Source organism: Halomonas sp. McD50-4, assembly GCF_022348135.1.
In the GTDB taxonomy this organism is placed as follows: Bacteria; Pseudomonadota; Gammaproteobacteria; order Pseudomonadales; family Halomonadaceae; genus Vreelandella; species Vreelandella piezotolerans.
Window position 1 is genome coordinate 115344 of the sequence record NZ_JAKRFG010000005.1, and the last position, 56919, is coordinate 172262.

Genomic DNA, 56919 nt, shown 5'->3' on the forward strand with positions numbered 1-56919 from the left:
AGGCACGACTTGGCCCAGAGCTGCATCGGTTTTTCCATAGTTTGAAGGGCACCGGACGCTCACTGGGCTTCGAGCGCATTGCGCTATTGGCCGAGCAGGGCGAGGCCGCTCTCGACGGCCAAGCACCTGCCGGGCAGGTGGTGGAGCAGGTGTTCGTCCACCTCGCCGAGGAGCAGCAGCGGCTGCAGTCACTGCCTGAGCAACAGCGGGCACTGGCCGCCATGACCAGCGTCGAATTCTCGCCAAAGCCAGTGCAAACCCGCAGCAAGCGTCAGCGGCTGATCTACCTATGCGACGACGAACCGGACCAAGTGAGCCAACTGCTGCACCACCTGCGCTGCTTCGGCCACGAGGTAGTGCACTTCGAAGACACGGATACGTTCTTCAACGCCGTGATCACGCGTCGTCCCGACGCCATCATCATGGACGTGCAATTCCCTCAAGGTAATACGGCGGGCACCGAGACGCTCGCCAGCCTCAACAAGCTGACCGGTGAACCGCTGCCCTCGATCGTCCTCTCCGCCCACGGTGATTTTCACTCACGCCTCAGCGCCGTGCGAGCAGGCTGTAACGGCTACTTCACGAAACCGGTGAAACCGCTGGACTTGATGCTGGCCGTGGATGAGCTCACCACGCCCAGCGACGAAGAGCCGCTGCGCATTTTGATCGTGGACGATGAACCAGAGGTCGCGGCATATCATGCCCTCCTGCTGGAGCAAGCGGGGATGGCCGTACAGCAGGTCAATCACCCCGCCGATGCGCTGACGGCCCTCGAGCGATTTAGTCCCGACCTGCTGCTCGTCGATGTCTACATGCCCGTTTGTTCCGGCGAAGAGCTGGCGAACATCATTCGCCAACAGCCCGAACACGTGGGTCTACCGATCATTTATCTATCGAGCGAAACCGACAGCCAAAAACAGCTCTCGGCCATGACGGCGGGCGTCGAGGCCTTCATCACTAAACCCGTAATCCCCGATGAACTGGTCTCGGCCGTCACATTGCGCGCCGAGCGCCTACGTTTACTGCGCTCGCTGATGACCCGTGACAGCATGACCGGGCTATATAACCACAGCACCACCACCGAACTCATCAGCAAAGCATTGGCACAAGCGCACCGTGACAACACCGAGCATGCCATGGCGATGATCGACATCGACCACTTCAAAGCGGTGAACGATACCCACGGCCACCTTGCCGGTGATCAGGTCATCATCACCCTGGCAAGGTTGCTGAAAACCCGCCTGCGCATGTCGGATATCATCGGGCGTTACGGCGGCGAAGAGTTCGTCGTGCTACTCAAGGGGGTCAGCGACGAGCGCGCCTGCGAGCTGATCGATGCACTGCGCCACGACTTTGCCCAGGTGGACTTTCATGCGGGCGGCACGCGCTTTCGCTGTACGTTCAGTGCCGGCATCAGCCGTTTTCCTAACCACCCCTCCACCGAGTCGCTGCGCCTGAGTGCGGACCAGGCGCTCTACCGCGCCAAGCATCAGGGGCGCAACCAAGTGGTCACCAGCACGGAGCAGGACGATGACGGACTCCCCACGGACTGCCCCTGAGGCGAACGCCACCTTCGCGCAGGCGTTCAACGCGCGCGGCGATGAGACAGCCATTGTGGAGGTGGATGAGCCCAGTCAGCAGGTGGTCCTCTTCCAGCTCTCCGGTCAACCGTTTGCGCTGCCCGGCCAGGCAGTGAGCGAAATTTTGAAAGGCGACACGCCAGTGTATTTCGTCCCTGGCTTGCCAGATTCCACCGAAGGGGTAATTCACCTGCGCGGCCAGATCGAATCACTGATCACGTTGCAGCCGCTGTTGGGCCTTGCTCCGTCTCAAACCGACGGCATGATGCTTGTCGTGAAAGGCGCCGGCATCCGCAGCGCGGTCCGCATCGATCAGTTGCAGGATGTCTGCGAGCTGCCGATAAGTGCTTTGAAGACGCCTCCCGACACCCTGCCCAGTGCGCTGCGTCCCTACGTAAGCGCGCTTTGGCAATCCGATGACACGCAGCGCGCCACGGCTCTCCTCGACCCCGACGCACTGCTTCAAGCGTACCTACAGGGTCTTGGCTAGCCAGTGAGTACCGTGACCTGTGTTCGCTTCAACGCCTGCGGCCATCAGTGGGCGCTGGAAGCTCACCACGTCAGGCGTATCGATAGCGCCGCGACGCTGGCACGTTACGTGTCTTTCGAGACACTCATGTGCCGAGGACCTGGACACTCGAGTCGCTGGCTCACGCTGATCGACCGCCAAGGCCCTTGGCAGCTTGGCCTGCCTGGCGACAGCGAGCTTATCCCTCTCCAGGTCGCTGACCTCCACCCTCTGCCGCCGCTTTTGGCCGCCCGCACATCCTACCCGGCGCTTTGCGGCGTCGCCCTGGAAGGAGCGTCCATGACGTTTCTTCTCGAGGGTGGACGACTCGGCCTGCCCGTCGATTCTGACTCAGTGGACTAACCACAAACAGGTCACCCGGCTGCCCGGCTCTACTTGGCAGTGCGGTTCGATCACGGCCAACGCATCAGCCGCAATACACGAAGAGAGCACGGCTGAGTTTTGGTCGTCGAACGCCTCGGCCTCTATCCCCTCGGCGGTAAAGCGCAACGCCACGCGCATGTAATGCTGGCGCGGACCGGTGTCAGTGGCGAACCTAGCCGTGGCCGTCAGTCGCGGCAACGACCCAAGCGAGGGGCAATCTAGGAGCGCCCCAATGAGCGGCCGCAGAAACAGCCATGCGCCCACGAACCCCGATACCGGGTTGCCTGGTAACCCCACGAAACGCGCAAGGCTACCGTCGTCACGGGGGAGTCGCCCCAACGCCAGGGGCTTACCGGGACGAATCGCCAGCTTCCACATATCGAGCTGGCCTAGCGATTCCAGGGCCGCTTTGACGTGGTCTTCCTCACCCACGCTCACACCACCCGTGCTCACCACCACGTCGGCGTCGGCAGCTGCGGCGTTCAACAGCGCGACGGTCTGGGCGTAGTCATCGGGTACGCTCACCAACTGAACCACCTCAGCACCAAACGTCTCTAGCAGGCGCTTGAGCATCGGGCGGTTGGAGTTATACAGCTGGCCAGGCTCGAGCGGCGTACCGGGATCGACGATCTCATCACCGGTGGAGAGCAGCGCCACCCGAGGACGACGACGAACGCTGACGTCGGTGATGCCCTGCCCCGCTAAATGCCCTAACGCTGCGGCCTCCAAGCGCTCACCTGCATTGAGCAGCAGATCGCCTTGACGTACGTCGCGCCCCTGCAAGCGCACGTTATCACCGGCAGGCACATCGTCTGGGATAAGCGCTTCGCCCTCCTTTTCGACCACCCGCTCCTGCATCACTACGCAGTCAGCGCCGGGGGGCATCTGCCCGCCGGTGAAAATCCGCGCGCAGGTGCCCGCTGCCAGCGGCTGTGCCGTATCGCCCGCCGCAACTCGCTGGCTGACCAACAGCCACTTACCGGCGTCTACAGCGCGCAGCGCATAGCCATCCATCGCGCTGTTATTGAAAGGAGGCACGTCCAGCGTCGCCGTGACCGGCTCGGCCAGCACACGGCCAGCGGCGTCGTTCAACGCGACTCGTTCAACCGCTAGCGGCATAACCTCGGCCAGCAGCGCGTCGAGCGCCGTTTCGATCGGCTGCAGCTCAGCCATGCTGCCCCCGGCCTGGAATCACCAAGTTGGCAAAGTTACAGGGCTTATGGCGGCTATCGAGCTGCTCGGCCAGGATGCCGTCCCAGCCGGTGCGGCAAGCGCCGGTGGAGCCCGGCAGACAAAACACCACCGTGGCGTTGGCAAAACCGCCCAGCGCGCGGCTCTGAATGGTGGAGCTACCGATCTCATCGCCGCTCAGCTGGCGAAAGCGCTCGCCAAAGCCTTCGATGCGTTTATCCAGCAGTACCGAGACCGCCTCGGGTGTGGAGTCACGCCCGGTAAATCCGGTGCCACCGGTGGTCAGCACCACCTGCACGCTGGGGTCGGCGATCCACTGCGCCACCACCGCCCGAATTTGATACACGTCATCCGGCACGATGCGCTTGTCGGCCAAGCGGTGGCCCGCCTCGGTCAACCGCTGCACCAGCGATTGGCCCGAGCGATCGGTCTCTTCCGTGCGAGTATCCGAGACGGTGAGCACCGCGATGTTCAGCGCTTCCATGGCATCCATCGGCTACTCCTCGCGCTCATTTTGAGCATTAGCTTGTTTCCTGGCTTGACGCGCCTCGAGCGCGGCGAGCTGTTCCGGCGTCGCCTCGCCCTGGTGATGCGCCTTCCACTTACTGTAGGGCATGCCGTAGACATACTCGCGGGCGGCCTCCAGATCCAGCTCGGTGCCGTGCTGATCAGCGGCGGTCACCAGCCATTTCGAGAGGCAGTTACGGCAGAAGTCCGCCAGAATCATCAGGTCGATGTTCTGCACGTCTTTATTGTCATCCAGATGCTTCAGCAGGCGGCGAAACGCGGCGGCCTCCAGCTCGGTGCGGGTGGTGGCATCCAGTTCGTCAAATGTCGCCATGGTCATTCCTCTTTCCCAATGCATGGAAGTGCAGCATAACAAAAGACACCGCCCGAAGGCGGTGTCGAAGGGCATTCACGTTCACTGATGTCGACGGAGTGACTCAGCTTGGCTTAGCGGCAGAGTTGGCTGCCGAATGCTCGCCGCTGTCACCCGCTTTACGCGCCGCTATCTCTTCTTCGCTGATGGCCTGATCTTTGACCTCTTCGTACCACAAATTGTGGTGCTCTTTGGCCCAGGTTTCATCCACGTAGCCGGTGGTCATGCCTTCCAGCGCGCCTTCCGTGCCCAGCGTGCCGATGTAGATGTGGCCCAGCGACACGGCGGTCAGGCCGAGCGCTCCTACGGCGTGGATGATGTTGGCCCACTGCATGGTGTCGCGACCCTGGTCGAAATTGGGGAAGTCGAGCACGAAGCCGCTCGCCACCACCAGAATGCCGACGGATGCCAGCAGCCAATACCAGGCTTTTTCACCGCCGTTGCAGAAGCCCGCATCGACATGGCCTTTGCCAATCATGCCGCCGCCTTTTTTGAACCATACCCAGTCGTGCTTTTTGGGAATGTTCTCTTTGATCAGGCTAATCAGCATGATCACCAGCAGCACCCCGAAGATCGGTCCCAAATAGTTGTGCAGCACTTTGGAGGCCGACACCATCCAGCCCCATACGGCATCGCCAAATAGAGAGCGGAACACGAACTTACCCAGCAGCAGGTTGAGTCCGGTCAATGCCAGGGTGATGAACAGCGTGGCGACGGTCCAGTGTAGAGCGCGCATTAGCAGCGACCAGCGCAGTAGCAGACGACCGGTGCGCGGCTCTTCCAGATACTTCCGCCCGACGATGAAGTAGAACAGCGCGATCAGTGCTGCCATGCCGCCAATGGCAATCATGCCAAACGGCGACACCCAGCGGTTACGCAGAATGCGCCACGTTTCGCCGCTCGCGTTGATCAGGTTGTAGTTACTTTCATGCCGCGAGTCGCGGTAGTTGGGCCCGGTTTCTCCGCTGCGCACCTGACGCCACTGGTCGGCGGTGATGCCCGGCGCAGCCGTGGTCATTTCACGATCTGGATCGGCTTGCGCCACGGCCATTTGGGTGACGCCCAGGCTGGCCACCAACAGTACCAGCATGAGACAGAGACGCCAGCCGCGCTGTAGCCAGCTAGCGGTGCCCCTAGGCGCCCGTGAGGGCACCTTTGTCATGGTCAAGGTTGTCATGACACGCCTCCTTACCCTTTGCGGGCAGCATCGTAGGCAAGGTTGTCAGTGCTAGCCTGAGGATTGTTCGACCACGCACCATCTTTATGGCCACGGTGTACCACGCGTTGACGGAAGATATCGGCAACGTCCTGCGCGTCTCCGGCCAGCAGCGCTTTAGTGGAGCACATCTCGGCGCACAGCGGCAGCTTGCCTTCTGCGATGCGGTTAGAGCCGTACTTCTGGTACTCCTCTTCTTTGGTTTCGGCGGGACCACCAGCGCAGAAGGTGCACTTGTCCATCTTGCCGCGCTCGCCGAACGCATCTTGCTGCGGGAACTGCGGCGCGCCAAAGGGACAGGCGTACAGGCAGTAACCACAGCCGATACATAGGTCTTTATCGTGGAGTACGATGCCGTCGTCGGTTTTGTAGAAGCAGTCGGTGGGACATACCGCCATGCAGGGGGCATCGTCGCAGTGCATGCAGGCAACGGAGATGGACATTTCGTCCGCTTCACCGTCGTTCAGGGTCACCACGCGGCGGCGCTGAATGCCCCACTCGACGTCATTGGCGTTCTTACAGGCAGTGACGCAGCCATTGCACTCGATGCAGCGCTCGGCGTCACACATAAATTTCATTTGAGCCATGGTGTTCTCCTCGTGCCGGTGCGGGGGTAGCCACACCGGCATGCTGTCTGGTCAGGTCGTGTTAGCTGGCGCGTTCGATACGGCAAATGGTGCACTTGGTCTCTTGCATCAGTGTCACCGGATCGTAGCCGTAGGTGGTCGCGGTATTGGCCGCTTCACCAGTCACGTAGGGAACGGTGCCTTCCGGGTAGCGGTCGTGCAGGCTTTCGCCCTGGAACACGCCGCCAAAGTGGAACGGCATGAACGCCACTTTACGATCCACGCGGGGCGTCACCAGTGCTTTTACTTTGACCCGACCACCTTCGGCGCCTTCGACCCACACCTGATCGCCATCGCGGATGCCAATGTCGTTGGCATCGGCTGGGTTGATTTCGACGAACATCTCCTGCTGCAGCTCGGCCAGCCAGGACATGGAGCGCGTCTCTTCACCGCCACCTTCGTACTCGACCAAGCGACCGGAGGTCAGAATGATCGGATACTCCGCGCTGTTGTCACGGTCCTGGATGGTTTTGTACATCGTGGGCAGACGCATGATGGAGTCGAAATCGTCCCATGTCGGGTAGCGCTCGACCAGGTCACGGCGGGTGGTGTAGAGCGGCTCCCGGTGTTTCGGAACGGCATCTGGGAAGGTCCACACCACGGCGCGCGCTTTGGCGTTGCCGTAAGGCGCACAACCGTGTTCGATGGCCACCCGCTGGATACCGCCGGAGAAGTCGGTCTTCCAGTTTTGGCCTTCGGCCGCTGCTTTCTCCTCATCGGTGAGATCATCCCACCAGCCCAGATCTTTGAGCAGCTGATCGGTAAACTCCGGGTAGCCGTCGTCGATGTCACCGCCAACCGGTGCCGAGCCTTCCGCCAGCAGGTTCACACCGTCGCGCTCGATACCGAAGCGGGCGCGGAAGCCCATGCCGCCTTCCATGACCGGGACGCTGGTGTCGTAGAGGTTGGGCGAGCCGGGGTGCTTGAACTCAGGCGTTCCCCAGCAGGGCCACGGTAGGCCGTAGTAGTCGCCATCGGCAGGGCCGCCCTGGGCACGCAGGTTCTCAAAACTGAAGGTGTGCCAGTTTTGCTGGTGCTCTTTCAAGCGCTCTGGGCTTTGGCCGGTGTAGCCGACGGTCCACATACCGCTGTTAATTTCACGCAGTACGTCTTCGATCACCGGTCGATTGCCTTCCATCGCGAAGTTCTTCACGAACTCGTTGCCAAAGCCGAGCTTGTTGGCAAATAGATACATGATTTCGTGGTCCGGCTTGGACTCGAACAGCGGCTCGATGACCTGGTCGCGCCACTGAATCGAGCGGTTCGTTGCCGTGACGCTACCGGTCGTTTCAAACTGGGTGGCGGCGGGCAGCAGGTACACGCCGTCGGTACGGTCATGCATGACAGCGGCAACGGTGGGATACGGGTCGACGATGACCATCATCTCCAGCTTCTGCATCGCCTTCTGCATTTCGACGCCGCGGGTTTGCGAGTTGACCGCGTGGCCCCAGTAGAACATCGCTTTCAACGCAGTGCGCTGGGAGATGTTGTCATCCTCTTCCAGCACGCCATCCACCCAGCGAGAGACGGTGATACCGCTGGAGTACATCGGTTTGCCATCGGCGTACTCGGTGTCGTCGAAGCGGCCTTTCAGCCATTCGTAGTCCACGTCCCACACCTTGGCCCAATGCTGCCAAGCCCCCTCTGCCAAGCCGTAGTAACCCGGCAGGGAGTCACACCCTAGCCCCAAGTCGGTCGCGCCTTGCACGTTGTCGTGACCACGCAAGATGTTGGCGCCGCCACCGGATTTACCGATGTTACCCAGCGCTAGCTCTAGAATGCAGTAGGCGCGGGTGTTGTTGTTGCCGGTGGTGTGCTGAGTACCGCCCATGCACCACACCACGCAGCCGGGGCGGTTGTCGGCAAGACGCTTGGCTACGTCGAACATCTCGGCTTCGGGTACGCCAGTAATGTCTTCGACGACGCTGGGCGGGAACTGGGCGACTTCGGCCCGCACATCGTCCATGCCATAGACGCGCTGGCTGATGTACTCACTATCTTCCCAGCCGTTTTCGAAGATGTGCCACAGCAAGCCCCAGATGTAAGCCACGTCCGAGCCGGGGCGAATGCGCACGTACTTGTTGGCTTTCGCCGCCGTACGCGTAAAGCGCGGGTCTGCGACGATGATGTCGCAGTTGTTGCGCTCTTTGGCAATCAGGATGTGCTGCATGGCGACCGGGTGCGCTTCACTGGGGTTCGAGCCAATGAACAGGATCGCCTTGCTGTTGTGCATATCGTTGAGCGAGTTGGTCATCGCTCCATAACCCCAGGTATTGGCTACACCCGCCACGGTCGTGGAGTGACAAATACGTGCCTGGTGGTCAGTGTTGTTGGTGCCCCACATGGAGGCGAGCTTGCGCATCAGATACGCCTGCTCGTTGTTGAACTTCGCCGAGCCCAACCAGTAAACGCTGTCCGGGCCGTAGCTGTCGCGCAGCTCGAGCAGCTTGTCGCCGATCTCGTTGACCGCCTCGTCCCAGTCCATGCGCTGCCACTCGCCCGCCACTAACTTCATCGGGTACTTCAAGCGGCGCGTGGAGTGGCCGTGCTGGCGCAGCGACGCGCCTTTGGCACAGTGGGCCCCACGGTTGATCGGGTGGTCGAAGGCAGGCTCCTGTTTGGTCCAGATTCCCTCTTGCACTTCGGCATAGACACCACAACCCACCGAGCAGTGGGAACAGATGGTGCGCTTGGTCTCCACCGGGGAGTCGAGCACCGGCGTTTTATTCGCCGCTTCGGTGCGCTGCATCATCGGCGCGCCCATGAAGCCTGCTGCGGCAACGCCGCCAGTGGCGACGCCCGTACGCTTCAAGAACTGACGACGGGAAATACCCAGTCCAGTGGTCGCAGGGGCGTTCGTTTTACGAGTTAAACGCATGGCAAATCTCCTGGCAGTTCGCCGTCAGTCACGCAGCGATGCGTAGTAAGCACGAATATGGTCGGTCTCACGGTAGTTCACCGTCTGCTTGTCGCGCTCGACCGGGCTCTTGTCATCCGCCTGTGCCAAGGTGACGTGGCCGACCGCAGCGGCGGCACCCGCAGCAGCGGTGCCTAAACCAACGGTTTTCATAAACCGGCGGCGCTCAGGGTTATGTGACTGGTGCATGGGGTTCTCCTCTTTCATGCTTTTCTTATACGTGGCCAGCAGGCCTGTCGTTCACTTACCGCTGCGCACGGTCACGTCACGGTGTGGCTTTGCGCGCTGCACCGGCGTCATAGGAAGCAGGCTCCACTATGCGTACCGGTCGATAGGCCGCCTGATCGCTCAAGCGTGCCTGTTCGCTCTCCATGAAAGCGCTACCCAACTGCCCCAGCGCTGCATAGAAAGCGGTGTCTACGTTGGCAAGGTCATCCCAACAGCGGCTGGCCCAAGGGGCAAGATGCCGTTGAAAAAAGGTAAATTGCTCGCCATTTTGTACCGCGATGAGCATGGCCATCACTTCACACACCGCGGCCAGGTGATCTTCTGGATCCCGGGTATGCTCGCAGCGCTCGAAGCCCAGCGCTCGGAGGTCTTGGCGCAGTGCGACCAACGCGGCTTCCATCAATTCGCCATTTCGGTACCAAGACGCATAGGGGACTACGTCGCCTTGAATCACGCCGACCAAGTGGCGAAAATGCGCCCGTTTCAAGCCGTCGACATCGCTCTGGGCCGCGGCCAGCGACAGCGCCGCCCAACACTCGGCAATACGGCTGCCGTCTTGCTCGTTATCCAAGCTCGCCAACCACGCCAGCAGCTCGCCATCCGGCGCTTGGCGCAGCAGGCTGGCGAGCAGTTGGTAGATATCCATGCGCAGTGCATCGGTGTCGCTTAGCGTCGGCATTGCATCGCTCATAGCTTCATACCTTTAGTTGCGCGTTAGGGTCGCGCGCCATGGTTTTCCAAACGTCTTTCACCCGGCAGTCTTCGCACATTTCCAACCGCGCCATGGCATCCCCGGCAAAATAAGGGTGATTGGCCAGCTTGGCTTTGATGGTGGCCACGGTACTGGCCGTGGCGAACGGCTTGCCGCAGCCGATGCACTCGAACGCCGCCTCCTCATGGCAAATGTGCCGTGTGTCGCGCTCGGGCGCGGCGAGGAACCCCGGCGCCAGCGTAATGGCGTCTTCCGGGCAGGCCTGTTCGCAGAGCCCGCACTGCACGCAGTCTGCTTCGAGAAAACTCAGCGCGGGGGCGTTGCCCCCAGACTTGAGCGCAGGCGTTGGGCAGTTGCTGACGCAGGCGTGGCACAGCGTACAGGCCGCGCTATCCACCTGAATACCACCGTACGCCGCGCCCTGAGGCATGGCATGACGCTCACCGCTGGGCGCACCCAACTCGGCCAGTCGCGTCAGAACCACGTTCAGGCGGGCACGCTTGTTAGGCTCGTCGAAGTTCAACGGCGACTCGGTGAGCGGAGTGAGGCTCGGCAGCGCATCGCGCTCGCTCTCGTCTCCAGCGGGCAGCAGCTTGATGCGTGCCGTGTCGTGGCCAAGCGCGGTCAGTAGCGCGTGCGCCTGGGCGATTTGCTGCTCTAAAAACGCGCTGAGCCGATTCGGCATGTCATCGTGAAGCTGAATGCGCACTTCGGCGGCACCGCTGGCAAGTGCCGTCAGCCACTGGTCGTGACCCGCCGCGCCCAGTTCTTCTAAGGGTGCATCGATGATATGACCCGGCGTGGTAATACCTGCGTTGCGCTCGGCTTCCAGCGAGTCATGGGTGATGAAGCGCAGCACCGGCACCTCGCCACCGGCGTCGCGGTAGGCAGATAGCCAAGTGGCGAGCGTATCCTGCTGCCGGCGGGTTTCCGGTAGGCGAAACTCGATGGCACCGGTCGGGCACGCGCTGGTGCAGCTCCCCACGCCCTGGCAGAGAAACGGATCGATCTCGATGCGCGACTCGATGCGGCCTTGGATGCTGGCAATCGCATCCGCCGGGCAGACGTCGAGACAGCGGGTGCAGCCAACGTTACCGCTGGACGAGTGGGCACAAAGATCGGTATTGACCTGGAAATAGCGCGGTTTGTCGAATTCGCCCACCAGTTCGGTCACGCTCTCCAGCACGTCGGCACGCTCTGCCTCCTGACGCTCCCACGCGAGGCGCAGGTAGCCCGGCGGCGGCAACTCCCATGCAGCCACGCCCAATGCGCCTTCGGTGAGATCCAGCACCACGTCGAAAACGTCGCGTTCGATCAATGCTTGCGCCAAATTGAGCGCGTCGCCATCGGCTTGAGCCAGGGTGGTTCGGAACCCGCCCAGGTGGCCCGCAATACGCAGTTGGGGCTGCTGATGTGTGCTCAGCAGGTGTGCGGTAACCGGCTCGCTGGTGGCAGGAAGATCGACAGCGACATCCGTCGTCAGCAGCGTCAGCGACGCGAGCCCACGACCTTGCAGCGCACGCGCCGCTGGGCTGACGGACGCTGCACGACCCAGTAGCAATACGTGCCCTCGGCTATGGTAGGTCACGTTGGCAGGCGTTAAATTCACCGGCCATGAGATACGCCGACGCACCGCTTCACGGGCGGCGGCGTTACGCTGGTCGTCGATCGACGCCAGTTGGATTCGTTGGTTCATGCATTCTCACGGTCAAGAGGTCGTTTTTGTTATAATTAGCGTTTAGATGTCGTCATTTCGAGGATGACTTTCGACGTTATATCGACATAGCTTATTGTATCAGCGTACGGCGCAAACCGCTTTTTTGCCACTTCCATTGGTCGAATCGCTGTCAACGCAAGCCTGCTCGGTTTTTTTACAACCCACTGATTCAAAAAGCTAACCGTCTTTTTTTCGCTCTCCCAGAGCGTGATCGGAATCATCAGACCGGTCGTCTAGTGAGACACTTTGTACAAAACTGTCATCACTTGTGCAAGCGCTCCCCTGCCCAGCTCCCTTCTCATCCTCATCATGGCCCGCGCGTTCTGCGTCGTTTTGCGCGGACTCGTCCAGCTTATCGAGGGCCTCCTCTGCTTTATTGGCCCAGCGCCGCAGCTTGCCCGCCAGCTCGCTCGCCATCGGCTTCAATTGCTGAGTGTAGTCAGCGTCGTAATCGTCCAGACCATCGCGCACGTTGTAGTTACCGGTGGCCCAGAGCCTGCGTAGTGCGCGACGGCGCAGGGCGGCGCTCACGCCAGGCACCATGAAGGCACTGAAATCACTGCCAGCAGGCAGCGTATCCGGATCGGGCAGCGTGTGGTCCAAACTACCGGGAGGTGGCAACGCTGACGTCTCTTGCTCGTCAGTGGCTGCCTCGACGGCTACGTCATCGGCCCCATGATCGGCAACATTAGCGCGCTGTTCCGCCGACGGCCTGACGCGCTCACCTTGCTCGACACCCGTAGGCTCGGGAGAGTCAGTTTCAGACGAGCTAGGCGGAAGGTTCTCGTCATCGAGACCGCGCTTTTTACGCGACCAGCGCTCAAAACGGCTCACTGCGGCTGCTCCTTGGCCGGGGTCTCTTTACCACGCCCGGCTCCTTTGCGTTTTTTCTTGCGGGTTTCCACCGGGGCGTCACCGTGGCGAGCTAGGTAGTGCTCGATCCACACTTGAATCGCCATCGGCATGGGCGCTTCCAACACCTGCTGCTCGCCATCGAGCCAGCCCGCGGCGACGTCTTGGCTGGCGGTCATCGCATCGGGCGTCGGGGTCTGCCCCGTGAATCCAGCACGCACGAACAGGCGCGGTGTGGACGAGGTAAGGTTGAACCGGTAGGCCGCTCGCTCGGTCATGTAGAGCTGCAAGTTGAGAACACACTCCCCCTGGTCGCCCGGCACGAGCTCGGCAATACGCCACTGGGTCTGTGTGAAACGTCCCACCTGCTTGGCCTCCGCCATCAAGGTGACGCTCAGCGCGCGCAAATTATCACTCATGGGTTTCACCCCCTTAGACCTTGAACGGGTAGACAAGTAAGCCTTTTGAGCGCCATCATCGTCAACTCAGACTATTTTACTCAACTATTATCGTAATGTTCGCCGTGTTTGCGTTACCCACACCACGTTTTGGTATCAGTGAGGATTGCGGATGCCCGCCCTTCAGCTAAGCCGAGCCCGCTTACCGGCCACGACCACCATCGATGTCATGGATGCCTACGGCGACACGCGCGCCCAGGCGATTGCCGCCGAGCGTGCGCTCACGGTCTACCTCAATAAGCGCGAGATCGTCACGCTAATGACCCTAGGAGACGACCCAGAAGCGCTGGTGGTAGGCTACTTGCGTAATCAGGGTCTATTGCGCAGCGCCGAGGATTTGGCCGCCGTGCAGGTCGATTGGGACGTCGAAGCAGCGGTGGTCGTCACTCGCCATCTGCCGGAGGACTTGGAAGCGCGCCTGGGCAAACGCACCGTGACGACCGGATGCGGCCAAGGTACCGTGTTCGGAAACCTGCTGGAGCAAACCGCCCTGACCGCGCTGCCCGAGACACCGTTGGCGCAATCCACTCTGTATGATTTATTGGCTAATTTGAACACCTATAATGACACCTATCGCAGCGCGGGGGCGGTTCACGGCTGTGCGCTGTGCCACCAAGCGCGGGTGCTGGATTTCGTCGAAGACGTGGGCCGACATAACGCCGTCGATACGCTGGCCGGCCGCCAGTGGCTCAATCAAGCGGACAGCCAGAGCGCCGATATTTTCTATACCACCGGCCGCCTCACCTCCGAAATGGTGCTAAAAGTCGCGCAAATGGGCATTAGCGTGCTGGTATCGCGCTCAGGCGTGACGCAAAAAGGCGTAGAGCTGGCCGAACGTTTCGGCGTCATGCTGATCGCTCGGGCCAAAGGCAAAAGCTTCCAAGCGATCAACGCCGCTGGCCGCTTGACCCTAGACGCCATTCCCCCCAAACCGCCCAGCGCGCGCTCGTCCAAGGAGGCAGGCGTATGATAGCCAAGCAGGATCTCACCGGAATGATTCTCGCGGGCGGCGAGGGTCGCCGTATGGGCGGTCGAGACAAGGGGCTCGAGCCTTTCGCGGGCCTGCCGCTGGTGGCGCATACCGTCAAACGCTTTGACGGTCACGTGCATGAGCTGATGATCAACGCCAACCGCAACGGCGATGCCTACGCGCTGTTTGCCGACCGCGTCATCGCTGATGCCGAAGGCGGTTTCAAAGGTCCGCTGATGGGTATTTACAGCGGCCTATGTGCCGCCCAAACGCCGTGGCTATTGGTCGCCCCTTGCGACTCCCCGGCGCTGCCCTTCGATGTGGTGTCGCGGATGATCGCGGGGGTTATCCAAGAAGGTGTCGAACACGACATTGCCGTGGCCTTCGATGGCGAGCGCCTGCACCCGGTCATCGCGCTACTGCGCACGTCGCTGGCCGACGATTTGGCCGCGACGCTGGCCGACGGCGAGCGTAAAATCGACCGTTGGTACGCCCGCCACGCTTGGTGCCGCGTCGATATGTCGGATTGCCCGGAAGCGTTCGCCAACCTCAACACCGAAGAGGAAAAAGCGCGTTTGGAGCAGGCCATGACGACATCCTCCCAGGAGGTGCCATGAGCCTATCGTGTTTCGAGCTGGGCGAGCAGATGCTGAGTGTCGAGGCCGCCCGAGCGGCGCTGATGACGCTGGTGGAAACGCCGGTAGCCGTCGAGCAGGTGCCGCTGAGCCGCGCCTACGGGCGCAGGCTGGCCGTCGACATCACCGCCCGAATCAACGTGCCGCAAAATACCAACGCGGCGATGGATGGCGTTGCCCTGGCATGGCCCAACGCGTCGCCTCATGCTGTGCACTTTCCTGTCATCGGCGACGCCGTTGCCGGGCAAGCGTTCGACGGTCATGTGCTCCCCGGCCAGTGCGTACGCATCACCACCGGCGCGCCCATGCCTAGCGGCACCGATACGGTCATCATGCGTGAACAGCTCGTCGAAGAGGCGTACCGTGTCACCGTCGAACGCCCCGAGCGCGTCAGCGTCGGGCAGCACGTTCGCCAAGCGGGCGAGGACATTGCCGAGGGCGACGTGGCGTTGACGGCAGGCACACGGCTGGACGCTGCGGGCATGGGTCTGGCAGCCTCGCTGGGCTACGCCGAGATCACGGTGTATCGGCGTCCCAAGGTCGCGATTTTCTCTACCGGCAACGAAGTCACGCCGCCAGGGGAGCCGTTGCCCAGCGCCGGGATTTACGATACCAACCGGTTTACCTTGATGGGCATGCTCAGCGAGCAAGGGGCCGAGGTCGTGGATCTAGGCATTTTGCCCGACGACCCGCACACCATCGAACGGGCGCTGGCCGAGGCTGCGACACAGTGCGACCTGGTGATCACCAGCGGCGGGGTATCGGTCGGTCATGCGGATTACACACGCACCGCGCTGGAGGCCCTTGGGCGGCTGGCCTTTTGGCGGGTGGCGCTGCGCCCGGGTCGCCCCATGGCCTGCGGCCAGCTAGGCGCTTCGCGCACGCCGTTCGTGGGTCTGCCAGGCAACCCGGTGGCCGTCATGGTAACGTTTAGTCAGTTCGTGGTGCCGCTGCTGCAGCGGCTGCAAAGCCAACCACCGGCAGCACCGCGACGGCTGACGGCGATGGCCCAAACGTCGCTTAAAAGTCGTTTGAAACGCACGGATTTTTTGCGCGGTGTCTATACGTGCGATGACCAGGGAGTGCTGCACGTGCGCAGCACCGGCGCCCAGGGTTCGGGTATTTTGACATCCATGGTGATGGCCAACTGTTTGATCGAACTTGGCGATGACCAAGCAGGCGCTCAGCCAGGCGAGGCGGTCTGCATTCAACCCATAACGAGCTGGCAATGACCGAACAACTGATCGACGATTTTGGCCGCCGGGTACGCTACGTACGCATGTCGGTCACTGACCGCTGCGACTTTCGCTGCGTGTACTGCATGAGCGAGGAAATGACGTTTCTTCCCCGTGCGCAAGTCCTCACACTGGAAGAGCTGGCCATGGTGGCACGCGCCTTCACCGAGCTGGGTGTCGAGAAAATCCGCCTGACCGGGGGGGAGCCGCTGGTGCGTAAAGGCATCGAGCAACTCGTGGACGACATCGGCGCCCTACCAGGGTTGGACGACTTCACCATGACCACCAACGGTGCCAGCCTACGTAAACACGCCAAGCGGCTCTACCAAGGCGGCTTGCGTCGGCTCAATATCAGCCTCGACTCTCTCGATCCCGAGCGCTTCAAGCAGCTCACGCGCACCGGCGATCTCGCCAAAGTGATCGACGGCATCCACGCCGCCCAAGAGGCGGGCTTCGAGCGCATCAAGCTGAACGCGGTAATTTTGAAGGGCCGCAACGAAGACGAAGTGCTCGACTTGGTGACCTTTGCCCGCCAGGAAGGCCTCGATATCAGTTTCATCGAGGAGATGCCGCTGGGCGATGTATCGGATCACTCCCGGGCGGAGACTTTCTACTCCAGCGACGACGTCCAGGCGATGATCGAAACCCGCTACCCGCTGACGGCGACTACCGAGACCACGCCCGGGCCGTCGCGCTACTTCAGAATGGCCGACAGCGATAGCCGCGTAGGCTTTATCTCGCCCCATAGCCACAACTTCTGCGATAGCTGTAACCGCGTTCGGGTCACCGTGGAAGGCCGTCTGCTGCTGTGCTTAGGGAATGAACACTCGGTGGACTTGCGCGCCGTGTTGCGCCGCCACCCTGGCGACATGCAGGCGCTCAAAACCGCCATTATCAACGCCCTGCCGCTCAAGCCAGAACGCCACCACTTCACCACCGACGGTGATGTGCAGGTGGTGCGTTTCATGAACATGACCGGAGGCTAACCGTTGGCTGCTGCGTCACGCGTACCCGTTCACATCGTCACCGGCTTTTTAGGTAGCGGTAAAACCACGCTTATCCACAGCCTGATCGAACAAAAGCCTGTGGATGAGAAGTGGGCCATTCTGGTCAACGAATTTGGTCAGATCGGCATCGACCAAGCCATGTTCGATCGCCGCGACGATGTGGTGGTGAAGGGCCTACCCGGCGGCTGTCTGTGCTGTCAGCTTGCGTTCGTGTTACAGGCCGCGCTGGTCAATCTGTTGGCGCGCAGCAAGCCTGACCGGGTGATCATCGAGCCCTCCGGCCTTGGCCACCCGGCGGGGTTGCTCGACCTGCTGCGCGGTGAGGCGTTTCAGGATGTGGTAGCCGTACAAGATATTATCGCCACGCTCGACCCTCGTCGCCTGGACGACACCCGCGTGCGCGAGCACGAGACGTTTCAAGACCAGCTGCAGATGGCCGATGCCATCGCCATTACGATGGGTGACCAAGCAAGCGAGGCCCAGCATCGTCGAGCGCAGCAGTTTGTCGGTGCGCTATGGCCAACGCCAAAGTGGGTGCATATCGTCGACCACGGCAAACTTCCCGTGGCGCTGCTGCTGGAGAGCGGTCAGGCCAGCCAGCCAGCGCAGACCGCGATGCCTGACGCGCACCACGCCTTGGCGGCGGCCCCGAGCCTGGATGGCGCGTTTTTCGATTTCCCACCGCCGCCCGGGGCACCTCAGCAGCAAACCGCCAACACCTTGGGCTACACCAGTACCGGCCTGCGCTGGCACCCCACCGAACGCTTCGACCTCGACCTGCTTGCCCACTGTGTCGGTGAATTACCTACCTCCGCTCGGGTGAAGGGCGTGTTTCACACCACGGATGGCTGGAAACGGCTCAACCGCGCCGACGGAGCGCTCAGCGTCGCCAGCAGCGCCTGGCGGCAAGACTCGCGGCTCGAAGTGATTACCCCCGACCCTATCCCCTCCGACGCTATCGACACTATCGAACACGCGGCGCTCATCGCCACCCTGCATGCACAGCTGGCTCGCTCACGAGTGGAAGCGCCCTGATACCATCGCCTCGATCTCACTGACCGGAACCGGGCGACCATACAAATAGCCTTGAAAGGCGTGGCAGTCGTGAGCCATGAGCCACACCTGCTGGGTCTGGGTTTCGACCCCCTCGGCAATGATGTCGAGGTTCAAGCTCTTGGCCAGGGCGATGGTACTCTCCACGATCGCCGCATTGGCCTTGCTCTCAAGTACTTGGTGTACAAAGGACTGATCGATTTTTAGCTGATCCAGCGGCAACTGAGCCAAATAGGCCAACGACGAGTAGCCGGTGCCAAAATCGTCCAATGAAAAGCGCACACCCAACGCCTTCAAGCTCAACATTTTATCTCGAGCGTCGTCACGGGCCTCCACGAAGAGTGACTCGGTGACTTCGAGCTTGAGCTGGGCCAGCGGCGCTTGGGTGCGCTGAAACACGTGCTCCACGCGGGGCAAGAAATCCGCCTCGCGAAACTGCAGCGGACTGATGTTGACCGAGATCGTCAGGTGGCTGAGCAGCGGTGAAGGCGCCCAGCGAGCAAGCTGCTGGCAGGCTTCTTCCAATACCCATTCGCCCACGTCATTGATCAGCCCGGTGCTCTCCAGTAGTGGAATGAACTCCCCCGGAGAGACCATGCCACGCTCGGGGTGCTGCCAACGCAGCAGCGCTTCCACCCCGGTGAGCATACCGTGGCGATCCACCTGAGGCTGATAGTGAAGTCGCCATTGCTGATTCTCCAATGCCTGGCGCAGTTCCGCCTCAAGCTTCACTTTGGCCAGCAGCGCGGCCTGCATGGAGGGATCGAAGAAACGCAGCGATTGTCGCCCGCCCGTCTTGGCTTGAGAGAGCGCCATATCTACCTGCTGTAGATAGTCGTCGGCGCTCCGCTGACTATCCGACACGATGGTAATGCCCACGCTGGCACTCACCACGGCACTCTCTTCACCAATTGGGACGGGCTCGTCCAGCGCCGCTAACAGTTTTTTGGCGATGTGCTCGACTAACGCGTGCGTTTGGCGTGGGCTACCATCCACGCCTTCGATCAACACGGCAAATTCGTCACTGCCCAGCCGAGCGAGCGTGTCGGTGTCACGCAGCATTTGACCGAATCGGCGGGCCACGCACTGCAACAGTTGGTCCCCCGCGTGATGCCCCAAGGTGTCGTTCACATGGTTGAAGTTATCGATGTCGATCAGCAAGAGCGCGCCACAGCGCTGATGGCGGTTTAGCTCCTTCAGCGCCGTGCCGACACGGTCCATGAAGAGACGCCGGTTGGCGAATCCGGTGAGCGGGTCGTAAAACGCCAACTGGTGAATCTCCTGCTCGGCAGCTTTGCGCTCACTGATATCGCTCATGGTGGCGACGTAGTGGGTCAGCTCGCCCGCCGCGTCGTAAACCGCACTAATGGTCAGCCACTCGGGAAACAGCTCACCGTTTTTGCGCTGATTCCAAATTTCTCCTTCCCAACTCCCCGTGGCCATGACGCTGCGCCACAAACGACGATAAAACGCCGCGTTATGGTGGCCCGAGCTGAACATGCGCGGATTCTTGCCCACCACTTCTTCATCGCTGTAGCCAGTAATGCGTTTGAAGGTATCGTTGACCTTTAAAATATGACCCCGCGCGTCCGCCACCATGATGCCCAAGTGCGCCTGAAAAGCCGCAGCCGCGATTTTCAGCTCGACTTCTGCTTGTTTCGCGTCGGTAATATCGCGGGTCACGGATAAAACTCCTTCGATGTGATGAGTGTGACTGGCCAACGGGCTCACCGTGGCGTGAAAGTGACGCTGCTGCTGGCCAAGCAGTAACGGATATTCGAACGTCGCCACCTGTCCGGAGCGCTGGACTTGGTGGAACACCTTATCAAAGGTCTTGGCCAGCGTGGCAGGCAGTACTTCATCGTAATGTCGCCCTAGCGCTTGCTGGCTTTCCAGCAGAAATTTGTCCTTCTCGATGGCGTGAACGAAGCGAAACCGCCCTTGACCATCGAAGACGAAAATCAAATCTTGCAACGAGTTGATCAGCGCGTCCAAGCGCGCCTCCCGGGATTGCAGCCGATACGAGAGCGACAGTCGATTCAAATAGTGCCTCACGCCCCAGGCCCCTAGTAGCAACATCCCTCCCATTGCCAGCGTGAGAACCAGGCCGCGTTGACGCCAACCGGCAAGCTGGCGCTGCACATCGACCCCGACCACTACCAGTACGGGGTAATTGCCGACACGCTGCATATGGAACAGGCGCTCGCGCCCGTCCAGCGGCGAGCGAGCCGTAAACGTTTGAGAGGCTTGCTGGGTGGTCAGCCACTGCCGTGTCGCCGGATCGTCGATCTGCATGCCCACCAAGGCAGGTGGATCAGGCACGGGATGACGAGCGATGAGCTTCAAGCTACCGTCGACCAAGCTCATGCTTTCGCCATCATAAACGCGCATTTGTTGAAGAGCGTCCATCAGGGTTTGGGGCACCAAACGCGCGACCACGACGCCATCGAAACGATCGTTTTCGCCGCTGATTCGCCGAGCGTGATAGAGATAAAACTGACGATCCTCGTCCGACCAGTAAAGCGGCGTCACGAGCTCGCGCTGGCCCCCTTGCTGAAACGAGCGAAAAAAATCAGTGTGACTAATATCGATGCCCGCATGGCGATTATCACGACTACTGATCCATACGCGCCCTTGGTCGTTGAGAATACCGATCTCATTGATCAGCGGCATATACCGGGTCAAGGCTTCTACGGCCCCCTGTATGTCGGCCATACCGTCAGCGCTATCGAACCCGCGGGTCTCAACGTGCTGAGCCAAGGTGAAAAGTGCTTGCCCGCTCTGTCCGAAGACACCTTTCGCCCACTCGGTCATGACGTTAGAGCGGGCAGAGGCCCGGGCTTCTGCCGCACGAATCTCCTGCTGGTACTGGCCAGTCAATAGCCAACCAAACAGCGACACCACCACACACAGCGCCAAAAAGAAAAAGCCGATCGCGCGTCGCTGCAAACGTCGATAACGTGGCAATACGGGCACATCGCGGCTCGTTGCATCACTGCGAGAAGGAAACATGGCACATCGACCTTATTCAGGTATCCCGCAGGCGCACCTGATACAGTGTAAAAAAGAACAGTGGAAGATACACCAACGCCAGGCCAAGATGACATCACCCCATAGTGGCGCGTTGTTTTTTTGATGTATATCAGTTTTTAGCCAGCTTAATTCTTCAATAAGCGCCCTTTTTATCAAGAAGAGGCAGTTATGGCATCGCTAGGCCAAATGAGCGACTACGACATACGTCTAGTGCGTATTTTTAAAACGGTGGTGGAGTGCGGAGGCTTCACTGCAGCCGAGACTACGCTGGGCATTAGCCGCTCGGCGATTAGTCAGCACATGAGCGACCTTGAAAGCAGGCTGGGCTTTTCGCTATGTCAACGGGGGCGTGGAGGCTTTAGCCTGACAGAAGAGGGTAAGGAGATTTACCAGGCGGGACTCACACTGCTTACGGCGCTGGAAACGTTCAAAAGCGATGTGAATGCGCTACACCATACCATCAAAGGCGAGCTGAACATCGGCATTACCGACAATCTCGTCACTCTCCCCGCCATGAACGTCACCCATGCGCTAGCCGCACTGACCGCCCCCCACCATGAGGTCACGGTACACATTCATATGGAGCCATCGGATGCGGTGATTCGCGGCGTGATGGATGGTCATCTACACGTGGGCGTCGTGCCCGCCGTGAACCTGCCCACCAGCCTGGAAACACGCTTGCTCTACGACGAGCCCTCTTACCTATACTGCTCCGCTGGCCACCCGCTGTTCAGCGTACCCGACGACGCCGAGAGCGCCGCCCAGCTTGCTCGATACCCGGCTATTCGACCCCGCTACCCGCTTCCCGACATGGCGCGTCAAGCCCACGAAGCGCTCAACCTACAAGCCTCCGCTTCCGACCGGGAGGGCGCGGCGTTCCTGATCCTCACCGGCCGATTCATCGGCTTTCTACCCGAGCATGTCGCCGCGCAGTGGGTCGCCGCAGGCAAAATGCGCGCCCTGCATCCGACCACTCGGCACTATCGCATTCCCTTTGTGCTGGTCACGCGCCACGACCGACGGCCCAACCGGGTGGTCGATGCGTTTTTGGGGTTTGTCGAACAACGCGAATCATAAAGCATAACGCCCGGCAAAGTGCCGGGCGTCATAGCGTGGTTCAGTCATCAAACCGGATAACGACTTATTTTACGACCTCACTCGCCGCGAGAGGTACAGGCCCCACCTGAGGCGACGTTGCCAGTGCTTGGCTGGCGAGGTAATAGACGACTGCCCCCAGCGCGGAGCCCGTAAACCAGCCGTAGTCATAGAACCAGTTCATGGTACCGGTCAGCAGCGAGAGCAGCGTTAACGCCACCGGAACACCAAAGGCGATAAAACCGGCGATATTGACGGCGGGATAAGCATGGTGGTCCATATACAGGCTCGGCACATCCAAACGCTGCTTTTTAATCAGGAAGTAATCCACCGCCATGATGCCAGCGATGGGCCCTAACAGGCTGGAGTAGCCCAGCAGCCAGTTGGAGTACATCTGCTCCAGAGAAACGCCCTGGCTCACCACCCCCGCCTTTTGCAGCAGGTCGTAACCCATCAGCAACACCCCTACAGCCCCTGTCAGCAGCACTCCTCGCGTTTGATTGATAAATTTAGGCGCAATATTTTGGAAATCATTGGTAGGGGAAACAATGTTAGCGGCAGTATTCGTGGAGAGTGTCGCGATAATGATCAATACCATCGCCAGCACCACCCAAGCAGGACTGTCAATCATCCCAATCAAATTGACTGGATCAGCAATGGTCTGTCCTACCAGCGACTCAGACGCTGCGGTAAGCACCACACCAAGGGCAGCAAAGAAGAACATGGTCAACGGCAAGCCCAGGATCTGCCCGACGATCTGGTCCTTCTGGCTCTTGGCGAAGCGACTGAAATCAGGAATGTTCAGTGACAGCGTTGCCCAGAAGCCCACCATGGCCGTCAGGCCAGCAAAGAAGTAACCATACACCGAAGCCCCTTCCGGGCGCGACGGCGGCTGGGCCAGCAGCTCGGTCATCGACATGTGCGGCCACGCCCACATCATCAACCCGATCCCTACGGCCAGCAGCAGCGGCGCTGCCAGGGTTTCCAGCCACTTGACCGACTCGGCCCCGCGAATCACCACGTACAGGTTCATGGCGCCAAACACGAAGAAGCCAATCACCTCGCCGACGCCTCCCAGCGCCGCCCAGGCGGGAAACAGCGCCGACAGCAGCAGGTGAATGGCCAGCCCGCCAAACATGGTTTGAATGCCAAACCAGCCGCAGCCCACCAGCGCCCTCACCAGGCAGGGCACGTTGGAGCCCAGGATACCAAACGAAGAGCGCAGCACCACCGGAAAGGGAATGCCGAATTTGGTGCCGGGAAAAGCGTTCAGCGTCAGCGGAATCAGCACGATCACGTTGGCCAGCAGAATGGCCAACAGCGCCTCGCCAACGCTCAGCCCAAAGTAGGCCGTGAGCACGCCGCCCAGGGTGTAGGTGGGTACGCAGATCGACATACCGACCCACAGCGCCGCAATGTTCCATTTGCTCCAGGTACGCTCTTTTGCTTCGGTGGGCGCAATATCCTCGTTGAAGCGGGCGCTTTCACGTACATCGTCTTCCACTGCCAGTTCGACCAACCCCTGCTGATTGATCATTCGAGATTTCGCTGCCGTCATCGTTGTCTCCTTAGCCTCGCCATTGCTTTTTTTATCTTCAAAAGTTCAACAGGTTACCCAGCAATAAGCGTGCCCAAAACCACACACTCACCGCTAACTCATTGAACACAAAGCTGACTAAAAAGACATATATAAAAAAGAAACTCTCTACATCATTGTTGTTATAGCAACGGGTATTAAAACTTACTAAACAGGGTAGCGACATATTCATAAAACGCACCATAAGAATGCAAAGAATCAATATGAAAATAAAAAAACAAAACACAAACTATTGATTTAAAATCATAAAAAAAGAAACGCCATAATAGGGCAGCATCTCACCAAATTGATAAAAACGGCCAACTTAAAATTTAAAAAACAGAAAAAACAGTCACTTGAAAGACAACCAGGCTTTTTATAAAAACTTCTTGCAAAACGTCTTCAATCAGCGCTATGTTCAAAAAACTGTCTATCATGACAGCTTTGCTAACAATTATAAGTGTCGACCATGAGTCGATGTCATGACACGCCTAGCGATCTTTTCCGCCACTCATCGATACCGGCAGAAAAGCCACCCATAGCTGACCTCCCATCCATTCGGATGGTCGGCGCGTTATGACAAAAGAGGGGTAGTCCATGCAGAAAATGAAGATTGGCCTGATTCAGATGGCCCTGAATACCAGCACTGATCAAGAACCCGGCGCCATTCGTGACGCGATGAACGAAGCGCACCTGCCCATGATTCAGCAAGCCGCCGAGCAAGGCGTGCAGGTGCTGTGCTTCCAGGAAGTGTTCAATCAGCCCTATTTTTGCCCCAGCCAGGACAGCAAGTGGTACGCCGCCGCCGAGCGGGTGCCGGAAGGCCCCACCTGCCAGATGATGCAGAAGCTCGCGGCCGAGCACCGCATGGTAATCATCGTCCCTATCTATGAAGAGACCGAGACCGGCGTTTACTACAACACGGCGGCGGTATTCGACGCTGACGGTAGCTACCTGGGCAAATACCACAAGACACACATTCCCCAGGTGGCTGGCTTTTGGGAGAAGTTTTTCTTCAAGCCGGGGCAATCCAACTGGCCGGTTTTCGATACTGCCTACGGCAAGATCGGCGTGTACATCTGCTACGACCGCCACTTCCCGGAAGGCTGGCGGGCACTGGCGCTCAACGGCGCCGAAGTGATTTTCAACCCTTCTGCCACGGTGGCCGGTCTTTCCCAATACCTATGGGAGCTGGAGCAACCCGCCTCTGCCGCTGCCAACGGCTGCTTCATCGCCGCGATCAACCGGGTTGGCACCGAGGCGCCCTGGAATATCGGCGACTTCTACGGCTCCAGCTACATCGTCAACCCACGCGGCAAGATCGAGGCCCAGGCCAGCGCCACAGAAGACGAGCTGCTGGTGCATGAGATCGACCTGGATATGGTGCGCGAGGTGCGCAACAACTGGCAGTTCTTCCGCGACCGCCGCCCCGAGACCTACACCCGCCTCACCGACGGTGAATGATTCTGCTGGCTAAACACAACGACAGGAGCGAACCATGAGCTTATTGATCAAGGGCGGCACGGTGGTCACCCACGCTGACACTTACCGCGCCGATGTGCTGTGTGTCGACGGCAAAATCCACGCCGTTGGCACCGACCTGGAGGTGCCGGAAGGCTGCGAGATCGTCGATGCCAGCCACCAATTGGTGATGCCTGGCGGCATCGACCCCCATACCCACATGCAGATGCCCTTCATGGGCGCGGTGGCCAGCGAAGACTTCTACACCGGCACCGCCGCCGCCATGGCGGGCGGCACCACCACGATCATCGACTTCGTGATTCCCAGCCCCGGCCAGTCGCTGCTGGAAGCCTTCGAAACCTGGCAGGGCTGGGCGGAGAAAGCCGCCACTGACTTCGCCTTTCACGTGGCGATCACCTGGTGGGATGAGAGCGTCAAAGAGGAGATGGGCACCCTGGTACGCGAGCACGGGGTCAACAGCTTCAAGCACTTCATGGCCTACAAGGGCGCGATCATGGCCACCGATGACATTCTGGTGGAGAGCTTTTCCCGCTGCCTGGAGCTGGGAGCGGTGCCCACCGTACATGCTGAAAACGGCGAGCTGGTCTACCACATGCAGCAGAAACTGCTGGCCCAAGGCATCACCGGCCCGGAAGCCCACCCGCTTTCCCGCCCACCGCAGGTGGAAGGCGAAGCCGCCAGCCGTGCCATTCGTATTGCCTCCACCCTGGGCGCACCGGTCTACCTGGTGCATGTCTCCACCAAAGACGCGGTGGATGAAATCGCCTACGCCCGCCAGCAGGGCCACCCGGTGTTTGGCGAGTGCCTGGCGGGCCATCTGGTGATCGATGACAGCGTTTACCAGCACCCGGACTGGGCCACTGCCGCCGCCCATGTGATGAGCCCGCCATTCCGGCCCAAGGGCCACCAAGAAGCGCTCTGGCACGGCCTGCAATCTGGCAACCTGCAAACCACCGCCACCGACCACTGCTGTTTCTGCGAAGAGCAGAAGGCCGCTGGTAAAGATGACTTCACCAAGATCCCCAACGGCACCGCGGGTGTGGAAGACCGCCTAGCGGTTATCTGGGACGAAGGGGTGAATAGCGGCAAGCTTTCGCCCCAGGAGTTCGTTGCGGTCACCTCCACCAACACCGCCAAAATCTTCAATCTCTACCCGCGCAAAGGGGCGATTCAAGTGGGCGCTGATGCCGACATTGTGGTCTGGGACCCCAACGGCACCCGCACGATTTCCGCCAAGACTCATCATCAGAACGTCGATTTCAACATTTTCGAGGGCAAGACGGTGCGCGGCATTGCCCGCCACACCATCAGCCAGGGCAAGTGGACATGGCGCGACGGGGAGCTGCACGCCGAGCGTGGCGCAGGCCGCTATTTAGAGCGTCCCGCCTACCCCGGTGTGTTTGAACTGCTCGCCAAGCGTGCCGAGCTGAATGCCCCCGTGGCGGTAACGCGCTAACCCGCCTTTTCTCAGAACAGAGCCATGGAGAAACGACCGTGACCCATTCACTTAATCATCTGCCCAGCGCAAAAGAGGTCGGCACCTACGACCCAGCAACGCTGGCAAGCAACTTCAGCGACCTGCACCCGCCGCTGATGCCGCGCCAGGCCATCATCGAAAGCCAGCGCTGTCTCTACTGCTATGACGCGCCCTGCGTCGAGGCCTGCCCGTCGGACATCGACATTCCCAGCTTCATCCGCCAGATCAGCGAAAACAATATCAACGGTGCGGCGGAAACCATTCTGGAAGCCAACATTCTGGGCGGCAGCTGCGCCCGGGTGTGCCCCACGGAAATCCTCTGCGAACGCAGCTGCGTGCGTAACCACGACGCCGAGTGCCAGCCGGTACTGATCGGTTTGCTCCAGCGTCACGCTACCGACCATATGCAGTTCGACAGCCACCCCTTCAAGCGGGCCGCCAGCACTGGCCGCCATGTTGCCGTGGTGGGCGCGGGGCCTGCGGGCCTCTCCTGCGCTCATCGCTTGGCCATGCTGGGCCATCAGGTAACGATATTCGAGGCCGAGCAAAAGCCTGGCGGGCTCAACGAGTACGGCATTGCCCGCTACAAGATGACCGACGATTTTGCCCGCAAGGAAGTCGAGTTCCTGCTGGACATTGGCGGCATCGACCTCCAGTACGGCCAGCGCCTGGGCGACAACCTCACTCTCGATACCCTGCGCCAGCAGTACGACAGCGTGTTTCTGGGATTGGGGCTGGGGGTCAGCCGTACGCTGGGGCTGACCGGCGAAGAGGCACCGGGCCTGATGCCCGCCGTGGACTACATCAAGACCCTGCGCCAAACCGATGACCTGAGCACCCTGGCCGTGGCCAAGCGCTGCATCGTGATTGGCGCAGGCAATACCGCCATCGACATGGCCACGCAAATGGCGCGTTTGGGGGCCAAGGAGGTCACTCTGGTGTATCGCCGTGGTACTGAAGCGATGTCCGCCACCGACCACGAACAGGAGATCGCCAAGGCCAACGGCGTGCGCATGGTGACCTGGGCACAGCCGGACGAGATTCTGCTGGATGCTCAAGGGCGAGTGGCAGGCATGCGTTTTGCCAACACCGCCGAGCAACAGGGCCGCCTCTCCACCACGGGCGAGACCTTCGAGATCGCGGCGGATGCCATTTTCACCGCCATCGGCCAGGGCTTTGCGGGCGACAGCCTACGCGATGCCACCGCCGCCGAACTGGCCCGGGATGACGAGCGCATCCACGTGGATGAAATGTTCCAAACCTCACTGCCCAATGTGTATGCCGGTGGCGACTGCGTAAAACCCGGTCAGGACCTCACCGTACAAGCCGTGCAGCACGGCAAGCTGGCCGCCCACGCCATTCATCAAGCGCTCGCCGCCCAGCAGGAGGCCGCATGAACACCACACCTTTCAACACCCTCTCTTTTCCAGGCAAGAAACAAAGCGGCGACAGCGTGGTGAACGGCGTCGATCTATCGGTGAACTTTGCTGGCATCAAAGCTCCCAACCCCTTCTGGCTGGCCTCGGCCCCGCCCACCGACAAAGCCTACAATGTGGTGCGCGCCTATGAAGCAGGCTGGGGCGGCGTGGTATGGAAAACCCTCGGTGAAGAGCCGCCTGCCGTGAACGTCTCCTCCCGCTACTCGGCCCACTACGGCAAAAACCGTGAGGTGATCGGCTTTAACAATATCGAGCTGATTACCGACCGTTCGCTGGAGATCAACCTTCAAGAGATCACCCAGGTGAAGAAGGATTGGCCGGACCGTGCGCTGATCGTCTCCATCATGGTGCCCTGCAACGAGGAAGCCTGGGCGTATATTCTGCCGCTGGTTGAAGCGACCGGTGCGGACGGCATCGAGCTCAACCTCGGCTGCCCCCACGGCATGCCGGAACGCGGCATGGGCGCGGCGGTGGGCCAAAACCCGGATTTGATCGAAAAAGTCACCTACTGGTGTAAGAAGCACTACTCCAAGCCGGTCATCGTCAAGCTCACCCCCAACATCACCGATATTCGCGTGGGTGCCCAGGCGGCGCTGCGTGGCGGTGCGGATGCGGTCTCGCTGATCAACACCATCAACTCCATTACCAGCATCGACCTGAACAACATGGTCGCCAAGCCCACCGTGGGCCACCAGAGCACCCACGGCGGCTACTGCGGCAGCGCGGTAAAACCCATCGCCCTGAACATGGTGGCGGAAATTGCCCGTGACCCGGCAACGCCCACGCTGCCCATTTCCGGTATTGGCGGGATTTCCACCTGGCGGGATGCGGCGGAATTCATCGCACTCGGCGCAGGCAGCGTGCAGGTGTGCACCGCGGCCATGCTCAATGGCTTCCGAATCGTGGAGGAAATGAAAGATGGCCTCTCCCGCTGGATGGCGGAAAAAGGCTACGACTCCATCGAAGCGTTTTCCCGCAAGGCGGTGCCGCAAACCACCGACTGGAAGCACCTGGACATCAACTTCAAGACCATCGCCCATATCGACCAGGACCTGTGCATCGAGTGTGGCCGCTGCTATATCGCCTGCGAGGACACCTCCCACCAGTCGATTGCCAAGCTCACCGAGCAGGACGGCGCGCGCCGCTACGAGGTCATCGAAGACGAGTGCGTGGGCTGCAACCTGTGCCAAATCACCTGCCCGGTGGAGAGCTGCATCACCATGGTGCCTCAGGAAACCGGCAAACCCTTCCTCGCCTGGGACGACGACCCGCGCAACCCCTTCCGCGTCGCCTCTTAGGCGCTACTCAGCCACACCTACGCCGACTCAGGTCGACACGGCCGCCTCTTGATAAAGAGGCGGTCGCATTTTCTGCAACCTACCGTTCCCCCAGTGGCACACGACAACGCCTAGACTTACTGCGATGATGAGAAAATATTGCATATAGCTATATTTCTCAAAAAAAAGGATGCCACATGACAGTAAAAGCCATCGCTGCCACATTGCTGCTGGCCAGCGTCAGCGCCGCCGCGAGCGCGGACCAGCGTATTGCCACGTTTGATCTAGGCAGCTTGGATACGCTGGACGCCCTAGGGGCGCACGAGCAGGTCGTAGGCGTGCCGAAAACGAGTTTGCCCAGCTATCTCGACCAGTACGCTGCCGACGCTTATAGCGACATTGGCGGCCTGCGCTCGCCGGAGATGAAGGTACTGCAACACGCCGATCCAACCCTGATTCTTTACACCGGTCGTCAAGCCGAGTGGGAAGCGGAATTGGGCGAGATTGCTCCGCTGCTCAATACCAGCCTGACGGGCGATGATTACCTGACCGCCTTCGATGCTAACGTGCGCGAACTCGCCGGACAGGTAGGCGAAGAAAATAACGCGGAAGAGGCACTCGCCACGCTGCATACCGAGATCGAGCAGCAAAGAGAAGCGTTGAGCGACGCGCCGACAACGCTGGTCGTCACCCATAATGGCGGCAACCTGATGCTCAATCAGCACCCGGTGGTCCACGACGTCTTGGGCATTGCAACACTGGAGATGCCCGAGAGTGTCCCCCCCGAAGTACGTGGCGAACGCACTTTTACACCGCTTTCCGCTGAAGCGATTGCCGAGATCGCTCCTGAGGTAGTGCTCGTGATCGACCGCAGCGCAGCCATTGGCAATGAACCTGCTGACGCCGACGCGCTGCGCGCCACCCTGGCGGAGGCTGGCGCCAAGCCTAGACTCGTGATGCTCACACCGGCCCTTTGGTACCTATCAGGCGGTGGCTTACAAAGCCTGGCGCTGCAAACTGACGAAGTCACCAGTGCGCTAGCAACACAGCTTTAAATCATCATCTTTACGAGCCGGTTCCCGTTGCGCTGGTCAATGTACTGCGTCGGATAGTCAGCCATCTGAAGGGCTCGCTTGCTAAGACGGATCACGGTCGCCTTCGGGCGGCCGTGGTGGCACATAAGCGGCGGTGCCGCCTAGCTGCCCTGCATGAGCTCTTATGCTTTCCAGCATGGCGGTTGCTGCGGCAGACGGGGAGCCTCTGACCGGTGTAATGATCCCCAAAGAGCGGGGTACGTACGGTTCGATCAAAGGACGCCAGCCAATGCCCTCTGCAGATATCTGTCGGAAGCTGAATGAAGGAAGCGCTGCCACTCCTAATCCCGCCGCCACCATCCGTCCAGCGGTGCCAATCTGACTGACTTCACACATCAAGTCCATCTCAAGGCGTGTCTGTTCTAATACGCTCTCAATGGCAGCACGCGTGCTCGATAGGCGGCTCACGCCGATAATGGGATAACGCAGCAGCGCCTCCCAAGGCACGGTGTCCATCGCTAACAAGGGATGCCCCACGGGGCAAACCGCGACGAAATAGTCTTCAACGAGCGGCTCGAAATGCGTTGCCTCTACACGAAGCGGCTGTACCGACAGTCCAATGTCTGCCCGGTGGTCACTTACCAGGTCATCTACCTGGGAGGCCAGCACATCGTGAACACTGATCGCGATATTGGGAAATCGATGCCGATAATCGGCTAGCACGGTCGGTAAGAATCCTGCCGCTAGCGTTGGCAGCGCAGCCAGCGTTACTTTGCCTCGCTGTTTATTGAATAGCTCTCCAAGATCACCCAGCGCGTCATCCCAATCGCTAATCAATCGCCTAGCCGTTGGCAAAAAGAACTTGCCTTCTGGGGTGAGCTGCACGCCGCGAGGGGAACGGTTGAACAGCACGCCTCCCACACACTCTTCTAGTTTGCGAATGGCAATACTCAAGGCTGGCTGCGACATGTGCAGCCGCTCCGATGCTTCGACGAAGCTGCCGAACTCGGCAATCGCCACGAAGGCTTTTAGCTGACGAATGGAAGGCTGCATAAATAAAGTAAAAGTCTCATTCATATAATTATATTAGACAAATACTAGCAGGCTCTCTCATTCTTAATAAGTCAAATGACACGCATCTTCTGGAACCAACAACCCACAATACCCAGAGAGAGCAACTGCTATGTACTCACTCAAAACGCCACTCTTAACCGCCATTCTCAGTGCTGGCTTGATCGCAGGCACGGCCGTTCACGCCGAAGAGCAGCTCTTGATTGGCTCGACCTCCACATCGTCTAGCCAATACGGCTATTTCGTCGCCGTTGGACAAATTATCAATCAGCATGTCGATGGTGTGCGCACCTCTGTCGTAGAAACCGGTGCCACCGTTGACAATTTGCGGCGCATTTTAAGAAACCAAATCGATATGGGGCTCGTTACCACCAACGTGGGCTATCACGCCTATGCAGGGGAGGGTGAGTTTGAAGGTCGCCCCGTGGATAACCGTCTTCTTTGGGTTTACTCCCAAGCACCACAAAATGTCGTGATGCGCGAAGATTCCGGCGTGACCAGCATGGCAGAACTAGACGGCGTGCGCCTGAATCCGGGGATTACCGGCTCTGCCACCGAGGCCACGACCATTGCCGTGATGGAGACGCTGGGGCTTACCCCAGAGTATGTGCGCGGTTCTACGACGGATGTGGTCGCCGGTGTCAAAGACAACCGTATGGCGGGATACGTCAAATCTGGCGTGGGCGAAAAGCTGGACGGGTCCTCCATGGACATTGCGACGTTCACGCCGATCCAAGTGCTGTCCCTCAGCGATGAACAGGCTGAAACGCTGAATGCACAGATGCCTGATATTTCCGTGGTCAATATTCCTGAGGGAGCGGCCGAGGGCATGCCCGCTTACACGACGTGGAGCTTTGGCTTAGCGATGCATGCAAGTCCCGAGCTTGACGAAGAAACGGCCTACCAAATCGTTAAAGCCGTGATGGAAAATCCCGACCCGCAAGTCAGTGCACTCGCTAATCTCGCCGAGGTCGACATCGCCGAACTCACTCTCAGCAGCGGAACGGTGCCCTTTCACCCGGGTGCCGCGCGCTATTTCGAAGAGCAGGGATACGACATTCCTGACCGTCTGATGCCGTCAGAATAAGGAAAGGAGCTCGGTTCCATGCGCAATAAGCTGCTCATGCTGGTCGCCCTGTTGTTGGGCGGCTTCATCTTCTATACCTCAGCAACCGGGCCTTTTGAAAGCTTGGTTCATCGCAGTCTCTTTCTTGCGCTGGTCATCGGGCTGGGGCTACTCACCTATCCACTGGGCGCTGGAAAATCCTGGCGCCCCTTAGGGATAGTGATCGATGGGTTATTAGCCCTGGGCGCCATCACCGCCTGCCTGTTCATTACCTTCAACGCTAACCGCATTTTGACCACGCTTCCCTGGGCAACCCCCCAAGATATGGCACTCACGGCCATTCTGGTGGTGTCCATTTTGGAAGTTGCTCGACGGGCGATTGGGTGGGTCTTTCCGCTGTTAGTCACCATCGGCATCGCTTATGCCCTACTGGGTGACCGACTCTCAGGACCGCTTAGCCACCGGGGTTTTGATGCTAGCTTCGTGACGGAAACGCTGTTTCTCGGGGATTTAGGCGTATGGGGGATGTTGCTAGGCGTCGCAGCCACGACCATTGCCGCGTTTGTGCTTTTTGGTAGCCTTTTGCTTCATACGGGGGGAGGTCAAACGTTCATTGACCTTTCAATGCGCATCGGTGGGCGTAGCCAAGGGGGCGCCGCCAAAATTGCGACCGTGGCCTCCAGCCTATTCGCGATGGTCAGCGGCAGTGCAGTAGCGAACGTGGCCACCACCGGCAACTTCACCATTCCGATGATGAAGCGGCTCAAATATCCTCCGGCCTTTGCTGGCGGCGTAGAGGCCGTGGCATCCACAGGGGGCCAAATCGCACCGCCTATTCTCGGGGCAGCGGCATTCATCATGGCAGAGATACTGGGGGTCAGCTACGTCACCATTGCCCTGGCTGCCGTATTACCTGCGCTGCTTTTCTATGTCGCAGTATTCTTTACGCTCCACTTGGTAGCGGTACGCAAAGCCCTCCCCTTGGTACCGGAGAGCGAGCTTCCTGCTTGGCCCGATGTACTTCAATTGAGACGATTAACCCCCATTGTTGCCGCGCTGGGTGGCTTATTTGGGGGTGTTCTCAACGGTTACTCCATCCAATTCGCCGCTTTTTTAGGCATTACACTGCTGCTGGTCAGCTATCTTTTCTTTGCGTTGCTAGACCGAACACCGCCCCGTCAAATAGCCCGTTCGCTTGTGACCGGCTTGGAAGATGCGGGTAAGGGCATGGTGATCATCGGGGTGTTACTCGCTGGCGCACAGATTTTGGTCGCCATGCTCAACCTAACGGGCATTGGTGTCACGCTGTCGACGCTCGTGGTCAGCGTTGCGGGTGAACAGGTTTTCCTAGTGGCCCTGATCGTCGCCGTCATCTGTCTCATTATGGGCATGGGCATTCCGACTACGGCGGCCTACGTGTTGGTGGCTGCCGTACTAGCCCCTGCGCTAACGCGCATTGGTATCGAACCGTTAGTCGCCCATCTGTTCGTTTTCTATTTCGCGACGATATCGGTCATCACGCCACCGGTCTGTATTGCGGTGTTCGTTGCCGCTGGTATTGCTAAGGCGGGCTGGCTGCAGGTCGCTGGCCAAGCCATCCGCTTGGGGGCGACCACTTACATTATCCCCTTCTTGATTTTGGCGTACCCGGCGCTTATCGGTTTAGGCGATGCCTGGGACATTACCCTAGCCGCTGCGCGTGCCATGGCCTTTGTCTTGGCTTTTGCCGGCATATTAGGGGGCGCTCGTTTCTTCGGTCACCGCTGGTTGGATAGTGCGCTGCTGGCCATCACAGGACTATTAGCGCTGGTACCCAATAGTGCGCTTGGGTTACTCGGCATCGCGGGCCTGACAGGGCTCTATCTATGGGCTTGGCAATCCTCTCGGCGTATTGCACTTCAAGGAGCGGAGCTATGAGTCATCGAGAAGTGAACATGACGACGATCGCGGTGATTGGCTGTGGCACGATCGGCGTCAGTTGGGCCGCCTACTTTCTTTCCCGCGGTTTACTCGTCACGGCTTTCGACCCGGATACCAACGCCCGAGCCTACTTTGCTCAGCGCGTCGCTGAGGATATGCGTACGCTTGGCGTCGATCCTCTCACACCAGTGGTATCGCCCACCCTGGAAGAGGCACTACAGGGGGCAGAACTGGTCGTCGAAAATGCGCCCGAGTCCATCGCGCTCAAGCAGCAGGTATTAGCCGATATTCAACGGATAGCGCCCTCGCAAGCGTTGGTGGTCAGCAGCACCTCCTCTCTAAAGCACTCTGATATCACTGAGGGGACGCCCGAACCTGAGCGCATCATTATCGCGCACCCCTTCAACCCCCCCCACTTAGTGCCACTGGTCGAACTCTACGGGCCAGATAGTGAACGGGTACAGCGCTTGGCCGATTTTTATCACAGCATCGGCAAGCAGCCGGTGGTGCTGCGTAAAGAGATGGTCGGCCATATTGCAAACCGCCTCTCTTCAGCCTTGTGGCGAGAAGCGCTTTATCTGTTACAGGAGGGCGTGGCCAGCGTCGAAGACATCGACCTTGCTGTGACGGCAGGCCCAGGGTTGCGCTGGGCCATTCAAGGCCCATTCCTGACCTATCATCTGGGCGGTGGGCAAGGGGGCATTCGCCACTATCTGAAACATCTCGGCCCTAGCCAGGAGTATCGCTGGGCAAGCTTAGGGCAACCGACCATGAGCGACGAACTCTATGAGCAAGTCATCCAAGGAGTAGAGTCAGCCACGCATGGTCACTCACTGCCGGACCTTTTCTCTGAACGAGACCGTCAGTTAACGGCCATCCAGCATGCGCTAGCAAACGGCAAACAGGAGAAGTCCCTATGATCGCCTCACCTTGTTTGCTAATGGTTGCTCCCAACGGCGCACGGCGCGTCTATCAAGACCACCCTGCCATTCCATTGACCCCAGAAGAGCTCGCACGCGATGCACAAGAGTGTCTAGCGGCGGGAGCCTCTGCCATGCACCTGCATGTACGAGAGGCCGATGGCCGTCATTTACTCGATGCTGCGGCCTACCAAGAGGCGCTTAGCGCCATCCAAGAAGCCATCGGAGATCAATTACTCCTTCAGGTCACCAGCGAAGCCGGTGGCCGTTATTCACCTTCAGAACAGCGACGTGTGATTGAGGCGTTACAGCCAGAGTACGTGTCTATTGCGGTGCGTGAATGGTTCGGCGATGCGTATGAAGTTCACGCCAGTGGCGAGCTGTGCCGTCACTTGGTAAGTCGTGGCACCCATATTCAATACATCGTTTACTCACCTGAAGATATTTATCATTTCAGTAACTTAAGAGATAAAGGTGTAGTTCCCCACGGCCCGGCGTTTTTGCTCTGCGTGCTTGGACGCTATGCAGACCCGCCCATTGCCGACCCTGGCCGTTTACCAGGTTTTTTACAAGCATTGGCGGCTGGCGACCATTGGGCGGTGTGTGCCTTTGGCCCCACCGAAGGTGATTGCTTAGCACTAGCAGCCCAGCAAGGCGGCCATGCTCGAGTCGGCTTTGAAAACAATCTATGGCGGGCGGATGGCCAACTCGCCACCCACAATGCCGAGCTGGTCGCTGAGACCAAGGCGCGTATCGAAGCAACGGGGCGCCGAGTGATGACGGCACCCGAAGCACGCCACTTCCTTGCCTTGACTACCAATGCACGCACGGGGGTCACCTTATGACGGTCGTAGTCGGTTGTGGTGCGGGCTTTTCCGGTGATCGTACCGATGCGGCCAGGCCGCTCGTCGATGCACTCATGTCGTACGATGCGCCTCGTGCGCTTATGTTCGAAACATTGGGTGAGCGAACGCTGGCGGCGGCCCAATTACGCCGCATCAAAGATCCTGACAGCGGTGATGAGCCGTTGCTGGAAGAGTTTTTATCGCCCGTATTGAGCGATTGCCTCACCCATCACATTACGGTATTGGGCAACTTTGGGGCGGCCAACCCTGGGGCCGCCTGCCGTCGTATTCAGCAGCTAGCCAAGCGCTTGGGTCACACTGAAGCGTGCTTGGCCACGATTCACGGCGATGACGTGAGAGACCAGTTGCATGCCCTTGACTGGCAGGCCTGGGAGGGCGAAAAACGGTCTCTGTCAGCACTCGAGCACGTGGTCGCCGCCAATGTCTATCTCGGCGCAGATGGGCTGATAGAGGCGATGGCACGAGGGGCACACGTCGTGATTACCGGGCGCGTGGCCGACCCCTCGCTGGCACTCGCCCCACTGTGCTACTACCACGACTGGGCAAGCGATGACTGGCACAGGCTTGCCGCTGGGGCATTGGCAGGTCACTTGATTGAGTGTGGCACGCAAGTCACCGGGGGCTACTTTGCTGACCCTGGTTTCAAAGACGTCCCTGGTATGGCCTCGCTGGGTTACCCCCTGGTGGAAGTAGAGCGAAACGGGCGGCTAATCGTGACCAAACCACCCGGTACGGGTGGCTTGGTCACCGAACAAACGGTGAAAGAACAGCTGTTGTATGAAATACATGATCCCAGTGCTTACATCACTCCTGATGTCGTCATCGATCTGGCGCATGTCAGCGTCAGACAACTGGCCAAAGACCGTGTCGAAATCACGGGTGTCCGCGGCAAACCAGCACCTGCTCGTTTAAAAACCACCGTTAGTTTTCTGGGTGGCTACCAAGGTGAAGCCGAAATCTCTTATGCAGGCCCTAATGCGTTTGCCAGAGCTTGTCTCGCCAGAGACACGCTGCGACAACGGCTGGCATTACGCTGCCCCGCCAATTTGCGAGCGCGCTTCGACTTGATTGGTGTCTCCAGCGTTTTCGATGGTGACTCGCAATACAATCCCCATCACATCGGCCAAGCCGCTAGCGATATTCGCCTCCGTCTCGCCGTCGAGCATGCCGACCAACGCGTGGTGGAGCTGGCAACACAGGAGTTATTAGCCCTTTATTGCTGCGGACCTGCTGGCGGTGGCGGCGTCAGGAGACACCATACTCAACGCCTAAAAACCGCTTCGTATTTGGTACCCAGACAACAAGTTACCCCCATCGTGACACTGCATAGAGGAGAGGGTAATGCGTGAATTATTGCATCGCTACGCCCATGCCCGGGCAGGCGATAAAGGCGATCGGCTCAGCTTAGGCGTGTTTGTATACGAGGAAGCGCACTATTCCTGGCTGGTCGAACAGCTCTCGGAAGCGAACGTTGCAGCGCTATTTGCGCATCGAGATGTGCATCACGTCACTCGGTATTTATTACCTCATCTCAAAGGTATCAACTTAGTGTTGGACGATGCGCTGCAAGGGGGCGTCAATGGCGCGTTGAACCTGGATGGACATGGAAAAACGTTGTCCGCCCTACTTTTATCCATGGAGGTCACTCCTCCCGAAGCGGCTCCCTAACATACCGCGCTAGCGTATCGCTCATCGGCACGTTGAGGGTAATGCCTTTACCGGGCAAAGGCTGCTGGAACCAGCGTTCGTAGAGTGCCTGCATGTCCCCTTGCTGGTAAATGGTGCGCAGCGCTCGATTGACTTGCGCCACGAACGCCTGATCGTCTTTACGCATCAGCAAGCCCAGTGGCTCTTCGGCGGTAATGGCCTCTTCTGAGAGGGCATAAGCCGTTGGATCCTCTGACTCTGCGATCATCGTGCTGAGCAGAATGTCGTCCATGGCAAACGCGGCGACGCGGCCATCGGTGACGAGATCGAAGGCCGCTTGCAGCGTCTCGACCGGTACAACGGAAAGATTCAGCCGCCGTTCACGGTTGGCTTGGTTGATTTGCCCGACGTTGACGGTGCCCCGGGCCACGCTCACACTGCGTCCGGCCAAATCCTGAAGCGTGTCGTAATGGTTCTCTTTGAGTGAGACGAAGCGCACGGAGACAAAAAAGTGACTCAGCGAAAAATCAGCGCTGCGTCGGCGCTCTTCATTATTGGTGCTTGCGTTGCATTCGATATCGATCTCGCCGCTATTGAGCATCTGCACACGATTACCGGGCGTTCTAAACACGTACTCGATGGCGAGGGAGGGCAGGCCGAGCTGCTCTTGGAGTTGCGACGCCACCTGCTGGCATAATTCGATGGAGTATCCGAGCACGTTGCCGTTGTCATCCGTGTAAGAAAAGGGCGCGGTATCGCCATAGCCCACGCGTAAGGTGCCTGTCTCGCTCAGCCGCTGCAGCGTATCGATATCGGAAGCCGCCGCCGAGGAGACAGCCCACACCGACATGAGAAGTCCTACCCACCACTGCACTAGGATTTTCACGTTTCACCTCCTGGAGGGGTCATGTACATCGGGCCATTCGAACGTGGCCGCCAGCTCTGCACTCATCGGTAAACCCATCACTTGATTATCGGGCGGTATGGGCTGCAAAAACCATTGATCGTACAGCGCATGAATGGCCCCGCTTTGGTAGTACTCATGCAGCGCCTGGTTGACCGCCTCCGAAAAGACCGCATCCGCTAGCGGCATCATCAAGCCATAGGGCTGGGGGTCGCTGATTGCTTCGTCAGAAATACGAAAACGCTCGGGGGCATCCGCACGGGCGACGAGACTGGCAAGCAAACTGTCGTCCATCACGAACGCGGCGGCCTGTCCCTTATCGACCATGGCGAACGCCTCTTCATGGCGACGGCTAAGCATCACGGCAATGTTCAGCCCATGACGGCGGTTAAGTGCGTTGAGCTGCTCGATATTGATCGTCCCTGTCGTCGATACCACGCTGCGTCCCGCGAGATCTGCTACGGTGCGCATCGCGTTTTCTGCCAAGGCGACATAGCGCGTCGCGGTGTAAAAATGCGGGTATGAGAAAGCCGCCTGTTCGAGCCGCTCCGACGTGCGCGTGGTGACGCCACACTCGAGGTCGATCTCCCCATGGCGCAGTAGAATGAAACGATTGACCGGCGTGACCGGCACGAATCGGACCTCGAGCGGCACGCCGCCCAACCGCTGTTGAAGACCCGCGACCACCGCCCTACAGAGATCGATGGAGTAGCCGACGGGCTGCCCATCGACCACGTAAGAGAAAGGAATTTCCTGAAGGCGGTGACCCAGCGTGATGGCCTGCTGCTGCGCGATCCGCGTCAAGGTAGGCGAGGTTTCAAGGGCAATAGGTGACGCGCTTACATGCAGGCTCATCAGTGTCAGAGCCAACACGCCCACGCCGACACTGTTAGCCCTCATGCGGTGCGCCCCCCATGGTCATGGCAGGGTTGAAGACCGCATAGCGGCCACGCCCCATCGCTTTCGCGGTATAGAGTGCCACGTCTGCGCTGCGTAATAGCGAATGGCTACTGGTTCCGTCCCGGGGCGCCAGCGCAATACCGACGCTTACCCCAATGTGTACCTCGTGACCATCGATGGCAAACGGCTCTTTCAGAACCTCGACCAGTTGATGAGCCAACTGCTGGGCTTTTGCCAATCCGTCATAGTGGGCTTGCTGAATGATCGAAAACTCGTCGCCTCCCAAGCGCGCAACGAGGTCGCTCTCTTCCAGCAGCGCTTGCACGCGTTGGCTCGCCTCTATCAGCAAGGTATCGCCTGCTGCATGGCCAAGCGTATCGTTCACCGCCTTGAAGCGGTCGAGATCAAAAATCATGACATTGAAAGGTGCGCCGTGTGGGGCTTTTGTCACGGCCTCCTGTAGCGCATCGTTGAAGTGTACGCGATTGGGCAGCTTGGTCAGCGCGTCGTGATGCGCTAGGTGCTGGTAACGCAGTGCCTGCTCTTTCACTTCTAATAGGTGCTCTCGCTCTTCCACCTTTTTACGCAACGTCTCGATGGCCTGGGCCATACAGCCAATTTCATCGCTGCGCCAAGTATAGGGCGTGGCCCGATCTGCTCGATTGTGCGCAATATGCGTCAAGGCCCGGATCAAGCGAGGGACCGGTTTGAACAGTCGATGCATCAACATACTCAGCAGCAGCGCCGTTGCCAGCAGCACCACGCCCAACGACGCCACAATCTTCAAGATCAGTTCACGATGTAAGTGATACAGTTCACTCTTCAAGCCAATGCTCGACACCACGACCCCATGCAGATCGCCCTGAGGGCTGATGATAGGCAGCGAACTCACGAAGTGCGCCTCGCCCCCAATGCGCGCAAACCCCACATAGAAGTCGTTCGCAAATGGAGCATTGCCAAGCTCAGCGGCATTTGGAAACACTAATTCACCGGCGGCATCGCTATACGCATTGGCGACCGGCGTAAAGCGGCGGCTATTCGTCAGTGAAAAGAGCCAAACGTTGTGGCGCGTTTGCGCACTGGCCAGCGCCAAGACATCGATGGGGCTGAAGCCAGTGCTCAACACCGACTCTTCATCGCCAATCGGGCGTGTCGATACCAGCTGCGTCACTTGCCCGCCAGGATCGGTACGCACCGCAACAGAAGTATAAATACGCCGAATGGTGGCACTGACCATCTGTGCATTCATTTGCGCTTCGCGCCCCCACTGATCCCGGGCGCTGCGCTCAACCATGGTGAAGCCCAGCATCGCGCCCATCAGATAGGCAAAGATGACGCCCATCAGCATGAAGATAGCCACTTTACCCACCACCGTTCGGTGCCAAGGAAGTGAAGCCTTCGAATCAGGGGCGTTATCGGCGCTGGCCTCTTGCATGCAGCAGGTGTCCTTCAATCGGCGTTTTAGCCATCCGTATCGATGCGTTTAGCGACCAACATCTTGAAATGACATGTCTCACCTTTCAGCAACAGCTGCAGGCCCATGGTTGTTTGATAAATTATCACCAAATGCCTTCTGAATAAGCACACTATTTAAACGTTTTATCCATGAGTCATGTCGCGTTTCTGGCATGCCCTTTGCGAGCTTCAGCCAATCGCTAGGCGCAGGTATCTCATCCCCGCTTGGCTAGCGAGCGGGGGACACGCTAAGTTAGTGATAAATACCTTCAAGGAGCCCATCATGAGCATCGAAACCGTTCGCCAATTTTTTGCCGAGCACGCGCCCGAGGTGACCATCGAAGAGCTAGACACCAGCACCGCCACCGTACAGCTCGCCGCCGAGGCGCACGGTGTGGTCTCTGGGCAAATTGCCAAAACATTGGCGTTCAAAGTGGGAGAAAAGCCGCTACTGATCGTCGCCAGTGGCGATGCTCGGATCGATAATCGCAAGATCCGCGATACCTTCGGTGGCAAAGCCAAACTGCTGGATGCCGACACGGTGATGGAACTGACCAGCCACCCGATAGGAGGCGTATGTCCGTTTGGACTGGCCACCCAACTTCCCGTCTATTGCGACGAATCCCTGCACGCGTTCGATGAAGTGCTACCCGCGGCGGGCTCACCGAACAGTGCCGTGCGCTTGAGCCCACAACGCTTAGCCGACTTAGTCAGCGCTCAATGGGTCGATGTGTGTACGCTACCAGAGAGCATCCGCTAAGTGACGATGAAGCGCGTTTAGGTCACATCGAGCACATAGCCATAAAACGCCGTATTGCGCTGCCAGCCCAGCGACTCGTATAGCCGCTGGGCGCGCTCATTGTCGACCTGCGTCATCAATATCAAACGCGCAACACCATGTTCACGAGCCAATCGAGTGGCCGCTTCCATCAGCGCTCGCCCCGTGCCGTTCTCTCGGCACGCTGGTCGTACGAAAAGATCGTTCAGCGTCCAGCGCGCATTTAGCCCCACGGTGGACACGCCCGGATAGAGCTGAACGAACCCGGTGAGCGTGCCATCCTCACCTTCGCTCACCATAATGCGCGAATCTGCTTGCCCAAACCGTTGGCGCAAAAAATCACGCGCGGCTTGCCTATCACTTGGCTGCTGATAAAACTGCCGATAGCCGTCTAGTAGCTCGGTCAAGGCGTCGAGATCATGAATCGTGGCAGAGCGAACGTGGGACATGCGCTATAACTCCTATATGGGTGAGCCACCGAGTGTCTGGCACACCGCCAAACGCTGAGACCAGACGATTTGCCGCGGATTTTCTGACGACGTTCTGATTGTAGTGTATCGTCTTTTCACCGTTTATCGATCCATCTAACAGCAAGGGGACCACGTGTTCCCACTGGGGTTACCGTGGTCCAAACACTCTTTACTCAAACCGAATCCCGAGCACCGATTTACAAAGCTTGGAGCGTGCATGTTTTTACCGCCAGCGGAGTACTGCTAGGCACGATGGCGCTGCTAGCGCTAATCGACAATAACCCGGTGGCCTGCCTGCTCTGGCTGGGGGCGGCGATGATGATCGATGGGGTGGATGGCACGCTGGCACGCAAATATGAAGTAAAATCCGTGCTGCCGCATTTCGATGGATCAACGCTGGATATGGTGATCGATTACCTCACCTGGGCCTTCATTCCCGCCCTCTTCATTTACTACTTCATTGAATTACCGCCCTACTTAGAGCTGATCTCGGTCTTTATCATTTTGTTGTCGTCAATGTTCTGCTTTTGTAACGTCGATATGAAAAGCCAGGATAATTACTTCGTGGGCTTTCCTGCCGCCTGGAACATTGCCGCCGCCTACTTTTACATTCTTGATTTACCGCCGTTCATCACGTTTACCGCCATACTGGTCTTAGCGATGCTGACGGTGACCAAAATGAAGTTTCTGCACCCCTTTCGTGTGCGTTTGTTCATGCCGTTCAATATCGCCGTCACGCTGCTGTGGTGCGTGTGTGCCACCGCGTTAATTCTTTCACACCCTGATTACACCGCCTGGGCACGGTGGGGCTTAGGTTTGACTTCTCTGTACTTCGCGGGCATGTGCTTTTGGCGCACGGCTCAAGAGTGGTTCGGCGGTCAGGTACCGCGCTAATGGCTCATGACTTCATCGCCCCCGACGGTCGCCCCCGCTGCCAGTGGTGTGGCGGAGCGGCGGAGTTCCTGCCCTACCATGATCAGGAGTGGGGCTTTCCCGTGAGTGATGACCAGCGGCTATTTGAAAAGCTCTGCCTGGAGAGCTTTCAATCGGGCTTAAGCTGGCGCACGATTTTGAATAAACGTGAGAACTTCCGCGCCGCCTTTCACCACTTCGATTTCCACCACGTCGCCCGCTTTACGGAAGAGGACGTGGAGCGCTTACTGCAGGATGCAGGCATCATTCGTCACCGCGGAAAGATCGAAGCGGCCATCAACAATGCCCAACGGGCAAAAGAGATGGTCGAGCAGGAGGGGTCGCTGGCGGCGTTCTTCTGGCGCTATGAGCCCAATGACACCGTGGCCCCCCAATCGCAGTCCACCTCGCCAGAATCCATTGCCATGGCCAAGGAGCTGAAAAAACGCGGCTGGAAATTTTTCGGCCCCACCACCGCGTTTGCCTTCATGCAGGCCATGGGGTTGGTCAACGACCACTCGCTCCACTGCATCACGCGTGAACGGGTGGAGCAAGCGCGGCGGCGGTTTCAGCGTCCCACCTAGCGTTATCGATAAGAGCCTTACTATGAAACCCAACATTAGCTCGATCACGCTTGGCGTCCGGTTTTATTGAACCACTACAGTTCTTGATAGCCGCCAAGGCTAGGCGGTGCGGTTCATCCCCGCGCTTGCGGGGAACGGTTTCAGCTCTCCAACCTGGACGAAGACGAAGCCGGTTCATCCCCGCGCCTGCGGGGAACGGGGACAAAGTACGTAAACCAGACGACCTAAGCGCGGTTCATCCCCGCGCCTGCGGGGAACGGTTGCTGATAGCTGCCTTCGCGCTGCATATCGCCGGTTCATCCCCGCGCCTGCGGGGAACGGAGAACAGGATTCACCAGGAGTACCGAGACCATCGGTTCATCCCCGCGCCTGCGGGGAACGGCTGGACAATGTTATCAATCCCCATTTGCGCTCCGGTTCATCCCCGCGCCTGCGGGGAACGGCCCAATAGCCGTGCTAATCGTGTTGCCACTGGCGGTTCATCCCCGCGCCTGCGGGGAACGGTGCTTTAGTGTCTCTTTCAACATTATCAAGCCCGGTTCATCCCCGCGCCTGCGGGGAACGGAGACTCGGCCTCACGCGGCGGCGGCTCGGAGGCGGTTCATCCCCGCGCCTGCGGGGAACGGGTTCCCTGTTCACTGGCCAAACACAGAACGAACGGTTCATCCCCGCGCCTGCGGGGAACGGGTCATACAGCACCGCGCCGTTGGCATCGATCACGGTTCATCCCCGCGCCTGCGGGGAACGGCTGCATGATGGTTTGTTTGGCAATGAGTCTCTCGGTTCATCCCCGCGCCTGCGGGGAACGGGACTCGCTCACTGATACGGAAATGCTCGACCGCGGTTCATCCCCGCGCCTGCGGGGAACGGATCCGCACAGCGATCAATTAGTCGACCCCTACCGGTTCATCCCCGCGCCTGCGGGGAGCGGTCCGCCCTGGGCGTCAACATACGACCCATCGTCGGTTCATCCCCGCGCCTGCGGGGAACGGTCGGTAGATACGGCGGTCACAACGCACGGAAGCGGTTCATCCCCGCGCCTGCGGGGAACGGACTAATTGTAGCCACTTGTTTTCAAAAAGAAAAATCGCCAGCGGACAAACCACCGGCGATTTTGATCATTTTTTGAACAGATCTATATTCTTAAAGAGCATCAAAAACAGTTACTTATCAATAGACGGTAAAAAGCGCACCAAGCGTAGTCCATCATGGTCGATGGGGACGCGGCGGTTGTCGCCAAAGGTCTGGAACTCGAAGCCGGATTCGTGGTTGCTGGCCCAGGCCATGGCGACGTTGCCCCCCTCCTCGGCCAGCACTTCTATCTGCTCCCAAATCATTTCGCGAATGCGTTTGCTGACATCGCCGACATAAACGCCGGCGCGAATTTCCAGCAGCCAGACGGCAAGTCGTCCGCGCAGGCGGGGCGGTACAGCTTCGGTGACGACGACAAGCATAGCCATGCTATTGACTCCTGTGGCCGCTATCGCCCTCCGACGGCGGCTCGGGGATGGCGGGAGGCACGGCGTCGGCTGGCGGTGGTGGCGGTTCGATCTCGCCCGCCGCAAGCACCTCTTCGATCATGGGGATGATGCGTTGCAGTAGCCGGGTCTGCTTGAAGGCGTCACGACAGGCGATGCGTACCTCGCGCTCAGGCATTGGCGGGTTCTTCGCGGCGATGCGAAATGCTGCCGGAACGACGGTCTCGAATTTGACGATATCGGCAATGTTGTAGACGAAGCTTAATGGTTTGCCGGTATGCAAAAAGCCGATGGCGGGGGCATAGCCAGCTGCCAGAATGGCCGCTTCGGTAATGCCGTAAAGACAGGCGGTCGCCGCCGAGAGGCATTGATTAGCCACGTCCGAGGCGTCCCACTGCTTTGGATCGTAGCGCCGCCCTTGCCATTTCAGACCATACTGCTTGGCCAATACCTGGTAGGTCTTGCGCACTCGGGCGCCCTCGATGCCGCGAAGCTGTTCGACGCTGCGCCGTGAGGGTGGCGCTTCACCAAAGCGCAGCTCGAACATCTTGCGCACGACCTTGAGTCGCAGACTCTCATCCAACGCCAGCTGGGCTTGGTAGAGCAGTTTGTCGGAGCGCGCGCCACCTGGCTGCCCAGCGCTATAAAGCCTCACGCCCGCATCGCCCACCCAGATCAGCAGCGTACCCACGACCGAAGCCAGCTTGACCGCCGCATGGGAAACCCGAGTGCCAGGCTCGAGCAGCAAGCAGGCTACCGACCCGACCGGGATATGCATGCGCTCGCCGTTGACCTCGTCGATGACGACGAACGCGCCGTCGCGCACGTCGATCTGCCCCATGCCGACAAAGATCATCGACATGCGGTCTTTCAAGGGGATGGGCTTTAGGGGGATGAAGCTCATGGTATTCTCATCATCTTGGAGAAATACTTAGCAGTCCGAGCCCGAAAGCCTTGCCGGGGCCTATTCCCTTTTTGATCGCATTTTTTAAAAGGGCTGGATCAGTAGAGGTTAGCACACCTTCAAACCACGCCTGCCGCAAACGAATATCACCTTGCCGAACATCAAGCATTTCTGTCGCCATCACCAGCGCTGTCTCCACATCAAAGCCCGCCTGGGCAGCCTGCCGCTCCAGCCACTGACACTGCAGCTCTTCACTGGCAAGCCCGACTCTTTTTCCAGCTTTCGTCACCGTAGGGTTGGCAAACAGCCTGAATCGATACTTCCCTCTCGCTGTCAGAATTCTATCAACATCGATATTTTTAGACTCTACCTGTGCTTTCAGATAGCCCGGACTCCCGAACCCTGACCAGTCAGGCTGAACAAGCGACTGAACAACAATGATAGGATCCTGCCGACCCGAATCGGGCTCCAGTCGCCACAAAAAACGCGGTGCCTTGTCATCAGGATCGTTCACGAAGGCTCGTACTAGCGACCGATGCATCTCGTAAGCATCGGCCAGATCCCGCCTGACGCTTGCATTGCGCCGGTCAAGCGTGAGTCGAGTGAGATACATCGTCACCCCCTGGCGTCAGTTGCAATGTCTTGACGAAACGAGGGCCAAATCGGCGCTCGGAGAATGGCGCTATCGGTTGATCGACCCGGGCGGTGCCTTCCTTGTCATCTTCGATGACAACGCGTCGCTGTTGCATTTCCTGACGCGTATCGTCCTCGGTGAGCAGCGCTGTCGATCCCAGCACCTCCAAAAGGCTGCCATCACGCAAACCATCTGGCATGAATACCGGGCGAGACGGTACAAAACTCTTGCGGCCCAGCGACAATGGCCAGTACGGTGCCCGTAGGGCCTTATGGATATTAGCCAGTAGTTCGCGCTCACCTTCGAGCGCGACGAGGAAAGCAGCATCCGACAGGTAGTAGCGCTGGCTGACGACGGTGCGATTGGCGTCAGCCTTGCCGGATGAGGCGACCACTCCCGTGGCGGTTTGATAGTCGCGCATAGGGATACCTTCGCGATCGACACGTACTCCCATGCGCAAGGCCGCGAGATCGGAGACAGACTCTGCCCGATCGCGGCCAAGTGCGGCGCAAACCAGGCCGATAACACCGGACTTAGAGGGTTCGAGCTGCGTATCGCGCTCGTCGAATCGGCTGGTCGTCCCCCAGGATTGCATGGGACCAGCCAGGCACATCAGCAATGTCGCCACGTCTATGCCTCCAGCGCGTCATCTGCGAGTTCGCGCACGCGCTGGGCGAGTCGAGTGAGATTGGGCTGCGCTTCGCCCCGGTTCTTGTCAGGCCATTGTCCGGTGAGATCCAGATAGAGCCACTGGTCTTGACCATCGCCGTATACGGCAGACAGCTTTTCATCGGCCTTGTGCAAGCGTTCGACCGATTGCTCGGTCAACGAGATACGCAGATCGGCAACAACCGGCTTCTCGAAGGCGTTGGCTAGGCTCATGGGGGCGAGGTGGCGCAGACTCACACCGATAAAATCCGGCGCGTTATGGGCCGCGAACGTGTTTTGCTTGCCGCTGGGCACGGCGCGCACGAACGCGGTCGCGAACGCTTCGATGGCCGACAGGGCAAGCTCTCGATCCTGCTGGAGATTATCGAATAGCTTGTGTAGGTCGAGCACTGCATAGCGATAGAAGGTCGCCGAGTTGAACTCGATCTGACCGATCATGTCGGCCCCAGTGTTGTCATCCGGCGCACGATCATCTACTGCGGTGTAATAGTCGAATTCGCGCTCGACCCGGTGGGTACTGATCGCGTGCGCCACTTGGCACGCTGCATCCTGATTCACGGCTGGCAAATCAGCAAGCATACGTCCGAACAGGGCAATGTCCACCGCCTTGCCACCGTCGAGCAACGCCTTGGCCTTTTTAGTGACTTCCGGTGGGGCCGAGGCCTTGCGTTGTTTCTTGTTGGCCGTTGCATCGACGTCGGCCAGTTCGTCCCAATATTGGTCGACCAATTCCGCGAACCCAGCAATCTCCTTCTCACCGAGAAACAAGAGATATTCGGTCTTTTCCTTGTCTTTCTTTGACGAACTCAATCCGGCTGCTGCCAAGGCGCTCTCGATCTTACCGGCCGCTTCTTCAGGATCGCGGTCAGCCAAACGCTCCACCAGCAGCCGCTTGAGCCGCTTGGTGCGAATGCCGCGATGAGCTTCGTCGATGAGATCGTATTCTGCCGCCGCCAAGCGCGTGGCCCGCTTGAAGCATTGACTGCTCACCCGCGCACGACGATGGCCGCCAAAGATTGCGTCCTTGGGCGCCCCCGTATCGTCGCGGTTGAGATTGGACGGTGCGAAGTTCTGGATGATGTGAAACTCGAGGAATGCGCGCATGTTCAGGCCCCCTGCTCTTGTGTTGTTTCGGATTGGTTATTGTGTTCGTCTTTACGCGGGATCCAGTAGAAATCCCGTGCCCAGCGTTGGCGACACCGATCGAGGCGTGCCACGTTCGGCGTGCGTGCCAACCAGACTTCCATATCCTTGATAAGAAGCGCTGGGTCGTAGCCGATTGGGGTATCGCGAAGCAACGCCACCACCTGGCGTAGATGATCGGCGATGGTGTCGCCGGAAGCGCCAAGCACGGTGATGAAACGCCGCTCGACGCTTTCTGCGTCATTTTTCTCCTGCGCGGCCAACCGGTTAAGCGCGAAAGCCAAGGTACGATCCGGCTCGTATTCCGGGTGGGCCGCAAACAGTCCCGCCACGAGGTAGCGTGCACGCCGTCTCGGGTCGCCGCTTTTCCAGGCGGGATCAATGAAAGGCTCCAACGACGGGAAAACCACAGGGTCTTCACCAGGCCGCAGCGTCAGGCTTCGACGCAGACGAGACAATACTGGGGACTCATTCTTCGCAAGCGTTAACAACTGTTGTTTTAATGCCTCAGGCTCGCTTTGAGCGGCCTTATCCGCCAACGCCGCACGGTAAAACTCGCGGCCCCAGCGCTGGCGCATCTCCTGCCAGCGGTACTCTTTTTTAAGGGGGTCGAGCCACAGCGCGATATCAGCTATGAGCTGAACGTAATCAAACCCGTAGCCGTCTGCCGCGAGCAGCGTCGTAGCTTGGCGCAGGCGTACCGCAATCTGCTGCTCATCGGCTTGCAGCAGGGCAATGAAGCGCTGCTCTATGCTGGGGTTTTGCCGGGTACGCCATAGCGTGCCAAACGCCTCGGCAATCGTGGCGCCTGCCTGTTCCGGGTGGCTCGCATACAAACCGGCAGTGAGATACAGCGCCAGTCGATACGGATCGTCCACGTCGCGTTCCGCGCCTGCAAAACGCTCGACGATCGCCACCGCTTTTGGATCTTCGCCGATCGGCTGAGCCAAGCTATGGCGCAGGCGGGCAATGGCTCCGGGATTATTTGCATACAGCGTTTCGAGATAACCGACGAATTTGCCGGCATGGGAGGTCATGGCTTTTCTCCTGCGGCGAAGCCTGCCTTGGTCGAGTATTTACTGAGCAGACCCAGCAGCCGCGGATAGTGTCGGGCTTCTGCACGCAGCCCGCGGGGCGTACTACCCAATCCCACGACTACATCGCGCCAGGCACGTTGGGCCGCGTCACGCAGCGTATCGTTCCAGTGAGCGGTCGCGGCTTCGAATTCGTCCGCGGCGAGCTGCGCCATTAAGATGGGTAAAGCTCGCTCGGCCGACGCGAAATATGTGGCCGCTAGTGGCCCGGCCGCCAGAAGACTTTGAGCTCGGGCCTTTGTCTCCTTGTTGTCCGGATCCGGCATGCTGTCGGCGAGCATCCCGCGCGCCACCGCTCGCAGCGTGTAGTAGAGTGCTTCGGCATCTGCCACTTTCTCCTGGAGGGTCTCGGAGCGGTCGAGATCGACCATCAGATTGGCTGGCAGCACGATCTGCTCCATACGCCAGCGCAGCAGCTTGGCCTGATCACTCGCAAGTCCGGCCACCAATAGCGGCTGATAACGGTTCGAGCCGGGTCCGAGTGCTTGATGCAGGCTTGCGGCATACGCGACGACCGCAGCCGGACGCCGGTTTTCGGTTTCGGTCTCAGGCCCGGGTACAAGCACGGGTAGATCGCGCCATGTCGCGCGCCCTTCCGTAAAGCTGATGCGTACGAGCCCGTTTTGACCGGATCGAAAACTAGCCATCGGGTCGGGCTGGGTCTCGCTATCGCCCAGAGCCAGTCCAGCCCCGAAACGCAGCCAACGAATATTGCCGTTCTCCTCACGCTTGAACAGCACGGCACGGCTCTGGCGCGTATAGCGATCATTCGGCCCGGTGGCAAATACCGGCTCACCGACAAGTTGTTTTTCCGTGAGCGGTTCGCGCTCCCAACTGGGCAGATCCGGTTCAGCATTCGAGCGTCGTTCATCCGGATGGAGACTCAGCGCGATCGTCTCCGCCAGCGTATGACCCAAGGGAATCACCGCGGCGGTATTGGCCAGCGCCCCGGCTTTGTCCGAACCACGAAACACCTTGACCAGCCCGCCGGGCGTGAATTGCAGAAATCCGAGCAGCGTGTTCAACGCCTGTGCCGGAGTGAGTTCTGCTGGCTCGCTGTCATAGGCGTGGTCGAATACCACGGGCGTATTGCCGGTGGCGCTTGCCAAGGATATTTGCGCTACGCTTTTGAGCTTATCGCGGGTCGGCCCGGCCGTATCCAGAACGGCCGCCTGCATGAACGGATGGGTATCGTGAAATAGCCAGAAGCGGTCGTGCCAGTGCTCAAGATAGGTGCGTATCGCATCAACGGGCAGGCCATCTCGGTACCATGCGGCCCGCTCGGATTCTCGCCAGCGCCCTTGCGCCGTGGAGATGGCGCGATGAGTAATCGCCAGCAGCAACCGATATTGTGCCACGACACTCGGCGGCGCGGTATCCGCCAGCGCGACGATCTCCCGACTACGCTCGAACGTTTCGAGCAGCCCCATTGAGGTAACCGTTCCATCTGCAAGACAGACAGACAACCAGGGTTCTCGGAGCAGGTCATAAGCCGGAACAGAAAGTTCAGCGCCCACCCGAATGCTATCGCTCGTGTCTGTCATGTACTCCCCCGCACTGAAACGCACCAGACGACTTAACCATTTCCAAGAATAGACCTTTATATAAATTCAACCAAGAAAATATACGTCCCCCCGACGATTGGCTTATAGTCGAGCACTCTGCCCAAGCAGAGATGAACCGAATAGTCCTTTTGCCTATGCGCGAATTGCTAAACCTCCCCACACACGTGGGGTCGACGAGGGGAGGAGCTTCCTCCCCTCACTTTTCACCCGCTTCATAAACGAGCCCCAGATCCGGATCGAGATAAAGCGACTGTTCACCCAGTTCACAGCGGCCCTCGGCCATGGGCATGGGGTGTAGATGCCGCAATAAAGGATGATCGGCGAATGCCACAGGCAGCTCGGTCTGCTTGCAATGCAGTACGAGCGCCTTGCGCGATACGCGCAGCTGTCGGGCATAGAGGCGGCGAGCAACATCGTCGGACGGTATTTGCGCCGGATCGATAACGATGCCGTTGACCGTCCACGCGCCGTCGATCACATCGATCGGCACCAGGCTCACCGACTCTGGCCCCAGCCGGGTCACATTACGCATGCCCTCTTCATCATCACCGCCATAGGGCTTGTTCTGGTAGGCCCGGGCTGGCTCATCCTCCGGGTCGAGCGATATATCGGTCGCTTGTTGACGCTTGCCCTTTTCGACGCCCAAACGAGCACCGTAGCACTCGATTTCGATGAAATCGCGGGTCTGTGCGTTAATCGAGGTCGGCAATTCTGGAAAGCTGTAGACATGCTGCACGAGCGTATCGATATCGGCTGGTAGCTGCAGCATTTGCAGCTCGCGTAGACAGGCCCACGTATGCCCCAGTACGTACGGGTCATACACATACTCCCAAGCGGTGGCCTTGAATGACGGCCAATGGTCGTAATGCAACCCTGCAATCCAGAAGCGTGCCTGCCTGTGCGCGGTCGGTCGCTCCCGCTTATGACGGTGCATGCGGCCGACTCGCTGCAAAAGCAGGTCGATAGGGGCGAGATCGCTCAGCATGAAATCGAAGTCCAGATCGAGCGACTGTTCCGCGACTTGGGTCGCAATCAACAACCCCTTTCGTGGTCGCGTCCCATCCTCGAGTTTTCCCGATTCGCCAAAAAGTGCGAGTACACGCTCTTCGATTTCCGAACGCTGGCCCGAAGGAAATCGTGCATGAAACAGGACTATTTCGATGCTGTTGGTGCTTGCGTACGACTCCAGTAAACGGAATAGTTGCTGAGCACGATCAACGGTATTGACGATCACCGCGCCACAACCATCCTCTTCGAGCAACGCGACCGCTTGGTGCTTGATCGCCTCCAACGACTCGTCGAGGCAATGCAGAGTAATGGGATCCTGCGGCCGACTTTCGAACGTCTCACAGCGAATCGAAGAGGCATCGATCTTCGTCAGGCGCGGGTAATCGGTTTCTGGCACTTCGTGTGGATCGGCGCCCCAGGCACGCACCAATTGATCACGCTTGTCTTTTGGCAGGGTAGCGCTCATAAGGACGACTGAGCTCCCCATGGCCTTGAGCCAACGCACAAGAGCCTCGATCAACACGCTGGTATAGGTGTCATAGGCATGCACTTCATCCAGCACGACCACTCGGTTTGCCAATCCCCACAGCCGCACGAAATGGTGTTTGGCATTGAGCACGCCGAGCAGTGCTTGATCGACTGTACCCACACCGTACGGCGCCAGCAATGGCCGACGCCGCTGGGAAAACCAGACCGAGGCCGAGATACTCTCTTGCTTATCGTGCGCGATACCGCGCAAATGTCGTAGCTGCTCGCTCATAGCCGCACCACCATGAACGAGTTTTACGGCCGTAGTGTCGTCAAAGGCGTGAAGAAACTTTTGGGTACGGTCGAAAAGCGCATTACCGGTCGCCTGTGTGGGCAAGGCGACATAGAGTCCGCGATGCGCGTTAGCAGCCTGCAAACGAAGATAAGCCAGGTAAGCCAACTCGGTTTTGCCCTCACCCATCGGCGCCTCGACGAGCAACAAGGTAGGCCCGCACGCGTCTTGAAGCAGCGCCTCACCGACTTGCTGCAACGGGCGCGGCGCCGTCGGCTCGCCGCGAATACGGCTAAGCAGGGTCTCCGTCGAGAAAGGCTTGGTCAAAATCTGGCGAAACCGTGGCCAACCGGCATTTACCAGTGCATCCACAGCGAGCGAGCGTGCATGATCGTAATACTCCTGCAGATCGTCACGGCGCTCGCCGAGCGCGAACCACTCCACGTTGGATGCAATCCAATCTGCGGTACTGGTCAAACCGGCCAGCCAATTCACCACTACAAGATCTAGATCATCATGGCTCGGACACCCTTGAGGATTCAGGGTCTGCCAGTACACATCGAGTATCTCGCGACGCGCTCGTGCCCACTCGGGAGGCTCGCCTAGAGGCCGCCCACGGCCTGTCTCGTCTGCGCGGAAATGACGACCATGATGGGCAGCTATCGCCTGCACGACCGCCAGCACCCACCCCCACGGTGCCTTTGTCAGCTCGCTGAGCGGCTCTGCTAGAAGGGCCGCAGTGGCCAATGAATGATTGCTACGCGCTTCTGATCGGTCCGGGAAAACGAGACCGGCAGCCTGAGCACGTGCATGGCCTAACGGCCACTTGAGTACGAAACCCGGGATGGCCTTGCCAAAATCGTGCAATCCGGCAATGGCGGCAATCCAACGAATAGCGCCTTCGCGCGGTAATCCAAGCGCGTGACTCGCCCAATCCAGGCTTTTTTGTGGCTCACGTTCGAGCAGGGTTTCCACCACTGCAGCCACGTCCAACATGTGCGCTACAAGATTATGCCCTGGCCCCTCAATAGCGCTTTTCGACCATAGGCTCCGCGCAGCTTTTGACAGACTGGAAAAACTATCTACCGACATGATCTGCCCATCCTAGTGCTATGCATCGGCTTATTTGACGCTCAAAGATGTCACCTTGCGGCGTTGCCATACCGTCGAGTGAAAGTTTCAGCACTTCTTGAAAGGCGCGGGAGAACTTGCCCAGGTCATGAAGCCCCAATAAAAAAACCATCAGCCGACGTAATGACTCAGGCTCAATATGCAACTGCACTGCCAGCTGCTGGGTCAAGGAGCGCTCATGCGCAAGCAGGTGCCAACCAACGGCCGCTACATCTCCCCGACAGCCATCTTAATTCATTAAAATTAGCAAACTAGCCAAAACCGACCATAGCGTGTCTGACAGTCGAAAGGAAGGTCCAAAACGACCGGTGGTTGAACGCATTGCGCCACCATAAAAAAACCCCGCGCTCTGTCGAGGGCGAGGTTTCCATTCAAAATGTGGTTTCAGCGTCGCTACCTTAATACGCCTTTCGCGTTGAGACAGCCTATTCGTTACGCATGGTTCAGCTTTTCCAACGCCGCCGAGGCAATGAACGCAGAACGACTTTTAATACCGTGGGTGGTCACGTATTTGTCGATTTGGCGGATGACGTGGCCTGGCAGCGTCACGTTCACCTTTTCGGTTTTGCCGAGGTAGGGCGTGATATCAATATCGATAATCCCCCAGCCGTACCCCTCGAAATCAGGGTTTTTACGATGCTCCGCAATGCTGCGAGGCATGGGAATGTCTTTATTCTCGTTGGCTAACTCTTCCAGCTGGATATGAGCTACTTCCACCGCCATTTCATAAGCGTGTTCGGTCGTGTCACCCGCTGTCACGGCCCCGGGAATGTCCGGAATGACGATACCGGTGGCGGTGTGCTCATCGCCCCATTCGATAGCAATCGGATATTGCATGATTTACCTCCTGAACGGCCGAGCTACCTGAGCCCCGCGAGCTTTCTGATGTTGTGAATGGTGCCCTTGGGCAAATCCTTTTTCGGATGAGGCACGGGCACACTGCCGGGCTTGGTAGGGTGCTTGAATACGTGATGGCTCCCACTAACACGGTCTAGATACCACCCATCGGCTTCCATCTCCTTGATGAGGTCCTTGCTTTTCACCCCTCCTCCTTTCTCTCTTTCGCCACCCAAAATATAACTCCAGGGTTATAAATATTCAAATACTCATACCCCCAGAAACACGTTGAACCATACATAAGCCTTGGATATGAATATTCAGTTAGCAAACGCTTCCAATGACTTGGTTCATCCCCGCGCCTGCTGGGAACGGATTTGGCATAGTTTGGTCAGTTTTATAGTCAACGGTTCATCCCCACGCCTGTGGGGAACGGGCCCCAGCCGATCACACTGGCGACCTAGAAAGCCGGTTCATCCCCACGCCTGTGGGGAACGGGTCGTCTATCAACTGCTGGATGACTGTCGCATCGGTTCATCCCCACGCCTGTGGGGAACGGCACTTTCGATGTGACCGCGCCCCTTTTGCCGACGGTTCATCCCCACGCCTGTGGGGAACGGATGGAAGTTCCAGTTGCCCTCATCGATAAAGGCGGTTCATCCCCACGCCTGTGGGGAACGGCCGATGAATTTTTAAATGATTATCGCCAAGACCGGTTCATCCCCACGCCTGTGGGGAACGGATCGGCCCGCCATATCGGCGCTAAGGACAGCGCGGTTCATCCCCACGCCTGTGGGGAACGGCCGTTGAACACGTTATTCAGGTGCTCGACGCCCGGTTCATCCCCACGCCTGTGGGGAACGGGTCTCGATGTAGAGGTTGGTGTACGTCTCTACCGGTTCATCCCCACGCCTGTGGGGAACGGGCTGGCTGACGGCAAGGCATCGCTAAGGATCACGGTTCATCCCCACGCCTGTGGGGAACGGCAGCGAAGAAAGTTCGTCCCTCTGCCCAACGACGGTTCATCCCCACGCCTGTGGGGAACGGCATTCATCAAGCCGTGTTGTTGGGCCATGCAACGGTTCATCCCCACGCCTGTGGGGAACGGTGCGGCGTCTCCTGTAGGTGGGGTTAGGAGGGCGGTTCATCCCCACGCCTGTGGGGAACGGATTACCCTCAGCGACCCCGGCAACCCGGACGGCGGTTCATCCCCACGCCTGTGGGGAACGGTGCGCGCTGTATTCGCCGACGCGTTTGGTGATCGGTTCATCCCCACGCCTGTGGGGAACGGCGATGGCTGGTCTCCTGGCACTGCTGAAAGTCCGGTTCATCCCCACGCCTGTGGGGAACGGACCGAAAGAATGGTGGACGGCCAGCTAAACAACGGTTCATCCCCACGCCTGTGGGGAACGGCTCTGCGACGGGTAACGAACCTGGGTCGAACGCGGTTCATCCCCACGCCTGTGGGGAACGGCTGCCCGCCATCATATCGGCGGCAACCGCTACCGGTTCATCCCCACGCCTGTGGGGAACGGCAAGACGCGGACATGGTGACGGTTGGCGAGCACGGTTCATCCCCACGCCTGTGGGGAACGGGCGGGCGTTAGCTCGTTGCACTGTT

General features: G+C 59.2%; 51 protein-coding genes, 1 pseudogene and 2 CRISPR repeat arrays (2 of these 54 running past the window's edge). Of the genes and pseudogenes, 23 read left to right on the forward strand and 29 right to left on the reverse strand.

Annotated elements, in window-relative coordinates; all coding sequences use genetic code 11:
• The 3 genes in view from MHM85_RS08050 to MHM85_RS08060 are tightly spaced (at most 12 nt apart) and all read left to right on the forward strand, a layout consistent with a single transcriptional unit that may run on beyond the window.
• Positions 1 to 1559, forward strand: the 3' portion of a protein-coding gene (locus MHM85_RS08050; protein ID WP_153843032.1) for a diguanylate cyclase. Its footprint begins 130 nt before the window's first position; 1559 of the gene's 1689 nt are visible here — the last part of the coding sequence; the start codon falls outside the window, past its left edge; its stop codon occupies positions 1557 to 1559.
• Positions 1531 to 2070, forward strand: a complete 540-nt coding sequence (locus tag MHM85_RS08055; protein WP_153843031.1) for a chemotaxis protein CheW — start codon at positions 1531 to 1533, stop codon at positions 2068 to 2070. Before MHM85_RS08050 ends, MHM85_RS08055 begins: the two co-directional genes overlap by 29 nt.
• A 12-nt stretch (positions 2071 to 2082) precedes the next feature.
• Positions 2083 to 2451 (forward strand): hypothetical protein, encoded by a 369-nt coding sequence (locus MHM85_RS08060; protein ID WP_219861933.1) that lies wholly within the window; start codon positions 2083 to 2085, stop codon positions 2449 to 2451.
• Here MHM85_RS08060 and glp (MHM85_RS08065) read toward each other — a convergent pair.
• The 11 genes from glp (MHM85_RS08065) to MHM85_RS08115 form a co-directional block, all read right to left on the reverse strand.
• On the reverse strand, positions 2440 to 3645 hold the full coding sequence (glp, locus tag MHM85_RS08065) for a gephyrin-like molybdotransferase Glp (protein ID WP_139525803.1): 1206 nt from the start codon (positions 3643 to 3645) through the stop codon (positions 2440 to 2442). The genes MHM85_RS08060 and glp (MHM85_RS08065) overlap by 12 nt on opposite strands.
• Positions 3638 to 4156: a molybdenum cofactor biosynthesis protein B gene (gene moaB / locus MHM85_RS08070; protein WP_139525804.1), complete on the reverse strand. Its 519-nt coding sequence runs from the start codon at positions 4154 to 4156 to the stop codon at positions 3638 to 3640. Before moaB ends, glp (MHM85_RS08065) begins: the two co-directional genes overlap by 8 nt.
• Positions 4157 to 4159: 3 nt before the next feature.
• A complete protein-coding gene (locus MHM85_RS08075; protein ID WP_219861935.1) occupies positions 4160 to 4504 on the reverse strand; it encodes a DUF1244 domain-containing protein in 345 nt (114 codons plus the stop codon).
• A gap of 103 nt (positions 4505 to 4607) precedes the next feature.
• Complete coding sequence (locus MHM85_RS08080) at positions 4608 to 5720, reverse strand: formate dehydrogenase subunit gamma (RefSeq protein WP_219861937.1); 1113 nt, start codon at positions 5718 to 5720, stop codon at positions 4608 to 4610.
• 11 nt (positions 5721 to 5731) lie between these two features.
• Positions 5732 to 6346, reverse strand: coding sequence for a formate dehydrogenase FDH3 subunit beta (gene fdh3B, locus MHM85_RS08085; protein WP_139525806.1), 615 nt, complete (start codon positions 6344 to 6346; stop codon positions 5732 to 5734).
• Between the two features lie 61 nt (positions 6347 to 6407).
• On the reverse strand, positions 6408 to 9263 hold the full coding sequence (locus tag MHM85_RS08090) for a molybdopterin-dependent oxidoreductase (RefSeq protein WP_139525807.1): 2856 nt from the start codon (positions 9261 to 9263) through the stop codon (positions 6408 to 6410).
• A 24-nt stretch (positions 9264 to 9287) separates the two neighbouring features.
• A complete protein-coding gene (locus tag MHM85_RS08095; protein WP_139525808.1) occupies positions 9288 to 9491 on the reverse strand; it encodes a twin-arginine translocation signal domain-containing protein in 204 nt (67 codons plus the stop codon).
• A gap of 76 nt (positions 9492 to 9567) precedes the next feature.
• Positions 9568 to 10221 carry a molecular chaperone TorD family protein gene (locus MHM85_RS08100; protein ID WP_219861939.1) on the reverse strand — a complete coding sequence of 218 codons (654 nt, stop codon included), beginning with the start codon at positions 10219 to 10221 and terminating at the stop codon, positions 9568 to 9570.
• Positions 10222 to 10225: 4 nt separating this feature from the next.
• The gene (locus MHM85_RS08105; RefSeq protein ID WP_219861941.1) at positions 10226 to 11938 is read right to left on the reverse strand and encodes a 4Fe-4S dicluster domain-containing protein; all 1713 of its coding nucleotides are present in this window, start codon (positions 11936 to 11938) and stop codon (positions 10226 to 10228) included.
• Positions 11939 to 12136: 198 nt separating this feature from the next.
• On the reverse strand, positions 12137 to 12793 hold the full coding sequence (locus MHM85_RS08110) for a DUF3306 domain-containing protein (protein WP_219861943.1): 657 nt from the start codon (positions 12791 to 12793) through the stop codon (positions 12137 to 12139).
• A complete protein-coding gene (locus MHM85_RS08115) occupies positions 12790 to 13230 on the reverse strand; it encodes a DUF3305 domain-containing protein (protein WP_139525812.1) in 441 nt (146 codons plus the stop codon). Before MHM85_RS08115 ends, MHM85_RS08110 begins: the two co-directional genes overlap by 4 nt.
• 151 nt (positions 13231 to 13381) lie before the next feature.
• On the opposite strand from MHM85_RS08115, the gene MHM85_RS08120 reads away from it, so the two are divergent.
• From MHM85_RS08120 to MHM85_RS08140, 5 genes are read left to right on the forward strand one after another with little or no spacing between them, the layout of a single operon-like run.
• Positions 13382 to 14239 carry a formate dehydrogenase accessory sulfurtransferase FdhD gene (locus MHM85_RS08120; RefSeq protein ID WP_219861946.1) on the forward strand — a complete coding sequence of 286 codons (858 nt, stop codon included), beginning with the start codon at positions 13382 to 13384 and terminating at the stop codon, positions 14237 to 14239.
• Entirely contained in the window at positions 14236 to 14856 is a 621-nt protein-coding gene (gene mobA / locus MHM85_RS08125; protein ID WP_139525814.1) for a molybdenum cofactor guanylyltransferase MobA, read from the forward strand. Before MHM85_RS08120 ends, mobA begins: the two co-directional genes overlap by 4 nt.
• Entirely contained in the window at positions 14853 to 16106 is a 1254-nt protein-coding gene (gene glp / locus MHM85_RS08130; protein ID WP_219861947.1) for a gephyrin-like molybdotransferase Glp, read from the forward strand. The genes mobA and glp (MHM85_RS08130) overlap by 4 nt, the downstream gene beginning before the upstream one ends.
• Entirely contained in the window at positions 16103 to 17095 is a 993-nt protein-coding gene (gene moaA, locus MHM85_RS08135; RefSeq protein ID WP_139525816.1) for a GTP 3',8-cyclase MoaA, read from the forward strand. The genes glp (MHM85_RS08130) and moaA overlap by 4 nt, the downstream gene beginning before the upstream one ends.
• Before the next feature lie 3 nt (positions 17096 to 17098).
• On the forward strand, positions 17099 to 18151 hold the full coding sequence (locus tag MHM85_RS08140; protein WP_219861949.1) for a CobW family GTP-binding protein: 1053 nt from the start codon (positions 17099 to 17101) through the stop codon (positions 18149 to 18151).
• Here the strand turns inward: MHM85_RS08140 and MHM85_RS08145 are convergent.
• On the reverse strand, positions 18131 to 21181 hold the full coding sequence (locus tag MHM85_RS08145; RefSeq protein WP_219861951.1) for an EAL domain-containing protein: 3051 nt from the start codon (positions 21179 to 21181) through the stop codon (positions 18131 to 18133). The two genes, MHM85_RS08140 and MHM85_RS08145, sit on opposite strands and share 21 nt — an antisense overlap.
• A 189-nt stretch (positions 21182 to 21370) precedes the next feature.
• Between MHM85_RS08145 and MHM85_RS08150 the strand changes: the two genes are divergently transcribed.
• Positions 21371 to 22279: a LysR family transcriptional regulator gene (locus tag MHM85_RS08150; protein WP_139525819.1), complete on the forward strand. Its 909-nt coding sequence runs from the start codon at positions 21371 to 21373 to the stop codon at positions 22277 to 22279.
• Between the two features lie 64 nt (positions 22280 to 22343).
• Here the strand turns inward: MHM85_RS08150 and MHM85_RS08155 are convergent, their stop codons facing one another.
• Positions 22344 to 23855: an NCS1 family nucleobase:cation symporter-1 gene (locus MHM85_RS08155; protein WP_239285681.1), complete on the reverse strand. Its 1512-nt coding sequence runs from the start codon at positions 23853 to 23855 to the stop codon at positions 22344 to 22346.
• Positions 23856 to 24470: 615 nt separating this feature from the next.
• On the opposite strand from MHM85_RS08155, the gene MHM85_RS08160 reads away from it, so the two are divergent.
• From MHM85_RS08160 to MHM85_RS08180, 5 genes are all read left to right on the forward strand, one after another.
• Entirely contained in the window at positions 24471 to 25337 is an 867-nt protein-coding gene (locus MHM85_RS08160) for a nitrilase-related carbon-nitrogen hydrolase (protein ID WP_139525821.1), read from the forward strand.
• 34 nt (positions 25338 to 25371) lie between these two features.
• Positions 25372 to 26811 carry a dihydropyrimidinase gene (hydA, locus tag MHM85_RS08165; RefSeq protein WP_219861955.1) on the forward strand — a complete coding sequence of 480 codons (1440 nt, stop codon included), beginning with the start codon at positions 25372 to 25374 and terminating at the stop codon, positions 26809 to 26811.
• 38 nt (positions 26812 to 26849) lie between these two features.
• A complete protein-coding gene (locus tag MHM85_RS08170) occupies positions 26850 to 28229 on the forward strand; it encodes an NAD(P)-dependent oxidoreductase (protein WP_219861957.1) in 1380 nt (459 codons plus the stop codon).
• Complete coding sequence (preA, locus tag MHM85_RS08175; protein WP_219861960.1) at positions 28226 to 29569, forward strand: NAD-dependent dihydropyrimidine dehydrogenase subunit PreA; 1344 nt, start codon at positions 28226 to 28228, stop codon at positions 29567 to 29569. Before MHM85_RS08170 ends, preA begins: the two co-directional genes overlap by 4 nt.
• Positions 29570 to 29745: 176 nt before the next feature.
• Complete coding sequence (locus tag MHM85_RS08180; RefSeq protein ID WP_219861962.1) at positions 29746 to 30603, forward strand: ABC transporter substrate-binding protein; 858 nt, start codon at positions 29746 to 29748, stop codon at positions 30601 to 30603.
• 81 nt (positions 30604 to 30684) lie between these two features.
• On the opposite strand, the gene MHM85_RS08185 is transcribed toward MHM85_RS08180, so the two are convergent.
• Complete coding sequence (locus MHM85_RS08185) at positions 30685 to 31635, reverse strand: LysR family transcriptional regulator (protein WP_139525826.1); 951 nt, start codon at positions 31633 to 31635, stop codon at positions 30685 to 30687.
• A gap of 130 nt (positions 31636 to 31765) precedes the next feature.
• On the opposite strand from MHM85_RS08185, the gene MHM85_RS08190 reads away from it, so the two are divergent.
• The 6 genes from MHM85_RS08190 to MHM85_RS08215 are packed head-to-tail and all read left to right on the forward strand — an operon-like array spanning position 31766 to position 38093.
• On the forward strand, positions 31766 to 32740 hold the full coding sequence (locus tag MHM85_RS08190; protein WP_139525827.1) for a TAXI family TRAP transporter solute-binding subunit: 975 nt from the start codon (positions 31766 to 31768) through the stop codon (positions 32738 to 32740).
• Positions 32741 to 32758: 18 nt separating this feature from the next.
• Positions 32759 to 34636, forward strand: coding sequence for a TRAP transporter fused permease subunit (locus MHM85_RS08195; protein ID WP_219861964.1), 1878 nt, complete (start codon positions 32759 to 32761; stop codon positions 34634 to 34636).
• On the forward strand, positions 34633 to 35559 hold the full coding sequence (locus MHM85_RS08200) for a 3-hydroxyacyl-CoA dehydrogenase NAD-binding domain-containing protein (RefSeq protein WP_219861966.1): 927 nt from the start codon (positions 34633 to 34635) through the stop codon (positions 35557 to 35559). Before MHM85_RS08195 ends, MHM85_RS08200 begins: the two co-directional genes overlap by 4 nt.
• Positions 35556 to 36404 (forward strand): 3-keto-5-aminohexanoate cleavage protein, encoded by an 849-nt coding sequence (locus MHM85_RS08205; protein WP_239285683.1) that lies wholly within the window; start codon positions 35556 to 35558, stop codon positions 36402 to 36404. Before MHM85_RS08200 ends, MHM85_RS08205 begins: the two co-directional genes overlap by 4 nt.
• Positions 36401 to 37774 (forward strand): acyclic terpene utilization AtuA family protein, encoded by a 1374-nt coding sequence (locus tag MHM85_RS08210; protein ID WP_219861970.1) that lies wholly within the window; start codon positions 36401 to 36403, stop codon positions 37772 to 37774. Before MHM85_RS08205 ends, MHM85_RS08210 begins: the two co-directional genes overlap by 4 nt.
• Positions 37767 to 38093: a hypothetical protein gene (locus MHM85_RS08215; RefSeq protein WP_219861972.1), complete on the forward strand. Its 327-nt coding sequence runs from the start codon at positions 37767 to 37769 to the stop codon at positions 38091 to 38093. The genes MHM85_RS08210 and MHM85_RS08215 overlap by 8 nt, the downstream gene beginning before the upstream one ends.
• Here MHM85_RS08215 and MHM85_RS08220 read toward each other — a convergent pair.
• The 3 genes from MHM85_RS08220 to MHM85_RS08230 are packed head-to-tail and all read right to left on the reverse strand — an operon-like array spanning position 38068 to position 41311.
• Positions 38068 to 38958 (reverse strand): amino acid ABC transporter substrate-binding protein, encoded by an 891-nt coding sequence (locus MHM85_RS08220; RefSeq protein ID WP_239285685.1) that lies wholly within the window; start codon positions 38956 to 38958, stop codon positions 38068 to 38070. The genes MHM85_RS08215 and MHM85_RS08220 overlap by 26 nt on opposite strands.
• A gap of 3 nt (positions 38959 to 38961) precedes the next feature.
• On the reverse strand, positions 38962 to 39876 hold the full coding sequence (locus MHM85_RS08225; RefSeq protein ID WP_239285687.1) for an amino acid ABC transporter substrate-binding protein: 915 nt from the start codon (positions 39874 to 39876) through the stop codon (positions 38962 to 38964).
• Positions 39866 to 41311 carry a GGDEF domain-containing protein gene (locus tag MHM85_RS08230; protein WP_219861974.1) on the reverse strand — a complete coding sequence of 482 codons (1446 nt, stop codon included), beginning with the start codon at positions 41309 to 41311 and terminating at the stop codon, positions 39866 to 39868. Before MHM85_RS08230 ends, MHM85_RS08225 begins: the two co-directional genes overlap by 11 nt.
• A gap of 303 nt (positions 41312 to 41614) precedes the next feature.
• Between MHM85_RS08230 and MHM85_RS08235 the strand changes: the two genes are divergently transcribed.
• On the forward strand, positions 41615 to 42091 hold the full coding sequence (locus MHM85_RS08235; RefSeq protein WP_219861977.1) for a YbaK/EbsC family protein: 477 nt from the start codon (positions 41615 to 41617) through the stop codon (positions 42089 to 42091).
• Positions 42092 to 42108: 17 nt separating this feature from the next.
• On the opposite strand, the gene MHM85_RS08240 is transcribed toward MHM85_RS08235, so the two are convergent.
• Positions 42109 to 42558 carry a GNAT family N-acetyltransferase gene (locus MHM85_RS08240; protein WP_219861980.1) on the reverse strand — a complete coding sequence of 150 codons (450 nt, stop codon included), beginning with the start codon at positions 42556 to 42558 and terminating at the stop codon, positions 42109 to 42111.
• 174 nt (positions 42559 to 42732) lie between these two features.
• On the opposite strand from MHM85_RS08240, the gene pcsA reads away from it, so the two are divergent.
• Both pcsA and MHM85_RS08250 read left to right on the forward strand, forming a co-directional pair.
• A complete protein-coding gene (gene pcsA, locus MHM85_RS08245; protein WP_343218330.1) occupies positions 42733 to 43473 on the forward strand; it encodes a phosphatidylcholine synthase in 741 nt (246 codons plus the stop codon).
• Positions 43473 to 44075 (forward strand): DNA-3-methyladenine glycosylase I, encoded by a 603-nt coding sequence (locus MHM85_RS08250; protein WP_219861982.1) that lies wholly within the window; start codon positions 43473 to 43475, stop codon positions 44073 to 44075. Before pcsA ends, MHM85_RS08250 begins: the two co-directional genes overlap by 1 nt.
• Before the next feature lie 109 nt (positions 44076 to 44184).
• Positions 44185 to 45128: direct repeats of the CRISPR family, unit length 29 nt; unit sequence CGGTTCATCCCCGCGCCTGCGGGGAACGG.
• A gap of 110 nt (positions 45129 to 45238) precedes the next feature.
• On the opposite strand, the gene cas2e is transcribed toward MHM85_RS08250, so the two are convergent.
• From cas2e to MHM85_RS08305, 11 genes and pseudogenes are all read right to left on the reverse strand, one after another.
• Positions 45239 to 45535: a type I-E CRISPR-associated endoribonuclease Cas2e gene (gene cas2e, locus MHM85_RS08255; RefSeq protein WP_219861984.1), complete on the reverse strand. Its 297-nt coding sequence runs from the start codon at positions 45533 to 45535 to the stop codon at positions 45239 to 45241.
• 1 nt (position 45536) lies between these two features.
• Positions 45537 to 46457: a type I-E CRISPR-associated endonuclease Cas1e gene (gene cas1e, locus MHM85_RS08260; protein WP_219861986.1), complete on the reverse strand. Its 921-nt coding sequence runs from the start codon at positions 46455 to 46457 to the stop codon at positions 45537 to 45539.
• A gap of 10 nt (positions 46458 to 46467) precedes the next feature.
• Positions 46468 to 47070 carry a type I-E CRISPR-associated protein Cas6/Cse3/CasE gene (gene cas6e / locus MHM85_RS08265; protein WP_219861989.1) on the reverse strand — a complete coding sequence of 201 codons (603 nt, stop codon included), beginning with the start codon at positions 47068 to 47070 and terminating at the stop codon, positions 46468 to 46470.
• Entirely contained in the window at positions 47045 to 47719 is a 675-nt protein-coding gene (gene cas5e, locus MHM85_RS08270) for a type I-E CRISPR-associated protein Cas5/CasD (RefSeq protein ID WP_219861991.1), read from the reverse strand. The genes cas6e and cas5e overlap by 26 nt, the downstream gene beginning before the upstream one ends.
• Before the next feature lie 2 nt (positions 47720 to 47721).
• Positions 47722 to 48864 (reverse strand): type I-E CRISPR-associated protein Cas7/Cse4/CasC, encoded by a 1143-nt coding sequence (gene cas7e / locus MHM85_RS08275; protein ID WP_219861993.1) that lies wholly within the window; start codon positions 48862 to 48864, stop codon positions 47722 to 47724.
• Between the two features lie 2 nt (positions 48865 to 48866).
• On the reverse strand, positions 48867 to 49940 hold the full coding sequence (casB, locus tag MHM85_RS08280; RefSeq protein WP_219861995.1) for a type I-E CRISPR-associated protein Cse2/CasB: 1074 nt from the start codon (positions 49938 to 49940) through the stop codon (positions 48867 to 48869).
• Entirely contained in the window at positions 49937 to 51541 is a 1605-nt protein-coding gene (gene casA, locus MHM85_RS08285) for a type I-E CRISPR-associated protein Cse1/CasA (RefSeq protein ID WP_275443411.1), read from the reverse strand. The genes casB and casA overlap by 4 nt, the downstream gene beginning before the upstream one ends.
• Positions 51542 to 51758: 217 nt before the next feature.
• On the reverse strand, positions 51759 to 54422 hold the full coding sequence (gene cas3 / locus MHM85_RS08290) for a CRISPR-associated helicase Cas3' (RefSeq protein WP_219861999.1): 2664 nt from the start codon (positions 54420 to 54422) through the stop codon (positions 51759 to 51761).
• Positions 54409 to 54663, reverse strand: a pseudogene (locus MHM85_RS08295) (HD domain-containing protein); the annotation flags it as partial. The gene cas3 and the pseudogene MHM85_RS08295, both read right to left, overlap by 14 nt.
• A gap of 230 nt (positions 54664 to 54893) precedes the next feature.
• Positions 54894 to 55298 carry a type II toxin-antitoxin system HicB family antitoxin gene (locus tag MHM85_RS08300; protein ID WP_219862001.1) on the reverse strand — a complete coding sequence of 135 codons (405 nt, stop codon included), beginning with the start codon at positions 55296 to 55298 and terminating at the stop codon, positions 54894 to 54896.
• Positions 55299 to 55321: 23 nt separating this feature from the next.
• A complete protein-coding gene (locus tag MHM85_RS08305; RefSeq protein WP_219862002.1) occupies positions 55322 to 55504 on the reverse strand; it encodes a type II toxin-antitoxin system HicA family toxin in 183 nt (60 codons plus the stop codon).
• Between the two features lie 140 nt (positions 55505 to 55644).
• Positions 55645 to 56919: a CRISPR direct-repeat array (repeat unit 29 nt; unit sequence CGGTTCATCCCCACGCCTGTGGGGAACGG); it runs 280 nt beyond the window's last position.

What these genes read in the sequence shown, in the direction of transcription:
- MHM85_RS08155 (WP_239285681.1), bottom strand. Translation starts at nt 23,855, where the DNA reads ATGACGGCAGCGAAATCTCGAATGATCAATCAGCAGGGGTTGGTCGAA.
- MHM85_RS08210 (WP_219861970.1), top strand. Translation starts at nt 36,401, where the DNA reads ATGACGGTCGTAGTCGGTTGTGGTGCGGGCTTTTCCGGTGATCGTACC.
- MHM85_RS08160 (WP_139525821.1), top strand. Translation starts at nt 24,471, where the DNA reads ATGCAGAAAATGAAGATTGGCCTGATTCAGATGGCCCTGAATACCAGC.
- MHM85_RS08300 (WP_219862001.1), bottom strand. Translation starts at nt 55,298, where the DNA reads ATGCAATATCCGATTGCTATCGAATGGGGCGATGAGCACACCGCCACC.
- MHM85_RS08115 (WP_139525812.1), bottom strand. Translation starts at nt 13,230, where the DNA reads ATGAGTGATAATTTGCGCGCGCTGAGCGTCACCTTGATGGCGGAGGCC.
- MHM85_RS08240 (WP_219861980.1), bottom strand. Translation starts at nt 42,558, where the DNA reads ATGTCCCACGTTCGCTCTGCCACGATTCATGATCTCGACGCCTTGACC.
- cas2e (WP_219861984.1), bottom strand. Translation starts at nt 45,535, where the DNA reads ATGGCTATGCTTGTCGTCGTCACCGAAGCTGTACCGCCCCGCCTGCGC.
- MHM85_RS08095 (WP_139525808.1), bottom strand. Translation starts at nt 9,491, where the DNA reads ATGCACCAGTCACATAACCCTGAGCGCCGCCGGTTTATGAAAACCGTT.
- cas1e (WP_219861986.1), bottom strand. Translation starts at nt 46,457, where the DNA reads ATGAGCTTCATCCCCCTAAAGCCCATCCCCTTGAAAGACCGCATGTCG.
- MHM85_RS08235 (WP_219861977.1), top strand. Translation starts at nt 41,615, where the DNA reads ATGAGCATCGAAACCGTTCGCCAATTTTTTGCCGAGCACGCGCCCGAG.
- cas7e (WP_219861993.1), bottom strand. Translation starts at nt 48,864, where the DNA reads ATGCGCGCATTCCTCGAGTTTCACATCATCCAGAACTTCGCACCGTCC.
- MHM85_RS08055 (WP_153843031.1), top strand. Translation starts at nt 1,531, where the DNA reads ATGACGGACTCCCCACGGACTGCCCCTGAGGCGAACGCCACCTTCGCG.
- MHM85_RS08075 (WP_219861935.1), bottom strand. Translation starts at nt 4,504, where the DNA reads ATGGCGACATTTGACGAACTGGATGCCACCACCCGCACCGAGCTGGAG.
- MHM85_RS08150 (WP_139525819.1), top strand. Translation starts at nt 21,371, where the DNA reads ATGGCATCGCTAGGCCAAATGAGCGACTACGACATACGTCTAGTGCGT.
- glp (WP_139525803.1), bottom strand. Translation starts at nt 3,645, where the DNA reads ATGGCTGAGCTGCAGCCGATCGAAACGGCGCTCGACGCGCTGCTGGCC.
- MHM85_RS08195 (WP_219861964.1), top strand. Translation starts at nt 32,759, where the DNA reads ATGCGCAATAAGCTGCTCATGCTGGTCGCCCTGTTGTTGGGCGGCTTC.
- MHM85_RS08205 (WP_239285683.1), top strand. Translation starts at nt 35,556, where the DNA reads ATGATCGCCTCACCTTGTTTGCTAATGGTTGCTCCCAACGGCGCACGG.
- MHM85_RS08145 (WP_219861951.1), bottom strand. Translation starts at nt 21,181, where the DNA reads ATGTTTCCTTCTCGCAGTGATGCAACGAGCCGCGATGTGCCCGTATTG.
- glp (WP_219861947.1), top strand. Translation starts at nt 14,853, where the DNA reads ATGAGCCTATCGTGTTTCGAGCTGGGCGAGCAGATGCTGAGTGTCGAG.
- MHM85_RS08080 (WP_219861937.1), bottom strand. Translation starts at nt 5,720, where the DNA reads ATGACAACCTTGACCATGACAAAGGTGCCCTCACGGGCGCCTAGGGGC.
- cas3 (WP_219861999.1), bottom strand. Translation starts at nt 54,422, where the DNA reads ATGTCGGTAGATAGTTTTTCCAGTCTGTCAAAAGCTGCGCGGAGCCTA.
- mobA (WP_139525814.1), top strand. Translation starts at nt 14,236, where the DNA reads ATGATAGCCAAGCAGGATCTCACCGGAATGATTCTCGCGGGCGGCGAG.
- fdh3B (WP_139525806.1), bottom strand. Translation starts at nt 6,346, where the DNA reads ATGGCTCAAATGAAATTTATGTGTGACGCCGAGCGCTGCATCGAGTGC.
- hydA (WP_219861955.1), top strand. Translation starts at nt 25,372, where the DNA reads ATGAGCTTATTGATCAAGGGCGGCACGGTGGTCACCCACGCTGACACT.
- casB (WP_219861995.1), bottom strand. Translation starts at nt 49,940, where the DNA reads ATGACCTCCCATGCCGGCAAATTCGTCGGTTATCTCGAAACGCTGTAT.
- MHM85_RS08230 (WP_219861974.1), bottom strand. Translation starts at nt 41,311, where the DNA reads ATGCAAGAGGCCAGCGCCGATAACGCCCCTGATTCGAAGGCTTCACTT.
- MHM85_RS08215 (WP_219861972.1), top strand. Translation starts at nt 37,767, where the DNA reads ATGCGTGAATTATTGCATCGCTACGCCCATGCCCGGGCAGGCGATAAA.
- MHM85_RS08185 (WP_139525826.1), bottom strand. Translation starts at nt 31,635, where the DNA reads ATGCAGCCTTCCATTCGTCAGCTAAAAGCCTTCGTGGCGATTGCCGAG.
- MHM85_RS08225 (WP_239285687.1), bottom strand. Translation starts at nt 39,876, where the DNA reads ATGAGGGCTAACAGTGTCGGCGTGGGCGTGTTGGCTCTGACACTGATG.
- MHM85_RS08250 (WP_219861982.1), top strand. Translation starts at nt 43,473, where the DNA reads ATGGCTCATGACTTCATCGCCCCCGACGGTCGCCCCCGCTGCCAGTGG.
- MHM85_RS08105 (WP_219861941.1), bottom strand. Translation starts at nt 11,938, where the DNA reads ATGAACCAACGAATCCAACTGGCGTCGATCGACGACCAGCGTAACGCC.
- moaB (WP_139525804.1), bottom strand. Translation starts at nt 4,156, where the DNA reads ATGGATGCCATGGAAGCGCTGAACATCGCGGTGCTCACCGTCTCGGAT.
- preA (WP_219861960.1), top strand. Translation starts at nt 28,226, where the DNA reads ATGAACACCACACCTTTCAACACCCTCTCTTTTCCAGGCAAGAAACAA.
- MHM85_RS08090 (WP_139525807.1), bottom strand. Translation starts at nt 9,263, where the DNA reads ATGCGTTTAACTCGTAAAACGAACGCCCCTGCGACCACTGGACTGGGT.
- MHM85_RS08120 (WP_219861946.1), top strand. Translation starts at nt 13,382, where the DNA reads ATGCCCGCCCTTCAGCTAAGCCGAGCCCGCTTACCGGCCACGACCACC.
- MHM85_RS08180 (WP_219861962.1), top strand. Translation starts at nt 29,746, where the DNA reads ATGACAGTAAAAGCCATCGCTGCCACATTGCTGCTGGCCAGCGTCAGC.
- cas6e (WP_219861989.1), bottom strand. Translation starts at nt 47,070, where the DNA reads ATGTATCTCACTCGACTCACGCTTGACCGGCGCAATGCAAGCGTCAGG.
- MHM85_RS08190 (WP_139525827.1), top strand. Translation starts at nt 31,766, where the DNA reads ATGTACTCACTCAAAACGCCACTCTTAACCGCCATTCTCAGTGCTGGC.
- MHM85_RS08200 (WP_219861966.1), top strand. Translation starts at nt 34,633, where the DNA reads ATGAGTCATCGAGAAGTGAACATGACGACGATCGCGGTGATTGGCTGT.
- casA (WP_275443411.1), bottom strand. Translation starts at nt 51,541, where the DNA reads ATGACAGACACGAGCGATAGCATTCGGGTGGGCGCTGAACTTTCTGTT.
- MHM85_RS08100 (WP_219861939.1), bottom strand. Translation starts at nt 10,221, where the DNA reads ATGAGCGATGCAATGCCGACGCTAAGCGACACCGATGCACTGCGCATG.
- moaA (WP_139525816.1), top strand. Translation starts at nt 16,103, where the DNA reads ATGACCGAACAACTGATCGACGATTTTGGCCGCCGGGTACGCTACGTA.